The sequence below is a fragment of the Variovorax sp. 10L426 genome (assembly GCF_056395305.1).
The window spans coordinates 1-51,223 of the sequence record NZ_JBFTJF010000028.1; the positions used below are offsets into that span (position 1 = coordinate 1).

A 51,223-nucleotide genomic window follows, 5' to 3' on the forward strand; every position below is an offset into this window, starting at 1 on the left:
CAGCGAAGCCCTCTATTATTACACGCTTTTCAGAAGATCTGAAAAACTTTTTAAGCTTTTCTTTTCCCCCCTCCGCTCACCTCAACCTCGCTCCGAAGAACTCCTTCGAGATCCGTGTTTAGCGGAGCCTGCGATTATGACACGGTTTTCAGAAGAATCGAAAAACTTTTTAAGTTTCCTTTTTCTCCCTCTCCGCCTGACCCAACGACTTTACCCCGAAGAGCCCGTCAAGATCCGCGTTCAGCGGAGCCTCAGATTATGGCACTACTTTTCCCCTCACGGCAATATGCCCCGAAACTTCTTTCCCTGGAACCAGTATCTACTGGCGTGCGGTGCGCACGTTCTCAGGCAGCGCCTGAGGCCAGCTTGTGCGGAACGGATTGATGTCCAAGCCACCGCGGCGGGTGTAGCGCGCATAGACAGCGAGTTTCGTCGGACGACAGTGGCGCCAGACATCCATGAAGATGCGCTCAGCACAAGGCTCGTGGAATTCATTGTGGTCGCGAAAGCTCACGATATACCCCAGTAGACCAGCCTGGTCTATCGGCGGGCCACTGTAGCGGATCTGTACGCTGCCCCAGTCCGGCTGTCCCGTCACGAGGCAATTACTCTTGAGGAGCCGGCTGGTGAGCATCTCCGTCACTGGCGCCTGCGTGAGGTCGCTAGAGAGTAGCTCGGGCGCCGGCTGGTACTGCGTGCACTCGATATCGAGCCGGTCAAGGTCGAGGCCATTCAGCTCGTGCACCGGGAGCTGATCGAACACGGCGGGCGCCAGCAGCTTCACGCCAATGCTCGCGGTGCGATCGCTGCCACGCCAGACTGCTTCGCTCAGGTCCGCGCGCAGACGCTCCCGAACGCCCTCCAGGTCGGCAAACACCGTGCTGTTGAAGCTGTTCAGATACAGCTTGAACGACTTGCTTTCGATGATGTTGGGCGTTTCGCAGGGCACCGTGAAGTGAGCAATGGCCAGCTGCGGCTTGCCACGCGTATTGAGCCAGCTTAGCTCGAACGCCGTCCAGAGATCGGCACCAAAGAACGGCAGCACATTGCCACCAATGCCCATGGATTCACGTTGCGCCGCGCGCGGAATGGGAAACAGCAGGCTCGCGTCATAGCGATCGACGTAGGCCGAAGCGTGGCCCAACTGCGACTGTTCCGGAGTGTTGTCGAGGCTCATGGGCGTGTCTCGGCTGTCTGTAGAAAGGGAACCATGTGGCCCAGAAGTATCCGGACCACTTGAGGTGGCAAATCGTGCGCCATGCCGGGTACGGCGACGAAGCGGGCGCCAGGTATGCGCCGCGCGGTGTCCTCGCCGCAAGCCATGGGAACCAGCGGATCGGCGTCGCCGTGCAGCACCAATGACGGGCTGGAGATGCGCGGCAGCACCGCAACGCGATCGCCGTCCGCACCGATCGCCAGCATCTGCCGCACGACGCCTGTCGGGCGGTACGCGCGACGCAATGCGCGAGTGATGCGATCCGTCACCGCGCGGTCGTCCTGCGGGTACGCCGGGCTCGAAATCAGCCGCACCAGCCCCAAGCTGTGCGCGACTAGAGCGGCCTCCGTCCTGCTGGCCGGCCGTCGCATCAGCGCAGCTGCCACGTCAGGGCGCGGCCCGGGGAGATGACGTCCCCCACTCGAACTCATGATGCTCACGAGACTCGCCATGCGCCTTGGCGCACTGGCCGCCAGGCGCTGGGCGATCATCCCGCCCATCGAGGCCCCGACGACGTGGGCGCGCTCGACCCCGAGTGCATCGAGCACCCCGAGCGCGTCGTCGGCCATGTCCTGAAGAGAATAGATCGAACGCACCGGCAACCCGATGCGTTGCCGGATACCCTGCCAGATCAGGTTCCCGGTTCCTGCTTCGTCGAAGCCCTGACTGAGTCCGATGTCGCGGTTATCGTGACGCACGACCCGGAATCCGGCATCGACCAGCGACTGCACGAACTCCTCCGGCCAAGCGAACAGCTGCATGCCGAGACCCATGATGAGCAGGACGACCGGACGACCTTCGCCGCCTGTATCTTCCACCTCGATCTGAATGCCGTTCGCTGTGATTTTCATGGCGCTGTCGGCGAGCCCTGCGGACGCCGTAAGTAAAGGGTCAGATGAATTCGCGTTCGCGCAGCCACTTGGTTGCGACCCACTTTTCGCCCGAGAGCACCGGCGCACCGCCATGCAAGGTCCGCGTGGCAGGATCAGGCCGCTCGTAGCTGAAGAACACCCCGGTTCCCCGCTTGGGCGCGACTTCGAGTCCGACGTCGGGGAAAGTTGTCGCCCCGCCCTGTTCGGGCTCCTGCAAGTACATGACGAGGGTGGCCACGCGCTGCCCGCCTCGTCGAAGAATGACCGGCGTACCGGGCTCGCCCGGGTCGAAATAGTCGTAGTGCGGACGGTACTGAGCACCCGGCGCGTAACGAAGGATCTGCAGGCCTTCGCCGAATTCGAGCGGCCATTGCAACAGCTTGGCGATGCGCTGCTCCAAGCGGGCCACCACAGGGTTCTCGCCGCGCTCGAAGAACATGCCGTCACTGGTTCGGTCGACATTGAGCGCTTCCCCACCGGTCTGGGTCTCGACCGTGAGCGAGCGCGCCAGACGCTGGCGTGCGGCGGCGATCAACGCCTCGCACTCTTCGTCGGACACCAAGTCGCCGAACACAATCACGCGTGGATTGCGCATGGTCTGAAGCACCTGGACACGACGATCGCCAGCGTCGACGTAAAGCGGCGCAGCCGACAGGTCAGGGCCGGGCATGGCCTTGCCTGGCTCGGGAACCGCCGCAATGCCGGCCACTTTCATCTCGACCTCTGACAGCGCGGCGTCTGCCGCGTCGTCGTGCCAACCAGCCGCCCGCATGGAGGCACGCAAGCTCGGTACCGAATGGCCGACCGCCAGCTGCGTGGCGATCCATTCGCGCAATTCCGGGCTGATCGCCTGTCCGTGACTCATGATGATCTCCGTCGAAAAACGAGCCGGTCGGGTTTCGACGCGGCGACGTCGAAACCATAGCCTTCGAGGTCGAACTTCTCCAGCGCCTTGGGCGTGGCCGCCTTGTGAAGGATGGCCCAGCGCGCCATGAGACCGCGCGCCCGTTTGGCGAAGAAGCTCACGATCTTGTAGCGCCCCGGATCGCCCTTGGCGCCGGTGCCGCCTTTCCACTCTTCAAAGACGCACTCGACCACGCGTGCCTTGAGCACGCTCTGATCGACCGACTTGAAATATTCCTGCGAAGCCAGGTTGATGACAACCGGTGTGCGATCAGCGGCAAGCCGCTCATTCAGATGGTCGGAGATACGCGTTCCCCAGAAGGCGTACAGGTCTTTGCCATGACGATTGGCAAGCTGCGTTCCCATTTCGAGCCGGTACGGCTGCAGCAGATCCAGTGGGCGCAGCACACCGTAGAGCCCACTCAGGATGCAGATATGGTCCTGCGCCCAGGCAAGGTGGGTCGGGCTCAGAGTCTTCGCGTCGAGCCCGCCGTAGACGTCGCCGTCAAATGCCAACGCGGCCTGTTTCGCGTTTTTGGCTGTCCCCCTGGACGCCCAGGCCCCGTAGCGCGCCACGTTGAGCGCGGACAGCTTGTCGGACAAATGCATGAGGCCCGCAATGTCCTGAGGGGACTTCTCGCGCAGGATCCTGATGAGTTCCGCCGCCGGGCTTCTCGGTCCTTCAAAGCGCGGCTGCGTGTTGGGTAGGGTTTCGGGCACCGGGGTTTCGTAATCGAGAGACTTGGCAGGGGAGAGCAAAAACAGCATCGTTGAATTATCTGCGGCGCGACGGAAGGCCGCGAAGGGCATCGAGTGCGCCCTGCCCGCCAACGACGAGGCGCCCCATCGAGCACGCCACTCTCTGCTGTCGAATAAAATCCCATCACTTCCACCCACAAGCGGCATCCTGCGGGATGCCGTTCGTCTTTGTACCGCCATGAGCGAAACCTTGCCCCAACCCGGCCTCGAGAGCCTTTCCAAATCCTTCGAACCAGCCGCCATCGAGGCGCAATGGGGCCCCGAATGGGAGCGGCGCGGCTATTCGGCCGCCGGCTTCCGGGGCACGCAGAAACCCAAGGAAGGCGCGCCCTCCTTCGCAATCCAGCTTCCGCCGCCGAACGTCACGGGCACGCTGCACATGGGTCATGCGTTCAACCAGACCATCATGGACAGCCTCGCACGGTATCACCGGATGGCCGGCGACAACACGCTGTGGGTGCCCGGCACCGACCACGCGGGCATCGCGACGCAGATCGTCGTGGAACGCCAGCTCCAGGAACAGAAGATCAGCCGCCACGATCTGGGCCGCAAGAACTTCGTTGCCCGCGTCTGGGAATGGAAGGAAAAGTCGGGCAACACCATCACGAACCAGATGCGCCGCATGGGCGACACGGTCGATTGGAGCCGCGAATACTTCACCATGGACGACAAGCTCTCGAAGGTCGTCACGCAGACCTTCGTGCAGCTCTACAACGAAGGCCTGATCTACCGCGGCAAGCGCCTGGTGAACTGGGACCCGGTGATCAAGACGGCGGTGAGCGACCTCGAAGTCGAGAGCGAGGAAGAAGACGGCTCTCTCTGGCACATCGCCTATCCGCTGGAGGACGGTTCCGGCTCCCTTACGGTAGCGACCACCCGCCCGGAAACCATGCTGGGCGACGTCGCGGTGATGGTGCATCCCGAGGATGAGCGCTACAAGCACCTGATCGGTCACCGTGTCAGGCTGCCCCTGGTCGACCGGCTGATTCCCGTGATCGCCGATGACTACGTGGACAAGGAATTCGGCACCGGCGTGGTCAAGGTCACGCCCGCGCACGACCACAACGACTATGCCGTGGGCTTGCGCCACGGCCTTCAGATCATCGGTGTGTTGACCCTTGACGCCACCATCAACGACAACGCGCCCGCGAAGTACCGCGGCCTCGATCGGTTCGTGGCACGCAAGGCCGTCGTGGCCGATCTCGACGCGCTGGGGCTGCTGGTCGAAACCAAGAAGCACAAGCTCATGGTGCCGCGCTGCGCGCGCACCGGCGCGGTCGTCGAGCCGATGCTGACCGACCAGTGGTTCGTCGCCATGACCAAGCCCGACGGCAACGGCCAGTCCATTGCACAAAAGGCCATCGACGCAGTCCGCTCGGGCGAGGTGACATTCGTCCCGGAAAACTGGGTCAACACCTACAACCACTGGATGGAGAACATCCAGGACTGGACCATCTCTCGCCAACTGTGGTGGGGCCATCAGATCCCCGCGTGGTACGACGAAGACGGCAAGGTCTATGTAGCGAACAACGAAGCGGAAGCGCAAGCGCAGGCACCGGGCAAGACCCTCACACGCGACGAGGACGTGCTCGACACCTGGTACTCGTCCGCTCTTGTGCCCTTCTCCTCGCTCGGCTGGCCCGAGAAGACGCAGGATCTCGATCTGTACCTGCCTTCGACCGTGCTTGTCACTGGTTACGACATCATCTTCTTCTGGGTCGCCCGGATGATCATGATGACCAAGCACTTCACTGGCAAAGTGCCGTTCAAGCACGTCTACATCCACGGCCTGGTCCGCGACTCGCACGGCAAGAAGATGAGCAAGTCAGAGGGGAACGTGCTCGACCCGGTCGACCTGATCGACGGCATCGTGTTGCCCGAACTGCTCGAGAAGCGCACGCAAGGGCTGCGCCGCCCGGAGACCGCGCCGACCGTCCGCAAGAACACGCAGAAGGAATTCCCGGACGGCATTCCGGCCTTTGGCGCCGACGCGCTGCGTTTCACCTTCGCTTCACTTGCTTCGCTGGGCCGCAGCATCAACTTCGACGCCAAACGCTGCGAGGGCTACCGCAACTTCTGCAACAAGCTCTGGAACGCGACCCGCTTCGTGCTGATGAACTGCGAAGGCCATGACTGCGGCCTGAGGGAACACACGAAGGAAGAATGCGCCGTCGGCGGTCCCGCGCACGGCTACCTCAAGTTCAGCCAGGCCGATCGCTGGATCGCGTCCCAGTTGCAACGCGTCGAAGCGGATGTCGCCAAGGGATTCGAGGAGTACCGCCTCGACAACGTTGCCAATGCGATCTACCAGTTCGCATGGGACGAGTTCTGCGACTGGTACCTGGAGATCGCCAAGGTGCAGATCCAACAAGGCGAGGACGCGCAGAAACGCGCGACGCGCCGCACGTTGATCCGAACACTCGAAACGCTGCTGCGTCTCGCACACCCGGTCATTCCGTTCATCACCGAAGAACTCTGGCAAAAGGTGGCACCGGTCGCCGGCCGCGCAGGCGAATCGGTGATGACGGCTGCCTATCCGAAGAGCCAGCCGGAAAAGATCGACGAGGCGGCCGAAGCGCACGTCGCGCGCCTCAAATCGGTGGTGGACGCCTGCCGGACGCTGCGCGGCGAGATGAACGTGTCACCAGCGACGCGGCTTCCGCTTTACGCAGTCGCCGACGACGACGCCGGGAGCGCGTTCCTGCGCGAAGCGGCCCCTGTGCTCCAGGCGCTGGCGAAGCTCAAGGAAGTGAAGGTTTTCGACGACGAGACCGCTTGGGCCGCCGCTGCGGAAGCCGCGCCGGTGGCTGTGGTCGGCGGGGCCCGTCTCTGCCTCCACATGGAAATCGACAAGGCGGCGGAAAAAGCCCGCATCGGCAAGGAGCTTGCTCGCGTCGAGGGCGAAATCGCCAAGGTCAACGGCAAGCTGGGCAATGAAGCCTTCGTTGCCAAGGCACCTCCTGCGGTGATCGAGCAGGAGCGCAAGCGGCTGGCAGACTTCAGCGCCACGGTCGAGCGGCTGCGCGATCAGCTTGTCCGCCTCGGCTGACAGACGAAAGGTATCGAGGGATTTAGTATCAAGGCCTAGCGTCTCGTACGCCGCCCTTTTCCGATTTACTTCGAATTCATCCAAAGCACATGTCCAACTCCCCGACGCGCATTCGCAAGGCCGTGTTTCCTGTCGCAGGCTTCGGCACCCGCTTTCTGCCGGCAACCAAGGCCCAACCCAAGGAAATGCTCCCGGTGGTGGACAAGCCCTTGATCCAATACGCGGTCGAGGAAGCGTATGCCGCGGGCATTCGCGACATGATCTTCGTGACCGGACGCAACAAACGCGCGATCGAGGACCACTACGATGCCGCCTACGAACTCGAATCCCAGCTAGAAGCCAGCGGAAAGAAGGAACTGCTCGCGATCGCGCGGTCGGTCATGCCCGACGACATGACCTGTTCCTACGTGCGCCAGCCGCGCATGCTGGGACTCGGACACGCCGTGCTCTGCGCGGAGCATCTGGTCGGCAACGAACCCTTTGCGGTGCTGTTGGCCGATGACCTGATGGTCGGCCCTGAAGGCGGCGAACCCGTGCTGGCACAGATGACAAGCGCTTTCGCCAAATTGGGAGGATCGTTGCTGGCCGTGCAGGAAGTGCCGTTGGAGCACGTCAGGCGCTACGGCATCGTGGCCGGCGATGCGGTCGAAGACGGCCTGATCAAGGTCAACCGGATGATCGAAAAGCCGAAGCCCGAGGACGCGCCTTCGCGCCTCGGCGTCGCGGGCCGCTACATCCTTACGCCCGGTGTGTTTGCCGAGATCCGCAACCAACCCAAGGGCGCGGGCGGCGAAATCCAACTCACCGATGGCATCGCCGCGCTGATGGCGAAGGAATCGGTCTATGCCTATTCCTACCAGGGCACGCGCTACGACTGCGGCAGCAAGGAAGGCTTTCTGCAGGCATCGGTCGAGTTGGCATTGGCGCACCCCGAAGTCGGGGCGTCATTCCGCGAGTACCTGAAGACCCTGGAGCTCTGAGCGGCGCTGCGCTACTGGGCGGGTACCGCGAGACGCAGCACGAAGGCTGCGACCTCGTCATCGCTGATCGGCGTCAATGGCAATTTGAAGTCCTGGCGCAGTTGCTCGACGAACGACTGCGCCCAGAGCGCGTTCCACGCGAGCCCACCATGAGTATCCTGCACCAGCGCGTTGTGCGGATCATCCCCGAACGTATTGGTGACCGCCAGCGTTTTGCCGATCACGATGGTGTTGTGATAAGGCTTCTTGGGCGAACTGTGCGCAAACCAACGCTTCTCGGCCCAGGCTGCGTCGTCGAAGAAACTCATGTTCGGAAAGGCCTCGACCACCTTGCGCAGCTGGTTGTTGAACAGGGCATTGGCCGCCTTGAGATTGGCGATCTCCTCGTCCGATTGCCAGCGATCGGTGACGGAGGGATCATCGGAATCGTTGGCGAGCCCCACCACCATGATGCGCGTGGACGGATGGGATGCGCGAATCCGCGCCACTGACTCGCGAATCTGGGTGGCGCAGAAGTCCGCCACGCTGCGCACTTCCGGAGCGTCCGGATGCTGTGCCTGTAGATCGAGCAAAACGTCCCAATCGTTGACACCGATGCGGATCACCACGATGCCGTTTTTCCAGAGCTCCGGGTCGCGGTCCATCATGCTGATCAAACGGGGCACCTGGTGAAATCGCTGCCGCATGCCGACGCCGAGCAAGTTAGTGCAACTGGCGCCGGAATTCGCGAAGTTGTAGAGATAGTCCTGCTTTCTCGGGGCCCGGCCGCCGCTCATTCCGACCAGTTCGCGAGCCCAGGCCACGTCAGGCGGGAATCCCCAATCGACCCAAGGCCCGAGATCGAGCTCCTTGCCGCGCAGCCGCGCGATGATCTCGGTCCATTGGAAGGTGTTCGACCGGAACGCCCCGCCGCGATCCGCAGACCCTGGCGGAAAGGAGATCTGGTCCTGATAGGAGTGACTACCGGAATCACCGACCACCGCCAAGGGGATCGCGCCAGGGCTGGATGGCCGCGCATCACGGCCGGCATCTCCCTGGGGCCACCATGCGAGAGTCAGTAGGCCAGCCGTAGCGAGGACGAAAGCGCCGCCGACGAGCAGCAGCTTCACACTCATGCAATTGCCCTCGTCCTGACGAGCCCGAGCTCGGTCTCTAGCAAGCGCTGCACGGCCGGGAGGTCAGCTTCCAGCCAGTCGTCCTCGTGGGCTTCGTTGCTGCAGAGGAAATGGTGGCGTTGACCGAGCCCGCAGGCCAGCGAATGAAAGTAGTTGCCCGGGTTGTTGGTTGAGTAGAGGGCGACGAGATCGATGTCGCCTGAGAAAAAGATGGTGCCGAGCCCGGCGCCGTGCGGTCCAACGACGATCTCCGCCCGGTGAAACAGCGCGACCTGCTCCTCGAACGGGAGCTTTTCCAGCTGAACGCTGCGAAAGCCGTAGTCGGCGAGCAGTTCGACCAGCGCATCCTCGTTGCGGACGCGGCGATGGCCCGCGTTGCGCCGGCTGATGTAGAGGCGCTCTGTCTTCATATGCGTCGCCGGCAGACCCAGGCGCTTGAAGATCGGACCGCGGATTGCGTCGTAGTAGTCCTGTGGCAATACACCCATGCACAGGCCCGAAATCATGGAAGCCCAGACAAAGCGTTCCGGCTGTATCCAGGGATCGGTCTCCGGGTCCAGGTATACGAGGTGGAAGTTCGGCGGCAGGCTGGACTCCAGCGTGAAGCGCTGAAAGCCGAGCACCGTCGACGGCATGCAAACAGTGAGCGGCTGGCCCGCCATCGCCTGCTCGAGGGTCCGGAGCTTGGGCAGGCAGTCGATCATCCAATGCCAGAAGTTCTCGGAATTGCAATAGGCGAGTGTGGTCCAGGCGCCCTCGACCCGCCGCACCGACCTGGGGCGGCGCTTGCGGAAGGCGGGATAGAGGAAGCGCCGGTGCTCCATGCCCTTGTCCGCGATCAACTTGAAATCGTTGGTGCACACCATGCCGCTGCGCACGAATACGTTGGCGTCGGGTATCTCGCAGACAAAGACATCGGGCCGATCGAACCAGCCGTCGTTGTAGTACTGGGCCACTCGTGCGAACGGATCCTTGTCGCCGGTGCCGATCTGGACCCGAGCCGCGGGCAGCATCACGCGCACGTCGCGGACACCGCCTCCCTTGGCAGCCTCTTCGTCCGCAAGCACGTAGCGGCCGATGAACTTCCTGGGAAAGATGGCGACCACGACGTCGATCGCGACGTTGCGGAGGAAATTGACGACTACGTAGGCGCGCGGAAAGTCCTTGTGAAGCCGGTCCCGGACCGCAACTTCGAATCGACGAATGACCGTCGCGGCCATGTCACCGACGCCGCAACACGTGGATGAATTCGTCTCCGACAGTCTGCTGTTCGATCAGGTCATTGCCTGTCTGGCGCGCAAAGGCCTGAAAGTCGCGCACCGAACCGGGGTCGGTGGCCACGACCCTCAACAGTTCGCCGCTCACCATTTCGTTGAGCGACTTCTTGGCCTTGAGGATGGGCAAAGGGCAATTGAGCCCACGGGCGTCGAGCTCTTTGTGGATCTGCATGGCCATTCCTTGAAAGTCCAACGATTTTAGGAGGCCGGTCTCGGCCATTCCATGAACTGGGGCTCATGCCCTCGCGTGCGCAGCCAGTCGGCCAAGGCGTATCCCGTGCCGGCCGGCCAGCAGCGCAGCGCGGGAAGGTCGTACAGGCGATAGTCCACCAGCTCGGGCGACAGCATCACCTCGCCATCCGCCATCGCATGGTAGGCAATGATGACCTGGTTCATGCGCTGGAAGTCGTAGACGCCGACGAGATTTAGCTCGCTTGCGTCGAGGTTGGTTTCTTCCTTGATCTCGCGCGCGATGCCTTCCTGCGGCGTTTCGCCGGCTTCCATGAAGCCCGTGATCAGCGCATACATCTTGTGAGGCCAGGCCGCGTTGCGCGCAAGGAGCACCTGGCCGCGGTATTCGATGATCGCGGCCAGCACGGGGGTCGGATTGTTCCAGTGCGTCCAATCGCAGGCGGGGCAACGCAGGCGCGACTTCGGGCCGCCATCCTCTCGGGCTTCGATCCAGGTCAGGGGCGTCGCGCAAGAGGGGCAAAAGCGGGGCTCGTTCATCGCGGTTCAGGCCGGAAAGACGCCGGTCGACAGATAGCGGTCGCCACGATCGCACACCACGAAAACGATGGTTGCGTTCTCGACCGTCTTCGCGATCTCGAGCGCGGCCCAGAGCGCGCCCGCTGCCGAGATGCCACCGAAGATGCCCTCTTCCCGTGCGAGCCTGCGGCACATCTCTTCGGCGTTGTCCTGGCTCACGTTGACCACCTGGTCGACGCGGCTCGGGTCGTAGATCTTGGGCAGATATTCCTGCGGCCACTTGCGGATGCCGGGAATGCGTGAGCCCTCTTCGGGCTGCGCGCCGACGATTTGCACCGAAGGATTCTTCTCCTTGAGGAACCGGGACACGCCGGTGATGGTGCCCGTGGTGCCCATCGCGCTCACGAAGTGCGTGATACGCCCGCCTGTATCGGCCCATATTTCGGGCCCCGTCGTCTCGTAGTGGATGCGGGGGTTGTCAGGATTCGCGAACTGGTCGAGCACCCGGCCCTTGCCTTGTTGCACCATCTGCTCGGCCAGGTCGCGCGCGTATTCCATGCCGCCGCTCTTCGGTGTCAGGACCAACTCGGCGCCGAAGGCCTTCATGGTCTGCGCGCGTTCGACCGACAGGTCCTCCGGCATGATCAGCACCATGCGGTAGCCCCTGATGGCCGCCGCCATCGCGAGCGCGATGCCGGTGTTGCCGGAAGTGGCCTCGATCAGGGTGTCGCCGGGCTTGATCTCCCCGCGCTCCTCGGCGCGCTTGATCATCGACAGTGCCGGCCGGTCCTTGACCGACCCGGCGGGGTTGTTGCCTTCGAGCTTGCCAAGGATCACGTTGCCGCGCTTCGCGTTCGCGTTCGCGTCAATGCGTTGCAGCGCAACCAATGGCGTTCGACCAATCGCGTCTTCAATCGTCGGATATTGCATGGAAGGCACTGTGCCATAATTTCGGGCTTCCCTCCTCCCTGCCCGGGTGGTGAAATTGGTAGACGCAGGGGACTCAAAATCCCCCGCCGCAAGGCGTGCCGGTTCGATTCCGGCCCCGGGCACCACGGCGCTACGCCCTGGTTCGGACACATTCCCCACGTCAATGACTCAGGCCGCGTTCGTCTGCAAGTCGAAGCAGCAACCGGCGTAGTACGCCTGGTCACCGCCCTCTACGAAGGGCACCTCGATCGACTTCCCCTCGTTGCGCCAGGCGTCGCGTCGCACATAGCCTGATTGCACCAGGTCGGCGATCAACTCGTCGTACTTCTGGATCCGGTAAGGCGTGAATCCAAAACCGATGCTGTGGACCGTGAAGATCGTGCGATCGGGATGCACCGTCGTCGTATTGAGGATGATGCGCTTGGGCTTGACTGGCAAGGCAGCCAGGATCTCCGGCATGCGCTCGGGCAGGAACTGCAGGCAGCCCGCAATGAAAAGAATATCGAAGCCGCTGGCTTCCTTGTAGTCGGTGGTGAAGCTCAGTTCGTCACCAATGCCGCGTTCGGCGGCGATCTCGCGGCCGGCCTGGATCACGCCCTCCACATCGCAGGTCCTCCAGTGCATGTCGGGTGGGTAGTGCAGCATGCGCCGGAAGGCGTGGTACTTGATGGCCGCGTGACCGCCGAGGTCGAACACGGTACGCAACCCGTTCTCGAATGAACGGGTCAACCAGAACAAGGCCGGGTAGTCATAGAAGAAGACCTGCGGCGTGAAGAGACGCCTGGCTTCCGCGACATTGTCGAAACCGATCGGCTTTGACGTTGGCGCCGCCGCCAGCGCGGCGTCAAAACTTTCATACGACCCCATGAACAGGTGCTGGTCGACGTTGTCGACAAACTTGCGACGGTACGCTGATTCGCGCAGGCGGCGCAGCGGCGGGAGGTTGGCCAGCATCTTCGAACCTTTGGGTCCGCTTCCGGACCCTCAAATGAATGTGAGCATCAGAAATTTTTGTCAATTTCTGAAAGCGTTCATCTTACAAAGAGCGTTTACAGGTCGCAATCGAAATTCCCCATGGCAAGGGGCCTATGCAGCTTGGCAGATCCGTCTCGCCGAGGAGGCCTTCAAATCGGCGCTTCGGCAGCGCGCCCCACGCGGCGCTCGCGCTCCACCCAGTTGAAAAGCGGCGTGGCCATCAAGGTCGACAGGATCGTCATCAGAACCAGGATCGAAAACAGGCCGGGCAAGATGACGCCGGCCTGAAGCCCGATGTTGATGCGCAGCTTTTCGGTCAGCGCGCCGCGCGGCAGCACCGCACCCAGGAGAAAGCCGCCGAAGACGGCATGGATGCCGATCGCATCCATCGCGAAGGCGCTGAGGCTGAAAAGGGCGAGCACGAGCGCGAGAAGCGACGCGCTCAATGGCGCGTCAGGGCGCACCACCGCGAGAATGCACCACGCTGCCGCATCGTCGATTGCGCCGGCAGTCAGCGCGAGCCGACACCGAGGCGGCACTGCGAAAGCGGCTCTTGAAATGATCGGCGCGGAATTCGGTGCCGACGAGGAACATGTACATCCCCACGCCCAACTGCCCGCCCACATAGAGCATGCCCAGCGTCTCCTTGGGAAAGAGCGCGCGCTGCATCTCAGGAAAGAAAAGCCCGAAAAGCGATGGGCCGAGCAAGACCGCGCCTTTGGGTTGTGGATGTGCTTGCAGGAAGCCCGCGATTTTGCCTCTATCGCGGCGGCACGACTTCCCTGACGTAGGCTCAGGCGCCGGATTGAAGCCCTGACATCACCGTCGAATAGCGCAACCCGACGCGCAACTCTCGCTTGAGACGCGTGTTGTCGAGGCGCCGCGATTCACCCATGAAGCTCAGTAGCGACAGAGGAAGCTGCGCCCGTGCCTCTGCGCGGCCGATGCGCGGCGGGCGGGGAAGACCGTAGATGCCGGCCGCAAGGTCGACGTAGTCACCCATCTTGAGTTCGCTGTCATCGCTCGCATGAAACACGCGCTGAGGGCCGCCCCGCCACAACGCGGCAACGCAGGCGCGCGCCAGATCGTCGGCGTGAATGTGATTGGTGAACACGTCGTCTTCCGCGCGCAATACCGGTGTGCCTTTCAGGAGCCGCTCTCGCGGCGTACCGCCTTCGCGGTCGGGTGCATAGATGCCTGGGATGCGCAGGATGCGCGTCGACACGCCCGCCCGTCCGAGCCACCGCACAGTGCGTTCGGCATCGACGCGCCGGTGCGCGCGCGGCGTGTCGGGGCGCACCGCGCGCGTCTCGCTGATTCGCGCGCCGCCGCAATCGCCATAGACGCCGCTGGTCGAACCGTAGACGAAGGATGAAGGAAGCGAGCGCAGACGCAGCGCGCGCGCAAGCGCCAGCGTGCGAGGATCACGCCACCATTGCGCCCCCTCGGCGCGTGGCGGCGGGGCAAGGTGAAGTACGCGGGTCGCAAGGCCCGAGATGCGACGCAATGTGGCTGCAGCATCTAGATCCGCCACGAGCGGTGCAATGCCGTTCTGTCGCAGCAGGGGCACGCGCCCAGGCGAAGAAGTCAACGCGATCAGATTCACGCGCCCCCGGAGCAGGCGCGCAGCCCGAAGGCCGATGTCGCCGCAACCGACAACAAGCACGCGCTCCCGCCGGAAGCGCGAGGGCCTCGCGCCCAGGGGGCTGTTGATTGAGGGCAAAATCCATCTCCCTTTTGAAGTAGTAGCGAAGAATAACCATGACCAGCGCAGCGCCGAGCGAATCGGGCTTTCACATCACGGTAGAGCCCAGCGGACGCCATTTCGACGCTCATCCGGACGAAACCATTCTCGCGGCCGGCATCCGCCAGGGCATCGGACTGCCTTATGGGTGCAAGGATGGCGCATGCGGCTCGTGCAAATGCAAGAAGCTGTCGGGCAAGGTCACGCTGGGGTTGCACCAAAGCAAGGCCCTGAGCGCCGAAGAAGAAATGGCCGGCTTCATTCTCACCTGCTGCGCACGCGCGGAAAGCGACGTGGTGCTCGAATCCCGCCAAGTGACGGAAGCAGGTGCGTTCCCGATTCGCAAAATGCCGGTGCGCGTGCTCGCGCTGACGAAGAAGTCCCATGACGTGGTGCTGCTGCGCCTGCAGTTACCTGCCGGCGAGCCGCTGCAATTCCATGCAGGGCAGTACATCGAGTTCATCCTTCGCGACGGCACGCGCCGCAGCTATTCGATGGCCAATGCGCCGCATACGCTGCTGGAGCCGGGCACGGGTATCGAGTTGCACATCAGGCATCTCCCGGGCGGCAAGTTCACCGATCACGTGTTCGGCGCGATGAAAGAGAAGGAGATCCTTCGCGTCGAAGGCCCCTATGGCAGCTTCTTCCTGCGCGAGGAATCCGACAAGCCGCTGGTCTTTCTCGCTTCGGGGACCGGATTCGCACCAATCAAGGCCGTGCTCGAACACATGAAGCTCAAGGGCATCGAGCGGCCGGTGACCCTGTATTGGGGCGGCCGCCGCCCCGAGGACCTCTACATGGACGACTGGATCCGTGCGCAGATCGCGGAGATGCCCCGTCTGCGCTATGTGCCGGTGATCTCGAACGCGGTGCCGGAGGACAACTGGCGAGGACGAACCGGGTTCGTCCACCGGGCAGTCATGGAAGACTTCAGCGACCTCTCGGGCCATCAAGTCTATGCGTGCGGCGCGCCCGTCGTCGTCGATTCCGCGAAGCACGACTACGTGGCCGAGCGCGGACTGCCCGAAGAGGAATTTTTCGCCGACGCCTTCACGACAGAGGCGGACAAGGCGGTGCCCTGACGCCCACCCGACCGAGAAACCAACCCAGCAAAAACGGATTCATGAACGCCAGACACTTCCTCCTCACGCTCGTCTCCACGGCAGCTATCCTCGTCACAGCACAAGCGACTGCCCAGCAGCGCCCGATCCGCCTTGTCGTCCCTTACGCAGCAGGCGGGCCGATCGACGTCACGGCGCGCATCCTGGCCGAGCGCGTGAAGGACTCGCTGGGCCCCGTCATCGTCGACAACAAGCCTGGTGCGGGCGGCAACATCGGCGCGGACATCGTGGCCAAGGCCCCGCCCGACGGCCTCACGATCGGCATCGCCGCGACGGCGACGAATGCGGTCAATCCCTGGCTGTACGCCAAGATGCCTTACAACGCCGCCACGGATTTCGCGCCCATCACCCAGATGGTCCGCGTGCCCAACGTGCTGGTGATGAATGCGCAGACCGCGCAACGCCTGAAGATCAACAACCTCGCCGACCTGATCGCCTATGCGAAGGCCAACCCTGCAAAGCTGAACTACGGCAGCGGCGGCAACGGGAGCGCCGGACACCTGGCCGGCGAGATGTTCAAGAAGGAAGCGGGCATCTTCGCGGTGCACATTCCTTACAACGGCGGCAATCCGGCGCAACTGGCATTGATCTCGGGGCAGGTCGATTTCAACTTCGACAACCTCGCGACTGCGGCGCCGAACATTCGCTCGGGAAAGCTCAAGGCCATCGCCGTGACGACCGCCGAGCGCAGCATTGCCTTGCCGGACGTGCCGACAGTCGCCTCGACGCTGAAGGGTTTCTCGGTGGACACCTGGTGGGGCCTGGTCGCTCCGGCCGGCACGCCGCCAGAAGTGGTGGCCAAACTCAATCACGCTTTCGTCGACGCGCTCCATGCGCCTGAGACCAAGAGCAAGTTCGGGTCTCTGCTGGCCGAACCTGTCGCAAGTACTCCCGAACAGTTCGGCGCCTTCATGAAGAGCGAACTCGCGAAGTACGAGAAGGTCGTCAAGTCCACCGGCGCACAGGTGGATTGAGCTGATCGCCCCTCCGGGGGCGATCAGCGTTATTCGCCGAGGTAGGCTGCGCGGACCTTGGGGTCGCTCAACATCACCTTGGCGTCGCCGCTCATGGTGATCAGGCCCGACTCCATCACGTAGCCGCGATCGGCCAGCTGCAATGCACGGCTGGCGTTCTGCTCGACCAGCAGCACAGTGACGCCCTGGTCGTAGACCTGCTTCACGACCTCGAAGATCTTGTCGACCATGATCGGCGACAGGCCCATCGATGGCTCGTCGAGCAGCAGCACCTTCGGCCGCGCCATGAGCGCGCGTCCCATCGCGAGCATCTGCTGTTCGCCGCCGGACATGGTCCCGGCGAGTTGCGTTGCCCGTTCCTTGAGACGCGGGAAAGTCGCAAAGACACGCTCGATGTCCTTCGCAATTTCCGCCTTGTCCTTGCGAATGTAGGCACCGATCTGCAGGTTCTCCGTGATCGACATGCGCGCGAACACGCCACGGCCTTCGGGCACCATCACGAGGCCCTCGCCGACCAGGTCCCACGCGCCGCGACCCTTGATGCTCTTGCCCAGGAACTCGATGTCACCGGCAAGAAACGGCAGCGTCCCGGTGATCGCCTTCATGGTGGTGGTCTTGCCGGCGCCGTTGGAGCCGATCAGCGAAACCAGTTCGCCCTCGCGCACCTCGAAATCCACGCCTTTCACGGCCTGGATGCCGCCGTACGCGACCTTCAAGCCGCTGATTTTCAAGAGGGTTTGCGCCATCTCAGTGTGCCCCCGTGCCGAGGTAAGCCTCGATCACTTTCTCGTTTTTCTGTACATCCGCGGGCGTTCCCTCGGCAATCTGTTTTCCGTAGTCGAGCACCGTAACGCGGTCGCACAGGCCCATCACCAGCTTCACATCGTGCTCGATCAGCAGGATGGTGCGATCGTCCTTGCGGATGCGATCGATCAGTTCGCGCAACTGCACCTTCTCGGTCGCGTTCATACCTGCGGCGGGCTCGTCGAGCGCGATCAGTTGCGGATCGGTGGCGAGTGCGCGCGCGATTTCCAGTCGGCGCTGATCGCCGTAACTCAAGGTTCGCGCCTTGTAGTCGGCAAACTTGCCGATGCCGACGTAATCAAGCAACTCATGCGCGCGCTTGGCGATCGCGGCCTCTTCGGCCTTGAAGCCGCCGGTGCGGAAGATCGCACCGAACAAACCCGAATGGGTACGGATGTGGCGACCCACCATCACGTTCTCGAGCGCGGTCATCTCCGCGAACAACCGGATATTCTGGAAGGTACGCGCAATGCCGGCCTTGGCAACCTCGTGCACAGCGGTCGGCTGATAGGGCTTGCCGGCCAGTTCGAACGTGCCGCTGTCGGGCGTGTAGAGACCGGTGATGACGTTGAAGAAAGTAGTCTTGCCCGCGCCGTTGGGGCCGATCAGTCCGTAGACTTGGCCGCGCTCGATTTTCATGCCCACATCGGACAGTGCCTGGAGGCCCCCGAATCGCTTCGAAATGCCTTGGACGTTGAGGACGGTGTCGCTCATGTTCGTTCTCCCATCCCTCACGGATTGATCGACATCGGGCGCGAGGCCACGCCCGGGACTTCGTCGGACGGGACTTCAACCCCCGGTGCCGCGGCCGGCATGCCCGACGCGGGAGCCATGCCCTTGCGCGCCAAGGACTTGCCGTGCTCTGGCGACGGCCAGAGTCCGCGCGGACGCACCAGCATGATGATGATCATCGCGAGCGCAACGAAGAGTTGGCGCAGGATGGAGGCATCAAGCCGGCCGTCGGTCATCGCCTGCAATGGGCCCGCCACGTAACGCAGCACCTCGGGCAGTGCCGACAGAAGCACCGCGCCGAGAATCACGCCCGGCAGGTGCCCGATGCCACCCAGCACGACCATCGCGACGATCATCACGGACTCGCTGAGGGCGAAGGACTCGGGCGACACGAAGCCTTGGAAGGCGGCAAACATCGAACCTGACACACCGCCAAAGCTCGCGCCCATGCCGAAGGCCAGCAGCTTCATGTTGCGCGTGTTGATGCCCATCGCCTTGGCGGCGATTTCATCTTCACGGATCGCCATCCACGCGCGGCCGATGCGCGAAACCTGCAACCGGTGCGAGATCAGGATGGTGACAAGCACCAGCGCCAGGAAGAGGTAGTAGTAGAGCGTGACCGAAGAAATCGTGAAGCCGTTGAACTTCAACGCCTTGCCAAGGTTCAGCCCCCAGAAATGGACAGGCTCAATGGCCGTGATGCCCTTCGGCCCGTTCGTGATGTTGAAGGGCTGATCCAGGTTGTTCAGGAACACGCGGATGATCTCGCCGAATCCGAGCGTCACGATCGCGAGGTAGTCACCGCGCAGCTTGAGCGTGGGTGCGCCGAGCAGCACACCGAACGTCGCGGCGAGGCCTAAGCCCAGCGGTACGACGATCAACAGCGAACTGTTCAGGCCGTTCGGGAACATGGCCTTGAAGGCCGGGAAGGTCTCGCTCAGGTGCGGCGACTCCAAGAGCGCATACATGTAGGCCCCGATGGCGAAGAAGGCCACATAGCCGAGGTCGAGCAGGCCGGCGTAGCCGACGACGATGTTCAAGCCCAGCGCCAGCATCACGTAGAGGAGCGCGACGTCGGCGATGCGGACCCAGGCATTGCCCTGGGACTGCAGCAGCAGCGGAAGCACCAGCAGTGCGATGGCCGCGATCACGATGATCAGGAGATTCTTGCCTTGTTTCATGGCTTTCTCCTCAGGCACGGTCCGCCACACGCTCGCCGAGCAGGCCCGAGGGCCGCAGCGTGAGCATGATGATCAGCACGACGAACGCGATGATGTCGCTGTATTGGCTGCCCAGCACGTCGCCAGTCAGCGCACCGAGATAGCCTGACCCGATGGCTTCGATCACCCCGAGCAGGATGCCGCCCACCACGGCACCGGCGAGGTTGCCGATGCCGCCGAACACCGCGGCCGTGAAGGCCTTGAGACCGGGAATGAAGCCCATCGCGTGCTGCGCGATGCCGTAGTTGGAGGCATACATGACGCCGGCGATCGCCGCCAGCACGGCGCCGATGATGAAGGTGGCCGAAATGACCATGTCGGGGCGGATGCCCATGAGCGCCGCCACCCGCGGGTTCTCGGCAGTAGCCCGCATCGCGCGGCCCAGTTTGGTGTAGTTGACCAGCCAGGTCAGGATCGCGAGGCAAACGGCGGTAACGCTCAGGATCATGACCTGCGTCGGCGAAATCACGGCGCCGCCCAAATGGATCGGTGTTGTCGAAAGCAGGTTGGGGTAGGCCTTGTTGGTCGGCTTCCAGATGATCATCGCGAGCGTCTGCAGCAGGATCGACACGCCGATCGCGGTAATGAGCGGTGCCAGCTTGGGGCTGTTGCGCAGCGGCCGGTAGGCAACCTTCTCGATGACGAAGTTGAGCGCGGCGGCGACCACGCAGGCAATGATGAGCGCGACGATCAGGATGAGCCACCCCGGCGTGCTCGGCATCGATTCCCGCATGAGTCCGATGATGGTCCAACTGGTCAATGCCCCGACCATGAGCACTTCACCGTGTGCGAAATTGATGAGATTGATAATGCCGTACACCATCGTATAGCCCAAGGCTATCAAGGCGTACATGCTGCCCAGTACCAGACCGTTGATGATCTGTTGCAGCAAGATGTCCATAACGAGGATTCCCTTTTTTTGTGGTGGCACCCTTGAGAGGTGCCTCGGCTGACCCGGCGTCCTGAATTGACGCCATAGGCTTCACTTAGCAAAAAACCCGCCAGCATGTGTCGACGGCGGGTTTGTGGGCGGAATTTTAGTCACGGCGGAACGCCGATTTGGTGCATTTACGATCGGGTTTTCCCGCTGGCGCAAGCGCTTCGGACGTCGGAAGCGCAGAAGATTTGCATAAGGGTATAGCCCCTCCTCACTCTACGTATCAGTGGCCAGCGTCGTTGTTGCGTCGGCGCAGTTCACGCAATTTTTCGGCGATGCGGATTTCGAGTCCGCGTTCGACTGGTCGGTAGAACGGCGGCGGGTCGAGACCGTCGGGCATGTACCTTTCGCCGGCTGCGAATCCGCCGTCCTCGTCATGGGCGTATCGGTAGCCCTTGCCATAGTCGAGTTGCTTCATCAGGCGCGTCGGGGCGTTCCGCAAATGCATCGGCACCGGGCGCGTGCCGTCCGACTTGATCAAGGCCTTGACCTCGTTGTAGGCCTTGTAGACCGCGTTCGACTTCGGAGCGATCGCCAGGTAGACCACGCACTCGGCCAGCGCGAGTTCGCCTTCGGGCGTCCCGAGACGCTCGTAGACCTCTGCGGCATCGAGCGCCAGGCGCAATGCGCGAGGGTCGGCCAGCCCTATGTCCTCGCTGGCCATGCGCACGAGTCGGCGTGCCATGTATCGGGGATCAGCGCCTCCGTCGAGCATGCGCACGAACCAGTAGAGTGCAGCATCCGGATCGCTTCCGCGCACGGACTTGTGCAGCGCGGAAATGGTGTCGTAGAACTGCTCGCCGCCCTTGTCGTAGCGGCGCATGCGTTCGCCGAGAACGCGCATCAGCCAATCGTCGGTGATGTTGTCGAGCGACTCTGAACCGGCTGCAATCGATAGCGTTTCGAGTGTGTTGAGGAGCCGCCTCGCGTCGCCGTCAGCGTATGCGATCAGCCGGTCGACGGCCTTCGCCTCGATCGCCGGCACCGCCTGGATGTCCTGTGCGCGCGTCACGATCTGCTTGAGATCGTCCTCGCTGAGCGGCTGCAGCACGTAGACCGCCGCCCTCGACAGCAAGGCAGAGTTCACCTCAAACGAAGGGTTCTCGGTGGTCGCGCCGATGAAGGTGAAAAGGCCCGACTCCACGTGAGGCAGGAAGGCATCCTGCTGGCTCTTGTTGAATCGATGCACCTCGTCGACGAAGACGATCGTGCGCCGCTGCTCAAGGCCATCGCGTGCCGTGTTGGCCCGATCGACCGCATCGCGAATGTCCTTCACGCCGCCGAGCACGGCACTGATGCTGAGAAATTGCGCATCAAACGCATCCGCCATCAGCCGCGCAATGGTCGTCTTGCCTACTCCAGGCGGTCCCCACAGGATGCACGAATGCGGTTGTCCGGATTCGAAGGCGATGCGCAGCGGCATGCCGGGGCCAAGCAGATGCTGTTGCCCGATGACCTCGCCCAAAGTCTTGGGGCGAAGGCGTTCTGCGAGAGGTTGATGCGTGGAGGTAGCCATCGAAGAGCCGCCCGCCGGTCCGGCGGGTCGCGGACGTTACTGCCGTACCACGTCGGCGCCCGCAGGCGGCTTGAACACGAAGGTGCTGGCCGGAAGCGACGGGTTGACCTCGACTTTGCCAAACTTCAGCACCGACCGTTGACCGAAGCTGTCGAGGATTTCGAGGGCCGCCAGTGCGTCGCCCTGAAAGCCGATCTGCACGCTCTGGAGCTGGCCGTCCTTGTTCTTGGGGGTGGCCTTGACCCATTGCAATCCGTCGCGCTCGGGCGCACCTTCGAGAGCGAAATCCGTCTGAAGAGCTCGAAGATCGGGGGCGGCCGCGATCAGCGCTGCCGGCGTCGATCCAAGGGCTTGCGACTGTTTGCGCTGCGTGACCTGGTTGAGATCGGCGTCGTAGAGCCAGAGCGTCTCTCCATCGGCGACGATGCTCTGGACGAAGGGCTTCTTGTAGTCGAACCTGAATTTGCCCGGCCGCTGGAATTCGAAGGTACCGGTAGAGACCTTGTCCCGCGAAGCAACACCTTCCTTCGGCGGCGAGGTCACGGTCTGGGTGAATTCGGCACGCCCGGACTTGGCAGTCTTCACGAACGCCTCGAGGCTTTCCATCCCGCCGGCCCACGCGCCTGCAGCCAAGAGGGTCAGCGCCACACCTGCAATCAACTTCTTCATCGACATACTCTTCTGTGCAGGCTCATTCGGTGCGTGCGGGCACGAGAATCTCGCGCTGGCCGCTGCCGCTCATCGCGCTGACGAGCCCGGCATTCTCCATGTCCTCGACCAGCCGCGCTGCGCGGTTGTAGCCGATCTTCAGGTGACGCTGGACCAGCGAGATGCTGGCTTTGCGGTTCTTCAGCACGACCTCGACCGCCTGGTCGTACATCGGGTCTTTTTCGCCGCCTTCGCCGCCGCCTTCGCCCAGCATATCGCCGTCACCGTCGACCGTGCCGCCTTCGAGCACGCCCTCGATGTAGTCCGGCTCACCCTGCGACTTCAGGTAGGCAACAACGCGATGGACTTCCTCGTCGCTGACGAACGCGCCATGAACACGGATCGGCAGTCCGGTGCCGCTCGGCATGTACAGCATGTCGCCCATGCCCAGCAGCGCTTCCGCCCCCATCTGGTCGAGGATCGTCCGCGAATCGATCTTGCTCGACACCTGGAACGCGATACGCGTCGGAATATTGGCCTTGATGAGACCGGTGATCACATCCACGCTGGGCCGTTGCGTCGCCAGGATCAGGTGAATACCCGCCGCGCGTGCCTTCTGCGCCAGTCGCGCGATGAGTTCCTCGATCTTCTTGCCGACGACCATCATCAAGTCTGCGAGTTCGTCGATCACCACCACGATATGAGGCTCGCGTGCGAGCGGCTCGGGGCTGTCGGGCGTGAGGCTGAAGGGGTTGTAGATGAACTCCTCGCGCGCCTTCGCCTCGTCGATCTTGGTGTTGTAGCCCGCCAGGTTGCGCACACCCAACTTGCTCATGAGCTTGTAGCGGCGCTCCATCTCGGCCACGCACCAGTTGAGCCCGTGGGCGGCCTGCCGCATGTCGGTCACCACCGGCGCCAAGAGATGCGGAATGCCTTCGTAGACCGACATTTCCAGCATCTTCGGGTCGATCATCAGAAGCCGAACGTCGCGCGCCTCGGCCTTGTAGAGCAGGCTCAGGATCATCGCGTTGATGCCGACCGACTTGCCCGAGCCGGTCGTGCCGGCCACCAGCACGTGCGGCATCTTGGCGAGATCAGCCACCACCGGATTGCCGACGATGTCCTTGCCGAGGCCCATGGTGAGCATCGACTTGCCTTCGTTGTAGATCTGCGAGCCCAGAATTTCGCTCAGCCTGATCGACTGCCGCTTGGCGTTGGGCAGTTCGAGCGCCATGTAGTTCTTGCCGGGAATTGTCTCGACCACGCGAATCGACACCAGCGACAACGAGCGCGCAAGATCCTTCGCGAGATTGACGATCTGCGAGCCCTTCACGCCGGTGGCTGGCTCGATTTCGTAGCGGGTGATCACCGGTCCGGGCGAAGCGAGCACTACGCGCACATCCACACCGAAGTCCTTCAGCTTCTTCTCGATCAGGCGTGAGGTCATCTCCAGCGTGTCGGCCGAGACGGTCTCCTGTCGTGCCTGCGCGGCGTCGAGCAGATCCACTTGCGGCAGTTTACTGTCGGGCAATTCGCGGAACAACGGCTTCTGCCGCTCTTTCGCGACCCGGTCGCTCTTGGGCACTTCCGCGAGTGCGGGTTCAATCTGGACTGGGGGCGAAGGCGCGCGTCGCTTCGGACGTGGGACAGCCCGCAGTTCCGCATCGGGTGCTTCGGCATCATCACCCTGGTCAATCGATGCCAGTTCTTCGCGCTCGCGCACGGCCTTCTTGCCCATGGCGATGTCTTGCGCGATTTCACGCCTCTCGCGGCGTGACTCGAACAGCGAATAGAGGCGGGACCCGATGCGCTCGGCGATCTGCCCCCAGGAAAACCGGAACACGAGCGCCGACCCGATCACACCGCCGGCAATGGCGATCAATGCCGACCCGGTGAACCCCATCCATTTGACGCTCGCTGGTCCGACCAGATAGCCCAAGACGCCGCCGCCGTGCCCCGGCAACCGAAATTCGAGTCGATAGAGACGCGACCATTCAAGTACCGCGCTGGCGCACAGCAACAGGATGAGACCGAACCAGAACGTAAGCCTGCTGCGATTGAACGGACCACGCGGAGGCTCGTCCGGGATCGCGGCACCACCCCCGCGCATCCAGCCAGCCAGGGAGGAAAGCCAGACGCGCAAGCCAGCGGCCAGGCACCACCAAACCGAATAGCCCGCGAGGAAATAGCTGGCATCGGCGAGCCACGCACCGATGCGCCCTCCCCAGTTCTTGATCTCACCCCCGGTACCTGATGTGGACCAGGCCGCATCCGAAGGGGTGAAGCTCAGCATTGCCATAAGCCAGAACAGCAGTGCGACGAACCCCGCGATGAGCGTGATCTCATGCGCGAAGCGCATCGCGCGCAACCGTACCGGCTGCCCCTCGGCCGAGGAAGACGATTGGAGAGTGTTGAGCGAATAAGTCATGAAAGGCACAGCGACCGGCCGTCATCGATGGACCAGTGGCCTGAGGAAACTACAACGAATACCATCGCAGCCGCGTTGTCAGGGCCGTCGATGCAGGGGCCGGTGCGCCGCAGCAGTCCCGGCCGGACGATCAGGCAAGCGATGAAAGCCGTTCCTTGATGATCATGGCGCCATCGGGCAACGTCTGCACGAATCCGCGCTCTTCGAGGTCCTTCATGACGCGGCTGACCATCTCGCGCGAAGCCCCCACCATTTTGGCCAGGTCCTGCCTCGAAATCTTGTCGCGCACCTTGAGGTTGCCCGCACCATCATCCACGGCAAACTCCAGCAACGAGCGCGCGACGCGTCCGTAGACATCCATCAGCGCCAACGACTCGATCTTTCGATCAGCGTGTCGCAGCCGCGCAACCAAGCCTCGCATGATGTTGTACGACATCGAGGAGCTTTCAGGCAGGCAGCGGGCAAAGGCCTCGCGGCCCAGCATCAGCACATCCGTCTGGATCTCGGTACGCACCGTGGCCGAATGCGGTTCGTCGTCGATCATGCTCATCTCGCCGATGTAGTCGCCCGGCTGCAAGGTCGCCAGGATGACCTCGCGGCCTCGACTGTCGGTGCTCATCACCCGGGCACGTCCGGTCAGAATGATGTAGAGGGCGTCGGACTTCTTGCCTTGTTCCACGATCACCTCGGCGCGCTTGAAGCGCTTCTTGACGATCGCATCCGCGATGCTCGCGGACTGCGTAGGCGTCAGTGCCGCGAACAGTGGTACGCGGCGGAGCAATTCAAGATTGGACAGCATCGACATTCATCAATTCCCGGATTCCGCACGATTCACAAATCCATGGATTAATACAATCGCGCGCATTGAAAACAGCCCCCGCCCGGTCTGGAACCGAACGGTGATACTCCATATCTATCACCCTGAAAATGTACACGCTGCCGCAGCGTCAATCTTAGGTTTTCTACTCATGTCCTCCCCACGCCACGCGAAGGTTCTCATTCTCGGCTCCGGCCCGGCCGGTTACACCGCCGCAGTCTACGCTGCCAGAGCCAATCTCGAGCCCATGCTCATCACCGGCATCGCCCAGGGCGGCCAACTCATGACCACGACCGATGTCGACAACTGGCCGGCCGATGTCCACGGCGTGCAGGGTCCCGATCTCATGCAGCGCTTCCTGGAGCATGCAGAACGGTTCAAGACCCAGATCGTCTTCGACCATATCAACAAGGTCGACTTGAGCAAACGTCCTTTCACACTGACAGGCGACAGCGGCACCTACACCTGCGATGCGCTCATCATTGCCACGGGCGCGTCGGCCAAGTACCTCGGCCTTGACTCCGAGCAGCACTTCATGGGCCGCGGCGTATCGGGATGCGCCACGTGCGACGGCTTTTTCTACCGCGAACAGGAAGTGTGCGTAATCGGCGGAGGCAACACCGCGGTCGAGGAGGCACTCTACCTCTCGAATATCGCCAGCAAGGTGACGCTGGTGCATCGTCGCGACAAGTTCCGCGCGGAGCCGATCCTGATCGACAAGCTCCATGAAAGGGTCGCTGAGGGCAAGATCGAACTCAAGGTACACAACACCCTGGATGAAGTTCTGGGGGATGACTCCGGCGTCACGGGCATTCGCCTCAAGAACACTCAGACTGGCGCCACCGAGCAGCTGGATCTGAAGGGTTGCTTCATCGCGATCGGACACCATCCGAATACCGACATATTTCAGGGCCAAGTCGAAATGAAGGACGGGTACATCTTGACCCGGTCGGGGTTGCAGGGCTTCGCGACCATGACGAGCGTTCCGGGTGTCTTCGCCGCCGGCGATGTGCAGGATCACGTTTATCGCCAAGCCATCACCAGCGCCGGCACCGGCTGCATGGCGGCATTGGATGCCCAGCGGTTTCTAGAGCAAGAGTAAGGCTCGCCCCCAAGCTGCGCGCACTTCGTGTCGCTTCGCCACCCCCCGACCGGGGGGCGACACCAGCGGCCCGGCAAAGCTGGTTCCGCAGTGTTTCTCTTTTTCCCCAATCAAAGCATGCGAGCGGGCTATAATCGATGGCTTTGCTGAGTTTGTCTGGTCTGTTTAGGACTGGGTTTTCTGCAGCAAGTCGGGGTACCGCCACCCGTTTCTGGCGAGGTCAAGCTGCAAACCACCTCGCAACCTCCGTTGCGCCTAGGTGCCAGCTGTTCAAGAAAGAGTGTCCAAATGGCACGCGTATGCGAAGTAACGGGCAAAGGCCCGATGGTCGGAAACAACGTTTCCCACGCCAACAACAAAACCAAGCGCCGGTTCCTGCCGAACCTGCAATACCGCCGTTTCTGGGTCGAATCTGAAAATCGTTGGGTTCGCCTTCGCGTTTCCAGCGCTGCCCTGCGCCTGATCGACAAGAATGGCATCGACGCCGTGCTCGCAGACCTGCGTGCGCGCGGCCAAGCTTAAGGAGCTGAATCATGGCAACGAGCAAAGGCGGACGCGAAAAGATCAAGCTGGAATCCACTGCGGGTACCGGCCACTTCTACACGACCAGCAAGAACAAGAAGACGATGCCTGAAAAGATGTCGATCATGAAGTTCGACCCGAAGGCACGCAAGCACGTCGAGTACAAGGAAATCAAGCTGAAGTAATTCGGCCCTGCTTCCAACAAGAGACCCGCTGAGACCCAGCGGGTTTTTTGTTGCCTGCGCAATTTCACGAGGCGCAAAAAAGCCGGCTCGACGGCCGGCTTTTGAATCGGCATTGCCGACGCTGTTGACTCTTAGGCGCGCGCAGCTCGCAGACGTGTCGAGAATTCGCGCAGGCCCGCAATGCCGCTGGCTTCAGCGCGATGGCACCAGGCAGCGAGGTCCGCAGCAAGCTGCTCACGCGACTGCGAAGTGTTCAGCCAAAGCTGGCGAAGCTCCTCACGCATGGTCATCATCTTGTCGAGCACCGGATGAGCAGCACGTGCCTGCACCAACTGCGAACGGGCGGCTGCAGGCACCTTGTCGTCGTCGCGATGCAGCCAGCGCTTGGCTGCCTTCAGGACCGACAGGTCAGCGCCCTTCGCCTTGAGTAGCGCCAATTCGTCGCGGGTTGTGCGGCGCATTTCACGCGCGTAGCCAGCCATGACCTCGTAGCGATTCGCGATGACAGCTTCCAACGTCTTTGCGTCGGCCACGGGGCGCACATCGCCAATCTGCAACTTCGGCGGGACCTTCTTGACCTTGGCCCAGCCGATTTTCTGCATCAGGCTGATGTAGACCCAGCCGATGTCGAACTCGTACTTCTTGACCGAGAACTTCGCAGAAGTCGGATAGGTGTGGTGGTTGTTGTGCAACTCTTCGCCACCAATGATGATGCCCCACGGAATCAGATTGGTACTCGCGTCGGTGGCCTCGAAGTTTCGATAACCCCAGAAGTGGCCAATGCCGTTGACCACGCCCGCAGCCCAGAACGGAATCCAGAGCATCTGCACAGCCCAGACCGTCAGGCCAATACCACCGAACAGCGCCAGGTTGAGGATGAGCATCAGGCCGACGCCCTGCCAGCTGTAGCGCGAATAAAGATTGCGCTCGAGCCAGTCGTCCGGCGTGCCATGGCCGAAACGCTCCATCGTTTCCTTGTTCTTCGATTCCTTGCGATAGAGCTCGGCGCCGCGCCACATGACTTCGTCGATACCCTTGACCTGCGGGCTGTGCGGGTCTTCTTCGGTTTCGCACTTTGCGTGGTGCTTGCGGTGAATGGCCACCCATTCCTTGGTGACCATGCCGGTGCCGAGCCAGAGCCAGAAGCGGAAGAAATGAGAAGGAATCGGGCCCAGATCCATGGCCCGATGCGTTTGCGTGCGGTGCAGGAAGATCGTGACTCCTGCGATCGTGATGTGCGTAGTGACGAGCGTGTACAGCACGATCTGCCACCAGGTGAGGTCCCACAAGCCGTGTCCGAGCCAATCGATGGCCGCGCTCAGTACGGCAGAGTCAGGAAGCAACATTGAAATTCATACTCCATGGCCGCACGAAGGTGCAGCCTCCAGGTAACCCGTGATTTTAAGGGTCCGGCCCTGAAAAGGGGGCTAAAGCCTTGATATATCGCAAGTTTTGACCTTCTTTGGAGCTTTGTGCCTATTTGCGGTTCCAGACCGCCGCAAAGAAGCCGTCGGTCGCATGGCGATGAGGCCAGAGGCGGAGGAAACGGCCGCCGCTTTCGCCTCCAGCGCAAAGGGATTCGGCATTCGCGACCTTGAGTCCTTGCAGCAATTCGGAGGTGTCCTGCGCCACGAAATCGGGATTCGCGGCGCCAAAAGCTTCGGCAATGGCTTCGTTCTCCTCGGGCAGGATGCTGCAGGTCGCATAGACAAGCCGTCCTCCCGACTTCACGAGCCGCGCCGCGCTTTGCAGAATCGCAGCCTGTTTGACGGTGAGTTCTTGTACGGATTGCAGCGACTGGCGCCACTTCAGATCGGGATTGCGCCGCAGAGTACCAAGGCCTGAGCAAGGCGCATCGACCAGTACGCGGTCGATCTTGCCCGCCAGGCGCTTGATGCGGTCATCCCGTTCGTGGGCAATTGCCGCTGGGTGGACGTTGGAAAGCTTGCTGCGCGCCAGCCGGGGCTTCAGGGCGTCGAGACGGTGCGCCGAGGTGTCGAAGGCATAGAGGCGGCCGGTATTTCGCATCGTCGCGCCGATCGCAAGCGTCTTCCCGCCCGCGCCCGCACAAAAATCGACCACCATTTCGCCACGCTTTGCGTCGAGCAAGAGCGCGAGCAATTGAGATCCCTCGTCCTGGACTTCGACTGCGCCTCGGGCAAAAGCGTCTAGCTTGGTGAGCGCCGGCTTCCCTTCGATTCGAAGCCCCCAGGGCGAGAACGGCGTCGCAACAGATTTGATGCCGGCCAGCGCCAGTTCTTTCTGCACGTCCGGGCGCTTGTCCGTGAGCGCGTTGACTCGCAGATCGAGCGGGGCCGGCTGCTGCAAACTTTCCACCAGTCGCCAGAACTGACCACCGAGCTGCGCCTTGAGCGGCGCGACAAGCCATTCCGGCAGGTTGTGCCGATGGCGTTCGAGCAGATCGTCTTGCTTGACGGCATCGCAGTTGTCGAGCCATCGCCTTTCGGTGTCGTTCAACGCACTCTTGAGGAAGTCGCGAGGACCATGAAAGCCCAGGATCGCCATCCGGCGCTCCTTGGAGCCGCTGCCGGAGGGTGACAAATGGTCGAACAGCAGCTTTTTGCGTAGAACGGTATAGACGGTCTCCGCCAGCGTGGCGCGCTCGCGCGGCCCCAACTCGCGATGATCGCGAAAGAACCGGGAAACGACCTGATCGGCCGGATGATCGAATTTCAGGACGAGGCCGACCAGGTCGGCGCTGGCCTCAAGCAGGGCTTTGGGATGCATGCCCCATTGTCTCAGCCGAAGCCGACATCAAGCGGATGCGCGTGTCCAAACCTCTCCGTAAGCCTGTCGCTCGATCTCTGCAAGCGTCGGCGAGTGCCCGGCCCACAGAACCAGCGCCGCGCCGGGAATGCTCAACGTGTGTTCAAGTTCGCGGCACAGATTCCAGCGCTCTTCGTCCGCGAGTGTTGGCAGTTCGACAAAGATGACATAGGCGCGGCGCCATGGAAACTCGCGCAGGTTCTTGCGGACCACCCAGGCCCGCGTGATTGCGCTGCAACGGACGAAGTCCGCCCTCAGTTCGCCGAGTTCGAACTCGCTCAGGTCGTGGCGTGCGATCTGGCTGAAAAACGGCGTCTCGGTGATTTCTTCCCAGGCGCGTTGCTCGGCGGCCTCCGCGGTCTTGGCTCGTTCACGCCAGAGCCTGAGCGCCCGGTCGTCGTGCGCTCCGGTGTCCAGGTCCTCGAGGGCCGCCACCGCCGTCTTGGCGGCCCACCACCGACTGGCTGTGCTCGATTCGTGCAAGCGCTCCAGCAAGGCGAGGCGAGCCTGGCGATCACTGGCAGGAAGCACCTGGGCCAGACCGCGCAGCGCCCCAGGGTGGTTCGCCGTGATCTCCAGTGCGCGCTCATACAAACGCCATACATCAGCGGCCCGATCGATTCGCCGCGCGCAATCGGCCCACTCGACCATCTCGTCGGCACTGTTCCGGCCGGCGCTGGCTGCGAGCGCCTCAACGCGTTCGCGGACGCGGACCAGGTAGGCGTGATGCTGCTTCCAGTCGCTCGCGTGATCGCTGCACCATTCACTGTCGAAATGCTTGATCCATTTCGGCGCGTCGGCCAAGAGTCCAAGCGCCGAGTTCTCCGACCAGGACGGCATGGCGGATTTTTCGTCCAGCGCTTCGAGGCGATCGCGCAATACGGGGTGGGTGTCGTCGACGTCACTCACGCTGCGGAGCGCATCACGCAACGCAGCGCGGGCACAGTCCTCTTCGACAGGTGCGCAAAACCTGGGGGCCATCGCGGAGAAAGGCCCGACCGGCAAGGAATCATCGACCGCGCGTCCCCAGTGCGCGGGCCAGAATTGCTCCGCGTACCAAGCGCTCTTGACGGCAATCTCCTTCAACGCACTGGCGACCACGCGCGTACCCAGGAGTCGGGCGGCGACGCGGTCGGCCTCGTATTCATCCTGCCGCGCCAGCGCGAAGGTCTTTGCGGCAAAGCGCGGAAAGTACCAGCGAAAAAAGGCCTGCGATGCGAATGCCATCACGCCGTCGTCGCGCTGGAAGTTCGCGTCCAGCCGCAGCCACGAAAGGCGCGTACGGTAGATCCACGCGCTCAACTTGCCATGGTTTCCGCGCAGGTGACCATATTCATGGGCCAGGACAGAAAGCACGCGTCGCCGGTCGAGCGCCATGAGGAGCGGCAGCCCCACGCTGAGATAGTTGATGGCGCCGCCGAACAGGCCGAATCGCGGCAACTGGCGGATGCTCGCGTTGAATTCGCTGTCCAGATAGACGCGATGCACTTGCGGTCCGTCGATCTTCTGCCGGATGCGATCGAGCGATTCGAAGAGGCCTGGCGCGTCTTCGCGCTCCAGCACGATCCCCTCGGGTTCTTCGAGACGCACCCACAGGGCGCGCAGCGTGGCCCAGAGCAAACCGAGCGCGAACAGCAGAAGCCAGCCTCGCGTCACGCCAAATCGCCCGCCCGCCCCGAAAGAACCGGCGACCCAGACGATGATGCCAATTGCGAGCGCCAAACAGGCGATCACCCACAGATACCCGAGCGCGGCAAATACGGCGACGCCGCGCCGGTAGCCCGTGCTGTCATCCGCGCTGGCGTGCTCGCTCAGTCGCACGAGATGAACAAAATCTGCCCGATTCATCCTGACCTTTTAGCCTATCGAAGGAAACAAACCACGTGACAGACGAAAACCTGCCGCCCCTGATCGAAACACCGCCGGGGCGGTATCGCCACTACAAGGGCGGTGAATACGAAGTGCTTGGCACCGTGCGCCACAGCGAGACGCTGGAGCCAATGACGCTCTATCGGGCGCTTTATGGCGAGCACGGGCTCTGGGTGAGACCCGCGGCCATGTTCGGCGAAACAGTGGATGTCGAGGGGTCGTCACGGCTGCGCTTCGTCAAGCTCGACTAGGCGAGAAAGCGCATACGCGACGGGCCCGGGTCGACCGAGGCCATGAGCGACGAGAACTTTTCAATCCAACACTCCCCCGAGCACACGAGATGCTCGATTGTGTCAGTTTGTTTCCAGTTCTAGCCAGCTTGCGATGGCTTGAGGGTAAACCCTGTGTTCTTGCGCCAACACCCGGGCGGCCAATGTTTCAGGCGTGTCGTCGGGCAGCACCGGCACCGCGGATTGGGCCAGGATCGGCCCATGGTCCAGTTCGACGGTCACTTCATGCACGGTCACCCCGGCCACCCGGCAGCCAGCTTCGATGGCCCGCCGATGGGTATGAAGTCCCGGAAAAGCCGGCAAGAGCGATGGGTGGATATTGAGAAGCCGGCGTTCGTAGTGCGCAACGAAACCCGGCGTAAGAATCCGCATGAAGCCCGCGAGGACGACCAGGGTGGGCGAATGAAGGTCAATCGCGCGGGCGAGCGCCACGTCGAAGTCCTCACGGCTCGAAAAATCCGTGTGCGAAACCACGGCCGTGCGGATTCCGTGCTCGCGGGCAATCAGCAGTCCCTGGGCGTCCGGCTTGTTGCTGATGACGGCCGCGACGCGCGCGCCGAAACGCGCGGCCCAGCGACCACTCTCGGCAGCCCGCACGATGGCCGCCATATTGGAGCCGCTGCCGGAGATCAGGATCACAATGTTCTTCATGGGACGCGGGATTATCTGTGCTCGTTCGGCGGGTCCGGGCCTTGTCGCCGCGCGGACACCTCGAACTAGCACGACCGTGCTAAAACCGCCGATTCCGGAGACACGCCGCCCCCTGCGGCGTTCGATCAACACAGCGAGGCACGCATGGATTTGAGCTTCACGCCCGAAGAACAGAAGTTCCGCGAAGAGATTCGCGCCTGGGTCAAAGAAAACCTTCCCGCAGAGATTTCCCATAAGGTGCATCACGCGCTCGAACTGACGCGCGACGATCTGCAGCGCTGGGCCAAGATCCTCGGCAAGAAGGGCTGGCTGGGCTATGGCTGGCCGAAGGAATTCGGCGGTCCGGGTTGGACCGCGGTCGAAAAGCACCTGTTCGAAGAAGAGGCCGCCCTCGCCGGCGCGCCCCGGATCATTCCCTTCGGCCCTGTCATGGTGGCGCCGGTGATCATGGCCTACGGCAACGCTGAACAGCAGAAGCGCTTCCTGCCCGGCATCGCCAGCGGCGAAGTCTGGTGGAGCCAGGGCTACAGCGAACCGGGTTCCGGCTCGGATCTGGCCTCGGTCAAGACCAAGGCCGAACGCAAGGGTGACAAGTACATCGTCAACGGCCAGAAGACCTGGACCACGCTCGGCCAATATGGCGAATGGATCTTCTGCCTGGTCCGCACCAGCAATGAGGGCAAGCCCCAGACCGGCATCAGCTTCCTGCTGATCGACATGAAGTCGCCCGGTGTCACGGTGCGCCCGATCAAGCTGCTCGACGGCGGCTACGAGGTCAATGAAGTCTGGTTCGACAACGTCGAGGTGCCAGCCGAGAACCTCATCGGCGAAGAAAACAAGGGCTGGACCTACGCCAAGCACCTGCTCTCGCACGAGCGCACCAACATCGCCGACGTGAACCGCGCCAAGCGCGAACTGGAACGCCTCAAGCGCATCGCGAAGAGCGAAGGCGTCTGGGAAGACCAGCGCTTCCGCGACGAGATCGCCAAGCTCGAAGTCGACGTCGTCGCACTTGAGATGCTGGTGCTGCGCGTTCTCTCGGCCGCCACGTCGGGCAAGAACTCGCTCGACATCGCCGGTCTGCTCAAGATCAAAGGCAGCGAGATCCAGCAGCGCTATTCCGAACTGATGATGCTGGCAGGCGGCCCCTACGCGCTGCCGCTGATTCGCGAAGCGATGGAAGCCGGCTGGCAAGGCGATTTCCCCGGCGGTCATCCGCAACTGGCACCTCTTTCGTCGACCTACTTCAACATGCGCAAGACCACCATCTACGGCGGCAGCAACGAAGTGCAGCGCAACATCGTCGCGCAGACGGTCTTGGGTTGAACGCGGGCTCACAAGGATCAGGCAATGGACTTCAATTTCAGCGACGACCAGCAACAGCTTCGCGACGCGGTCGCCAAGTGGGTCGAAAAAGGCTACGGCTTCGAGCGCCGCCGCGCCACCGAGGCAGCGGGCGGCTTCTCTCGTGAGGCCTGGGACGAACTGGCCGAACTGGGCCTGGGCGGTCTCTACATCCCCGAAGACGAAGGCGGATTGGGCATGGGCCCGGTCGAGGGCATGGTCGTCATGGAAGAACTCGGGCGCGGCATCGTGCTGGAGCCGCTGGCGCAATCGTTCATCGCAGGCGCGGTGCTCGCAGGCCATGCGGACGAGGACACCAAGGACAACTGGCTGCCGCGCATCGCGGGCGGTCAGGCGATGGTCGTGCTGGCCTACCAGGAACGGAAGGCACGCTACCGCGTCGACGTTTGCGACGCACAGGCCACGAAGGCCGGTGACGGCTGGAACTTGAGCGGCACCAAGAGCCTGGTGCCCGCAGGCGACGAGGCCGATGCCTACATCGTGCCCGCACAGCTCGACGGCAAGATCGCCCTCTTCCTCGTCGAACGTGCGGCCGACGGCGTCGCGGCCCGTGGCTACGGCACGCAGGATGGCAGCCGTGCGGCCGAAGTCGTGTTCGACAAGGCGGCGGCCACGCTGATCGCCAAGGACGGGCTGCCGGCCCTCGAACATGCGGTCGACATCGGCATCGCCGCCACCTGTGCCGAGGCTGTCGGCGTGATGGACAAGACGCTCGCGATCACTGTCGAGTACATGAACACGCGCAAGCAATTCGGCGTGGCGATCGCGACCTTCCAGGCGCTGCGCCATCGCATTGCCGACATGAAGATGCAACTCGAACTGGCCCGCTCGATGAGCTACTACGCCAGCCTGAAGCTCAACGCACCGCCTGCCGAGCGTCGTCAGGCACTGGCGCGGGCGAAGTACCAGCTGGGCGTTTCCATGCGCTTCGTCAGCCAGCAGGCCGTGCAACTGCATGGCGGCATCGGCGTGACGGACGAATACATCGTGAGCCACTATTTCAAGAAGCTCACGCAACTGGAAATGACCTTCGGCGACACGCTGCACCATCTGGGTGAAGTGTCGGCCCGCATGCAGGACACGGCCGGCGTATTTGCGTGAGTAGCCACTGCCCTCTTCGCCCGTAGCGAAGCGCCCGCCGGCCTCGAGCTCGCGGGCGCTTTTTCTTGAATCGGAGATTGCCGTGCACACTCGTCGGTCATTGATCCTTGGCACCCTCGCCACAACCATGCTCGCCGCCTGTACCAGCGTACCGCCGTCCAAAGATCGGCCACCGATCGTGTTCATGCACGGCAACGGAGATTCGGCTGCGCTCTGGCAGACGACGATCTGGCGGTTCGAATCGAACGGCTGGCCGCGTGATCGGTTGTTTGCGATCGACCAGCCCTTTCCTCTTGCTCGGGACGATGACACCGTCCCGCAGCCGGGACGCAGTTCCAGCGCCGAATCAATGGCCTTCCTGAAGCAGGAAGTCGAGCGCGTCCTGAAATCGACCGGTGCCAGCCAGGTCGTCTTGATCGGCAATTCGCGCGGGGGCAACGCGATCCGCAACTACGTGCAGAACGGCGGCGGCGACCGCGTTGTCAGCCATGTGGTCCTGGGCGGCAACCCGGCGCACGGCATCTGGGCCATCAAGGGGCTCCGCGAAGGCAATGAGTTCTCCGGGCTGAGCCCCTTCCTGCAGCAGCTCAATTCAGCGAAGAACGGCAATGGCGACGAAGTCACGCCCGGCGTGAAATGGCTGACGCTGCGCTCCGACAACAACGACAAATACGCGCAGCCAGACGGCATCTGGATCGGTGCCAAAGGCACGCCGACCCACATAGGGTTCGACGGACCGGCACTCAAGGGCGCGGTCAACGTCGTGTTGCCGCGCGTCGATCACCGTGAAACCTCCTTCTCGCCGGCTGCATTCGCAGCGACTTGGCGCTTTCTGACCGGAGAAGCCCCGAAGACCTTGCAGCCAGTCCCCGAGGCGCAAGTGAGCTTGTCAGGCAGGGTCACAGGGCTGGGGCTCGACCCGCAGGATCCGACAAGCGGCACATTCGTCAACAACCTGCCGCTGACTGGCGCCCGCCTCGAAATCTTCCCGATCGACGCCGCGACGGGCAAGCGACACGGCCCTGCGGTTTGGGCGCAGACCATCGGGCCGGACGCGAGATGGGGGCCGCTCGTCGCCCAACCGGACACAGCCTACGAGTTCGTCCTGAGCGCAGCGGGCTACGCAACGACTCACACCTACCGCAGCCCGTTTCCACGATCGAGCACCGTTGTGCAACTACGGCCTGAGCGGATCCCGGAAGCCGACCGCGACGCCAAGGCGCTGGTGATCTTCACCCGGCCGCGGGGCTATTTCGATGCAGAGCGTGACAGCATGCGCTTCGACGGCCACGCGGTACCGCCCGGCGTCCCCCTTCAGGGCTCGGGCGTCTCGACCTCGACCATCAGGCTGACCAGCGATTCGCCTCGCACGGTGGCGGCCGAATTCAATGGTGAACGCGTCGCAGGCCTTTCCTGGCCCACGGCGCAAAACAACGTGAGCGTGCTCGAATTGACCTATTGAACGCGAAGCGCGAAAAGCTCGCCGTGCAAACGCGAGGTCTGTGGCAGATGCGCCATCAGGAATTCCATCTGATCCGCGAGGATGCGGCGATTGCGCAGGATGAAGTCTTCCCAAAGGCTGGGCACGTAGGGCGTATAGAGCAGAGGCATTCCGGCCTGCTCCGGCGTCCGGCTGCTCTTGCGGTGGTTGCAAGGCCGGCAGGCCGTCACCACGTTCATCCAGGTATCGATTCCATTCTGTGCAAAGGGAATGATGTGCTCGCGCGTCAGTTCTTCCTCGTGGAAGTGACCGCCGCAATATGCGCAGACATTGCGATCTCGCGCGAACAGCTTGCTGTTGGTCAGTCCGGGCCGCTGGGTGAAGGGGTTGATGCGAGGCACGCCCTTGGTGCCGATGATGCTGTTGATGGCGATCTGCGACTGCTGGCCCGTGATCGCGTTGTGGCCGCCCCGGAAGACCGCGACCTGCCCGCCCACCTCCCAGCGCACCTCGTCGGAGGCGTAGTGGATCACCGCCTGTTCAAGCGAAATCCACGACTGGGGCAGCCCTTGGGCCGACAGCTTCAAGACCTTCACCACACGCCTCCTCAAGCAAAGAGAACCACGGAAAGACCTGCACACAACGCTCGCCCAAAAGGGCTTGCGCATGACGCACTGCGTCACAATATACCGGCTTTGTGACAAAACGCCCTGATGTGCCCATTCCACGGGCGCAAAGTGCTATCAAAAAGATACCGACCAATGCAGATTTTCCGGGGTTTTCGGCATCCGGGCGTGGCACCGGCCTGCGCCCTGACCATTGGCAATTTCGACGGTGTCCACCGCGGTCACCAGGCGATGCTCGGGCTGCTGAACACCGAGGCGCGCCTGCGCGGCCTGCCCAGTTGCGTGATGACCTTCGAGCCTCATCCGCGCGATTATTTCGCAGCGATCACCAAGCGCCCGGAACTGGCCCCCGCCCGAATTGGCACGCTGCGCGACAAACTGACCGCGCTTGCCGCCGGCGGCGTGGCGCAGACGATCGTGCTGCCTTTCGACACTGCCCTCGCCTCGCAGACGCCCGACGAATTCATCCAGCACGTGTTGATCGAGGGCCTGGGCGCGCGCTACGTGCTGGTCGGGGACGATTTCCGCTTCGGCGCCAAGCGCGCCGGCGACTACGCCATGCTCGATCGGGCCGGCGACCAACACGGCTTCGACGTGGCGCGCATGAATAGCTACGAGGTCCACGGCCTTCGCGTCTCGAGTTCCGCGGTCAGGGAGGCCCTCGCCGAAGGCCGGATGGCCGACGTGCAGGCTCTGCTGGGCCGGCCTTACGCCATCTCCGGCCACGTAGTCCACGGCCGCAAGCTGGGCCGCGCGCTGGGTGCTTCCGCACCGGGCCGCGACGACGGGTTTCGCACCCTCAACCTGCGCTTCAAGCATTGGAAGCCGGCGGCCAATGGCATCTTCGCGGTGCTTGTGCATGGCCTGGCCGAAGCCCCGCTTCACGGCGTCGCCAACCTCGGCGTGCGCCCTTCCCTGGACGCCAACGACGTCAACGCCGGCCGGGTCCTGCTCGAGACCCACTGTCTCGACTGGCCTGCCCATCTCGGTTCCGAGGGGGCCTACAGTAAAATCGTCCGCGTGGAACTGCTGCACAAATTGCACGACGAATTGCGCTACACCAGTCTCGAGGCCCTCACGGCGGGCATCGCGAAGGATGGCCGTGACGCGCGCGCATTCTTTGCTTCCACCCACGCCGAGACCCATCGCCAGACCACGCGCGACCGAATTTAAAGCGGAACCTTCGCTTTCCGCCGCGTCCGGCCGCGCCTTCATTGCAACGGCCGCACGCTCCCGATCCCCTCGCGCGTTGCAAGGCAGCGCAGATTTCTGGAACTTCCATGGCTGACAACAAGACCGACGGCGGCACCGATTACCGCGCCACGCTGAACCTGCCCGACACCCCCTTCCCGATGCGCGGCGACCTGCCCAAGCGTGAGCCGGGATGGGTCAAGGAATGGAACGAACAAGGCATCTACCACCGCCTGCGCGACGCACGCCACGGCGCGCCCAAGTTCATCCTGCACGACGGACCGCCCTATGCCAACGGACAGATCCACATGGGTCACGCCGTCAACAAGATCCTGAAGGACATGATCACCAAGGCGCGCCAGCTCGAAGGCTATGACGCGCTGTACGTGCCCGGCTGGGACTGCCACGGCCTGCCGATCGAGAACGCGATCGAAAAGAAGTACGGCCGCAACCTGAGCCGCGACGAGATGCAGGCCAAGAGCCGCGCCTACGCCACCGAACAGATCGCGCAGCAGATGTCCGATTTCCAGCGCCTGGGCGTGCTGGGCGAATGGGACCACCCCTACAAGACGATGGACTTCGCCAACGAGGCCGGCGAAATCCGTGCCTTCAAGCGCGTGATCGAGCGCGGCTTCGTCTACCGCGGCCTCAAGCCGGTGTACTGGTGCTTCGACTGCGGCTCTTCGCTGGCTGAATTCGAAATCGAGTACGCCGACAAGAAGTCGCAGACACTCGACGTCGCCTTCAAGGCGCACGACCCGGCAAAGCTCGCGGCCGCCTTCGGCCTGCCGGCACTGACCAAGGACGCCTTCGCGGTCATCTGGACCACCACCGCATGGACGATCCCCGCCAACCAGGCGATCAACCTGAACCCCGAGCTCGACTACGCGCTGGTCGACACCGAGCGCGGCCTGCTCGTGCTTGCCGCTTCGCTGGTCGAGATGTGCATGACCCGCTATGCGCTCGATGGCAAGGTGCTCGCCACCGTCAAGGGCGAGAAGCTCGGTGGCCTGGAGTTCGAGCATCCGCTGTACGACGTGGATGCGGGCTACCGCCGCCTGTCTCCGGTCTACCTGGCCGACTACGCGACGGCGGATGACGGCACCGGCCTGGTCCACTCATCACCGGCATATGGCGTGGACGACTTCAACTCCTGCATCGCGCACGGGGTGGCCTATGACGACATCCTGAATCCGGTGCAAGGAAACGGGTCGTACGCGCCCGACTTCCCGCTCTTCGGCGGCCAGAACATCTGGAAGGCCGTGCCGGTCATCATCCACGCGCTGCGTGATGCCGGCCGCCTGATGACGACCGAGCAGATCACCCACAGCTACCCGCACTGCTGGCGTCACAAGACGCCCGTGATCTATCGCGCCGCGGCGCAGTGGTTCATCCGCATGGACGAAGGCGAAGGCGTCTTCACCAAGGACAAGGCGCCGAGGACGCTGCGGCAGACTGCACTCGAAGCCATCGAGCAGACGAGCTTCTATCCGGAGAACGGCAAGGCGCGCCTGCACGACATGATCGCCAACCGGCCCGACTGGTGCATCAGCCGCCAGCGCAGTTGGGGCGTGCCGATCCCGTTCTTCCTGCACCGGGATTCGGGCGAGTTGCACCCGCGCACGATGGAAATCCTCGACCAGGCCGCCGACATTGTCGAGAAGGGCGGTATCGAGGCCTGGAGCCGCGTCACCGCCGAAGAAATCCTCGGCGATACCGACGCGCCGCACTACACCAAGAGCACCGACATCCTCGAAGTCTGGTTCGACTCCGGCTCGACTTTCTTCCACGTGCTGCGTGGCACGCACCCCAACGTGCACCACGAGACCGGACCCGAAGCCGACCTCTACCTCGAAGGCCACGACCAGCATCGCGGTTGGTTCCACTCGTCGCTGCTGATTGCCGCCGCACTCGAAGGCCGCGCGCCCTATCGCGGCCTGCTCACGCACGGCTTCACGGTGGACAGCCAGGGCCGCAAGATGAGCAAGTCGCTCGGCAACGGCATCGACCCGCAGGACGTGAACAAGAAGCTCGGCGCCGAGATCACCCGCCTCTGGGTGGCCGCGAGCGACTACTCCGGCGACATCGCCGGCGACGACAAGATCCTCGCGCGCGTGGTGGATGCCTATCGCCGCATCCGCAACACGCTGCGCTTCCTGCTCGCCAACACCAGCGACTTCGACATCGCGAAGGATGCGGTGCCGCTCGATCAGCTGCTCGAGATCGACCGCTACGCGCTGAGCCGCGCCGCGCAATTCCAGGCCGATGTGCTCGCGCACTACAAGGTCTACGAGTTCCACCCGGTGGTGGCCAAGCTGCAGGTGTATTGCTCGGAAGACCTGGGCGCCTTCTACCTCGACGTGCTGAAGGACCGCCTCTACACGACCGCACCGGGCTCGCATGCGCGCCGCAGCGCCCAGACGGCGCTCTGGCACATCACGCAGGCGATGCTTCGCTGGATGGCGCCTTTCCTGAGCTTCACGGCTGAAGAAGCCTGGAAGTTCTGCGGCGACGGGCAATCGATCTTCGTCCAGACCTACAGCGATCTCGGCACGCCCGACGAAGCGTTGCTCGCCAAGTGGACCCGCATCCGCGAAATCCGCGACGCGGTCAACAAGGAGATCGAGACCGTGCGCACGGCGGGCCAGGTCGGCTCGTCGCTGCAGGCCAACGTCACGATCACCGCGCCCGTCGATGACCATGCGCTGCTCACGTCGCTCGGTGATGACCTGAAGTTCGTCTTCATCACCTCGGCGGTCGCCCTGGCCACCGGCGATGCGCTGTCGGCGACCGTGACGGCAAGCACCGCGACGAAGTGCGAGCGCTGCTGGCACTGGCGCGACGATGTCGGGCACGACGCCGCGCACCCGGGTCTCTGCGGACGTTGCACGAGCAACCTCTACGGCGCTGGCGAAGCAAGGAACGCCGCCTGATGGCCCGCCGGTCTTCAGGCTCGCAGGGCCTCGGGATCTGGCCCTGGCTCGGCCTTGCACTCGTCATCGTCATCATCGACCAGTTCACCAAGACACTGATCCTCGGCTATTACAAGTACGGCGACGCCACCTACGTCACCAGCTTCTTCAACGTCGTGCGCGCCCACAACACCGGCGCGGCCTTCTCGTTCCTCGCGGATGCCGCGGGTTGGCAGCGCTGGTTCTTCATGGCCATCGGCATTGCCGCGGCGCTCTTCATCATCTGGATGCTCAGGTCGCACGCGGGGCAGAAGCTCTTTTCGTTCTCGATGGCGGCCATCCTGGGCGGCGCCATCGGCAATGTGATCGATCGCATGATGCACGGCTATGTCGTCGATTTCCTCGACTTCCACCTCGCGGGCCAGCACTTTCCCGCCTTCAATGTGGCGGACAGCGCCATCACGATCGGCGCGATCTGCCTGATCATTGACGAGTTGCGGCGCGTCCGAAAAACCTAGCGCCTACCGGGGGCAACACCAGCGGGCCGGCGAAGCCGGTTCCGCGGTGTTTCTCGTATTCGCGCAGGTGGGTGCTCTATAGTGCTTCCATTCCATGAAGCACTTGTTGAATTTGCTGGCGGCCATCGCGCTGCTGGTGTGGGGTACCCAACTCGTTCGCACCGGCGTCCTGCGTGTCTTCGGCGCCAATTTGCGCAGGATCCTCGTGCACAGCATGCGCAATCGCTTCACGGCGGCGTTGTCGGGCGTCGGGGTGACGGCACTGGTGCAGTCGAGCACGGCGACTTCGCTGATGACTTCGTCCTTCGTCGGCCAGGGATTGGTCACGCTGCCGGCGGCGCTCGCCGTGATGCGCGGCGCGGACATCGGTACGGCGCTGATGTCGGTGCTGTTCTCGGCGGATCTTTCATGGCTCTCCCCGCTTTTCATCTTCGTGGGCGTGGTGCTGTTCATCACACGCCCCTCCAGCATGGCGGGGCGCGTCGGTCGTGTGCTGATCGGGCTCGGACTGATGTTGCTCGCGCTGCAGCTCGTGGTCGAGGCCACCGGTCCGCTGTTCGAAAGTCCGGCCATGCGCGCCGTGCTCGAGTCACTCAACAGCGACGTGCTGCTGGAGATCACCATCGGCGCCACGCTCGCCATCCTGGCTTATTCAAGCCTTGCGGTCGTGCTGCTGGTCGCCGCCATGGCGAGTTCGAACGTGGTGCCGCTCGATGTGGCGCTCGGGCTGGTGCTTGGCGCCAACCTTGGCAGCGGCTTGCTGGCAGTGCTCACCACGGCGAAGTCGTCGGTCGCGGTGCGGCAGGTGACTGTCGGCAATCTCATGTTCAAGCTGCTGGGCGTGATCATCGCGGGGCCTTTCATCGGACTGTGGCTGCGCGAGGTCAGGCCATTCATCAGCGATGCGACGCAGCTGGTCGTTCTCTACCATCTGGCGTTCAATATCGTGATGAGCGTCGCCTTCATCGGCCTGACCGACATCGTGGCCCGGCTGGCGACCCGCCTGCTGCCCGTACCCGAGGAACCCGCGGCCATGCGACGCCCGCAGCACCTCGACCCTTCGGCGCTGTCGACACCGACGCTTGCCATCTCCAACGCCGCGCGCGAGGCATTGCATCAGGCTGACGTGGTGGAAACGATGCTGATCGGCGTGCTCAACGTGATCAAGAACAACGACCTCCGGCTCGCCCAGGAACTGCGCAAGCTCGACGACACGGTGGACGAGCTCTATTCAGCCATCAAGTACTACCTGACCAAGATCTCACGCGAAGCCCTGGGAGAGGAAGAGAGCCGTCGCTGGACCGACATCATCAGCTTCACGATCAACATGGAGCAGATCGGCGACATCATCGAGCGGGTGATCATCGACATAGAGGACAAGAAGATCAGGCCGCAGCGCAATTTCTCGGAAGCCGGCATGCGCGAGATCGTCGAGCTGCACGAACGTCTGGTGGCGAACCTGCGGCTGAGCATGAGCGTGTTCCTGAACGGCAATGTGCGCGACGCCCAGAAGCTGCTCGAAGAAAAGGCGCGCTTCCGCGACCTGGAGCGCGCCTACGCCACGACCCATCTCGGCCGGCTGACCGACCAGACCGCGTTGAGCATCGAGACCAGTTCGCTGCACATCGACCTGATCAGCGATCTCAAGCGCATCAACTCGCACATCTGCTCGATCGCCTATCCTATTCTCGAATCCGCCGGCGCACTGGCACCGACGCGTATGCGGCAATCACGCCTGGGCCAGTTGCAGTAAGGGCAACAGAGGCGGCGCGCGCCGTTCTCACAGCGTCAGGATGGTGCAGCCAGTGGTCTTGCGCGCCTCGAGGTCGCGGTGCGCCTGCTGCACATCGGCCAGCGGATAGCGCTGGTCGATCGGGATCTTCACCGTACCGCTCTCGACCACGGCAAAGAGGTCGTCGGCCATCGCCTGAGTGCTTTCACGGCTGGAAGTGTGCGTGAACAGCGTGGGTCGCGTGACGTAGAGCGAACCCTTCGAGGCCAGCAAGCCGAGGTTGAAGGGTGGAACCGGGCCCGATCCATTGCCGAAGATCGCCAGCAGGCCGAAAGGTCGCAGGCAGTTCAGGGAGCCTTCGAAGGTGTCCTTTCCCACCGAGTCGTAGACAACCTTGACGCCCTTGCCACCAGTGATTTCCTTGACGCGCTCGGCAAAGTTCTCGGTGCTGTAGTTGATCGCATGCGCCGCGCCGTGAGCCAGCGCGATCTTGCACTTGGCGTCGCTGCCTGCGGTGCCGATCAGTTGCAACCCGAGCGCCTTCGCCCATTGGCATGCAATCAGCCCCACGCCACCGGCGGCCGCGTGGAACAGGATGAAATCGCCGGGCTGGAGGCCTTCGGCCGGAAGCGTCTTCTTCAACAGGTACTGCGCGGTCAGGCCCTTGAGCATCATCGCCGCGCCGGTCTCGAAGGAAATCGCATCCGGCAGCTTGCAGACGAACTTGGCGGGCATCACGCGCGCTTCGCAATACGCGCCCGGAGGCTGGCTGGCATACGCCGCACGGTCGCCGACCTTGAGGTGCGACACGCCTTCGCCCACCGCCTCGACGACGCCTGAAGCTTCCATGCCGAGTTGCAGCGGCATCGGGAAGGGGTAGAGACCGCTGCGCTGGTAGGTGTCGATGAAATTGAGACCGACTGCCTTGTGGCGAATGCGGATCTCGCCGGGTCCCGGGTCGCCGACCTCGACGTCGACGATCTTCAGTTCCTCGGGACCGCCGTTGCGGTCGATGCGGACGGCTTTGCTCATGGATGGCTCCTTGTCGTGGTTGGCCTAGTAAGTCCCCGGGTACGCGCCGCCATCGGCCAGCACGTTCTGCCCCGTCATGTAGGCTGCGTGCACGCTGCACAGGAACGCGCAGATCGCGCCGAACTCGGCCGGATTGCCGAAACAGCCCGCGGGAATGCCCTTCTGCCGGCTGGCGCGGATCGCATCGATGTCCTGCCCCGTCTTCTTCGCGGCGCCGATCATGGTGCCCTTGAGCCGATCGGTATCGAACGATCCCGGCAGCAGGTTGTTGATGGTCACGCCCTTGCCCGCGATGCCCGAGCGCGCGACGCCCGCCACAAACCCGGTCAGCCCGCTGCGCGCCCCGTTGCTCAGGCCCAGGATATCGATCGGCGCCTTGACCGAACTCGACGTGATGTTGACGATGCGACCGAAGCCGCGCTCCGCCATGCCATCCACCGTCGCCTTGATCAGTTCGATCGGCGTCAGCATGTTCGCGTCGAGCGCCTTGACCCACGCTTCGCGGTCCCACTCGCGGAAGTCGCCGGGCGGCGGACCGCCGGCATTGGTGACCACGATGTCGAAGTCCTTGTGCACCGCGAAAGCGGCCGCGCGGCCATCGACAGTAGTGATGTCTGCGGCCGCATGCTTCACGAACGGCTTGGCCGCGCTCGTGGCGGCCGTCACCTGCAAGCTCTTCGCCGCAGCCTCCAGCGCTTCGGCGCCGCGCGCCACGATCACCACGTTGACGCCTTCGCGCACCAGCGCCTCCGCGCAGCCGTAGCCCAGGCCCTTGCTCGCGCCGCACACCAGGGCGGTCTTGCCTGCAATTCCCAAATCCATGTTCAGTCCTCCGGGCTCAACGGCCCATGCGTGTGAATACAAAGATGCCGGCGATCACCAGCACGGTACCGGCTGCGATCCACGGGGTAAAGGGTTCGCCGAGGATCACCACACCCATCAGGATCGTCGACATCGGCCCGACCATACCCGTTTGCGCGGCCAATGCGGGGCCGATGCGCTCGATCGCCATCATGACGGCGAGGACCGGCAATGCCGTGCACAACGTGGCGTTGAGGATCGACAGCCAGATCACCTCCGGCGCCACCTCGAAGGCTGCGCTCATCGGCCGCAGGAGCATGAACTGCACGATGCAGAGCAGACACGCCACGCTGGTCGCCAACCCCACGAGGCGCAGCGAGCCCAGCCGCTTGACGAATTCCCCACTCGCAATGAGATAGATGGCGTAGCTCACGGCACTCAGGAACACCAGGAGCGCGCCCCATGCCGCGGATGCGCTCTGCCCCAGGCTGACTTCGTGGCCGAACACCAGCAACACACCGGCGTAGCTGATCATCATGCCGGCGACCTGGCCGCGCGTGATGCGCCGCCCGTAGACGATCCAGCCGAACAGCAAGACCAGCGTCGGGTTGAGATAGAGGATGAGCCGTTCCAGGCTCGCAGTGATGTAGGCCAACCCGGCGAAGTCCAGGAAGCTCGCCAGGTAGTAGCCCGAGAAGCCCAGCCCGATCACGCCCATCCAGTCGCGCCGAGTCAGCGGCGGCTTGCCCCGGCCGGCCCACCACGCCATCACGACGAACAGCGGCAGCGCAAACAGCATGCGCAGCATGATGAGCGTGACTGCATCCACGCCATAGCGGTAGGCCAGCTTGACGATGATCGCCTTGCCGCTGAATGCGATCGCACCGAGCGTCGCGAGTGCGAGGCCCGGCGCGAGACTCTTGTGCGTGTGGTGCTCCGGCAGCACCTCTAGAAACCGGCCGCGAGGCCGTCGCGTCGCGCATCGCTTGCGGCCACGTAGCCCTCGACCGCCGGATCGCCCGCACGCCAGATGAACTGGCCCGCGCCGAAGTCCTGGTAGGAGTCGTTGATCACGTCCACCTTGTGACCGAGATCGGTCAGGCCCTGCACGGTCGCCGGGTTCATCGCCGCCTCGACGTTGATCTCCAGCCCCGAATTGAAGCGCCAGCGCGGCGCATCGCAGGCGGCTTGCGGATTCTGCTTGTAGTCGAGCATTCGAACCAGCGTCTGCATGTGACCTTGCGGCTGCATGTTGCCGCCCATCACGCCGAAGCTCATCACCGGCGCGCCGTCCTTCGTGAGGAAGGCCGGGATGATCGTGTGGAAGGGCCGCTTGCCCGGCGCCACGATGTTCGGGCTGCCGTCCTTCAAGCTGAAGCCGTGGCCACGGTTCTGCAGGCTGATGCCATATCCGGGCTCGACGCAACCCGAGCCGAAACCCATGTAGTTGCTCTGGATGAAGCTCACCATCATTCCGCTCTCGTCGGCGGCCGTGAGGTAGATCGTGCCGCCCTTGACCGGGTTGCCCGCCTTGAAGTCCTGCGCCTTGTTCACGTCGATGAGTTTGGCACGCGAAGCGAGGTAGGCGTCATCGAGCATCTGCAGGGGTGTCACCTCCATTGACGAAGGGTCCGACACATAGCGGTAGGTGTCGGCAAACGCGAGCTTCATGGCCTCGATCTGCAGGTGCTGCGATGCGACCGAGTCGACGGGGATCGATTCGATGTCGAAGTGCCGGAGGATGCCCAGGGCGATCAGCGCCGCAATGCCCTGCCCGTTCGGCGGGATCTCGTGCAGCGTGTGGTTGCGGTAGTCCTGCGCGATCGGCTCGACCCATTCGGGCTTCCAGTCGGCGAGGTCACGCACCTTCAGGCTGCCGCCGTTCTCGTTGGAGAATTTCTCCAGCGCCTCGGCAATCTCGCCGCTGTAGAACGCTTCGCCCTTGGTCGCCGCGATGGCCTTCAACGCACGGGCCGCGGCCTGGAAGCGAAACAGTTCCCCGACTTCGGGCGCACGCCCCCACGGCAGAAAGCTCTGCGCAAACCCCGGTTGCGATTGCAGGACCGGCGTGGCAGCGGCCCATTTCTGCTGCACGACCGGCGGCATGAGGTAGCCACGCTCGGCGATCTCGATCGCCGGCGCCATCAGGTCTGCAAAGGGCAACTTCCCGAAGCGTTCGGACAGCGCGACCCAACTCCCCACGGCCCCCGGCACCGTGACCGAGTCCATGCCGCGCTGAGGCGGGGTAGCAGCATCGGCGCCGTACTTGCGACGGAAGTAGTCAGGCGTCCAAGCCGCAGGCGAGCAACCGGAGCCGTTCAACCCGTGAAGCTTCTTGCCGTCCCACAGGATGCAGAAAGCATCGCTCCCAAGCCCATTGCTGACCGGCTCGACCAGGGTCATCGCAGCTGCAGTCGCAATCGCCGCATCCACCGCGTTCCCACCCTGCTGAAGAATGCGCAGCCCAGCCTGGGCGGCCAAGGGATGCGAAGTCGAAACGACATTGCGCGCAAAAACCGGAATACGCGTCGAGGTGTATGGATTGGCGTAGTCAAATTTCATAAGTACCTTCAATTCAAAACCAGTACAAACACCGGCCGGCGAAGCCTGGCCTCTTCCAGAAACACCGCGGAACCGGCTTCGCCGGGCCGCTGGTGTTGCCCCCGGCAGGGGGTGGGCGGCTACACGGAGTGAGCCAACCTGGGGGCGAGCTCAATCCCCCGTGATCTTGCGATCGACGATGATCTTTTTCCACTTGGCCGCGTCCTCGGCCACCATGCTTGCGAACTGTGCGGGTGTACTGGTGGCCGGCGAAATTCCCAGCTTGGCCAGCTTGTCGCGCACTTCAGGATCGCTCAGCGATTGATTGGCGGCCGTGTTGATGCGCGTCACCAGATCCGCCGGCATGCCCTTGGGCCCGTAGAGGCCGAACCAGGTGTTCGACTCGAAGCCCGGCAGCGTGTCCGCGATCGGCGGCAGGTCGGGTGCCAGCGGGCTGCGCTTGAGCGACGTCACGCCCAGTGCGCGCAAGCGGCCATCGCGCACATGCGGCATCCCGGTCGGCAGCGCATCGAACAGGACGTCGATCTTTCCGCTGATCAGGTCTGGAATGGCGAGCGCCGTCCCCTTGTACGGAATGTGCAGCACCGAGATCCCGGCCTGCGACTGGAAGAGTTCGGCCGTGAGCTGCACGATGGTGCCGTTGCCGCTCGACGCATAGTTGAGCTTGCCGGGGTTCTTCCTGGCGTAGTCGATCCATTCCTGCACGGTCTTGGCCGGCGAATTGTTGGGCACCAGCATGATGCTCGGGGCGTCGCCGACATGAACGATCGGCGTGAAGTCGCGCACCGTGTCATAGGGCAGCTTGCTGTAGATGGCCGGGCCGATCGAGTGGGTGCTGGTCGTCGCCAGGAGCAGCGTGTAGCCGTCGGGGGTGGACTTTGCGGCGGCATCGGAGCCGATCGCACCTCCCGCGCCCGGCTTGTTGTCGACGATCAGCGTCGTGCCGAGCTTCTCGCCCATCTTCTGCGACAGCGTGCGCGCGAACAGATCCGTGGCGCCTCCCGCCGGGAAAGGCACGATCAGCCGGATCGGTTTGGTCGGGAAGCTGTCCGCCAAGGCGGCGGGCGACGCGGCCACGCAAAGTGCGGCAGCCATGGCCTGAAGGAACTGGATTCGTTTCATGGTGCTGGATTGTGTCCCCTGTGAATGTCTCGAATGCTATTCAGCGCCGAGGCATCAAACCAGATAATCTGCCTTATCCAACTATGAGTCAGGCTTATGACAAAGGTCGCCTCGGAAGAGATCTCGCTGCAGCAGCTCCGGGCCTTGGCGGCGGTCGCCGAGTCAGGCAGCTTCACGCTGGCGGCAGAGACCTTGCAGCTCACGCAGCCCGCCATCAGTCATCTGATCAAGCGCATGGAGCACGAGCTCGGCCAGCCCCTGGTCGTGCGCGGGCGCCGCATCCGCATGACCAGCGCGGGTCAGATGATGGTCGACACGGCCGTTCGCGCGCTTCGGCTGATCGATGAATCCGTCGGCGCTTGCCGGTCGCAATCCCAGCTCCGGGAAGGGCGCGTGGTGCTGGCAGTGGGCCATCTCACAGCCGGCGCACTGATGCCGCCATTGCTGAGTCGCTTCTCGCAACAGCACCCCGCGCTGGCGACCGCGCTGCTGGACAGCACGGCCGAGCAGATGATTTCGCGGATCCTTTCGCAAGAGGCCGACCTCGGCTTCGGCTCCGACATCGGCCAGAAGCATTCGGAACTCGCGACGGAACCGCTCTTCAGCGAGCGCATGGCCCTGTTTGCGCGGGACGACCATCCGCTGGCGCAGCGGGTCGTGATCGATGCCAGGCACCTGGACGGGCTGCCTTTCATTCACGTCAATCCGGACGCCAACATCTGGCGTTCCGTCAGCCGCCAGCTTTCGAGCATGGCCAACGTGTACCCGCGCGTGGTCCACCACGTGTCGATGCTGTCGACTGCCTTCGGCCTCATCCAGGCCGGCGCCGGTGTCGCGCTGCTGCCTCGCTACGTGGAGGTGCTCATGCCCGCCAACCTTCGCGCGGTGGCCGTGACGCGCCCCACGCTCGAATACCCGGTGGTTGCCGTGCGTCTGGCCAAGCATCCGCTCAACCCTGCCGCCATGGCATTCCTCGCGATGGCGCGGCAGCACATGAAGCCAAAGAAATGAACTCACGCCCAGCCTCGGCCATTCAAAGGAAACGGCACCCGAAGGTGCCGTTGGAGGGGTGAAGAGGCGGTAGGCCCGCGATCAGGCCTCTTCTTCGTGGAAGGCTTCTTCCCGCTTGGACTTGACGGCCGGGAGCAGCACGATCACCAGCAGCAGCAGCGCAGCAGCCAGCAGGCCCGCCGAAATCGGTCGCGAGACGAAGACGGCCCAGTCACCACGCGACAGCAACAGCGCGCGGCGCAGGTTCTCTTCCATCATCGGCCCCAGGATGAAGCCCAGCAGCAGCGGCGCAGGCTCGCAGCCCAGCTTGAAGAAGCTGTAGCCCACGAAGCCGAAGATCGCGACCATCCAGATGTCGAAGGTGTTGTTGTTGGTCGAGTACACCCCGATCGCACAGAACAGCACGATGGCCGGGAACAGGTACTTGTAAGGCACCGACAGCAGCTTGATCCACATGCCGATCAGCGGCAGGTTCAGGATGATGAGCATCGCGTTGCCGATCCACATCGAGGCGATCAGGCCCCAGAACAGCTCGGGGTTGCTGGTCATCACCTGCGGGCCGGGCTGGATGTTGTGGATGGTCATCGCGCCCACCATCAGCGCCATCACGGCGTTGGGCGGGATGCCCAGCGTCAGCAGCGGGATGAAGGAGGTCTGCGCGCCGGCGTTGTTGGCCGA

Annotated in this window: 48 protein-coding genes and 1 tRNA gene; 17 read left to right on the plus strand and 32 right to left on the minus strand. The window is 63.3% G+C overall.

What is annotated here, in order from left to right:
• Window positions 1-319 precede the first annotated feature (319 nt).
• From queF to yaaA, 4 genes are read right to left on the minus strand one after another with little or no spacing between them, the layout of a single operon-like run.
• Window positions 320-1,177 carry an NADPH-dependent 7-cyano-7-deazaguanine reductase QueF gene (gene queF, locus AC1DHL_RS27475; RefSeq protein ID WP_478105091.1) on the minus strand — a complete coding sequence of 286 codons (858 nt, stop codon included), beginning with the start codon at window positions 1,175-1,177 and terminating at the stop codon, window positions 320-322.
• Window positions 1,174-2,067: an alpha/beta fold hydrolase gene (locus AC1DHL_RS27480; RefSeq protein WP_478105093.1), complete on the minus strand. Its 894-nt coding sequence runs from the start codon at window positions 2,065-2,067 to the stop codon at window positions 1,174-1,176. The genes queF and AC1DHL_RS27480 overlap by 4 nt, the downstream gene beginning before the upstream one ends.
• A 40-nt stretch (window positions 2,068-2,107) precedes the next feature.
• A complete protein-coding gene (locus AC1DHL_RS27485) occupies window positions 2,108-2,953 on the minus strand; it encodes a 2OG-Fe(II) oxygenase (RefSeq protein WP_478105094.1) in 846 nt (281 codons plus the stop codon).
• On the minus strand, window positions 2,950-3,759 hold the full coding sequence (gene yaaA / locus AC1DHL_RS27490) for a peroxide stress protein YaaA (RefSeq protein ID WP_478105095.1): 810 nt from the start codon (window positions 3,757-3,759) through the stop codon (window positions 2,950-2,952). Before yaaA ends, AC1DHL_RS27485 begins: the two co-directional genes overlap by 4 nt.
• 169 nt (window positions 3,760-3,928) lie before the next feature.
• Here yaaA and AC1DHL_RS27495 point away from each other — a divergent pair, with 169 nt between their 5' ends.
• Together AC1DHL_RS27495 and galU are read left to right on the plus strand one after the other, a co-directional pair.
• Entirely contained in the window at window positions 3,929-6,799 is a 2,871-nt protein-coding gene (locus AC1DHL_RS27495; protein WP_478105097.1) for a valine--tRNA ligase, read from the plus strand.
• An 89-nt stretch (window positions 6,800-6,888) separates the two neighbouring features.
• Window positions 6,889-7,779 (plus strand): UTP--glucose-1-phosphate uridylyltransferase GalU, encoded by an 891-nt coding sequence (gene galU, locus AC1DHL_RS27500; protein ID WP_478105098.1) that lies wholly within the window; start codon window positions 6,889-6,891, stop codon window positions 7,777-7,779.
• Window positions 7,780-7,790: 11 nt separating this feature from the next.
• Here the strand turns inward: galU and AC1DHL_RS27505 are convergent, their stop codons facing one another.
• Genes AC1DHL_RS27505 through cysM form a run of 5 tightly spaced genes read right to left on the minus strand, consistent with a single transcriptional unit; the run spans window position 7,791 to window position 11,809 of the window.
• The gene (locus tag AC1DHL_RS27505) at window positions 7,791-8,894 is read right to left on the minus strand and encodes an SGNH/GDSL hydrolase family protein (protein ID WP_478164049.1); all 1,104 of its coding nucleotides are present in this window, start codon (window positions 8,892-8,894) and stop codon (window positions 7,791-7,793) included.
• Window positions 8,891-10,114: a glycosyltransferase family 61 protein gene (locus tag AC1DHL_RS27510; RefSeq protein WP_478164050.1), complete on the minus strand. Its 1,224-nt coding sequence runs from the start codon at window positions 10,112-10,114 to the stop codon at window positions 8,891-8,893. Before AC1DHL_RS27510 ends, AC1DHL_RS27505 begins: the two co-directional genes overlap by 4 nt.
• 1 nt (window position 10,115) lies before the next feature.
• Window positions 10,116-10,343 (minus strand): sulfurtransferase TusA family protein, encoded by a 228-nt coding sequence (locus AC1DHL_RS27515; RefSeq protein ID WP_478105102.1) that lies wholly within the window; start codon window positions 10,341-10,343, stop codon window positions 10,116-10,118.
• Between the two features lie 26 nt (window positions 10,344-10,369).
• The gene (locus tag AC1DHL_RS27520) at window positions 10,370-10,900 is read right to left on the minus strand and encodes an NUDIX domain-containing protein (protein WP_478105104.1); all 531 of its coding nucleotides are present in this window, start codon (window positions 10,898-10,900) and stop codon (window positions 10,370-10,372) included.
• A 6-nt stretch (window positions 10,901-10,906) separates the two neighbouring features.
• Window positions 10,907-11,809, minus strand: a complete 903-nt coding sequence (gene cysM, locus AC1DHL_RS27525) for a cysteine synthase CysM (protein WP_478164051.1) — start codon at window positions 11,807-11,809, stop codon at window positions 10,907-10,909.
• 40 nt (window positions 11,810-11,849) lie between these two features.
• On the opposite strand from cysM, the gene AC1DHL_RS27530 reads away from it, so the two are divergent.
• Window positions 11,850-11,934, plus strand: a tRNA-Leu gene (locus tag AC1DHL_RS27530).
• 43 nt (window positions 11,935-11,977) lie between these two features.
• On the opposite strand, the gene AC1DHL_RS27535 is transcribed toward AC1DHL_RS27530, so the two are convergent.
• From AC1DHL_RS27535 to AC1DHL_RS27550, 4 genes are all read right to left on the minus strand, one after another.
• Complete coding sequence (locus tag AC1DHL_RS27535; RefSeq protein ID WP_478164052.1) at window positions 11,978-12,763, minus strand: methyltransferase, TIGR04325 family; 786 nt, start codon at window positions 12,761-12,763, stop codon at window positions 11,978-11,980.
• 170 nt (window positions 12,764-12,933) lie between these two features.
• A complete protein-coding gene (locus tag AC1DHL_RS27540) occupies window positions 12,934-13,230 on the minus strand; it encodes a hypothetical protein (RefSeq protein WP_478164053.1) in 297 nt (98 codons plus the stop codon).
• Window positions 13,231-13,237: 7 nt separating this feature from the next.
• Window positions 13,238-13,492: a hypothetical protein gene (locus AC1DHL_RS27545; RefSeq protein ID WP_478105111.1), complete on the minus strand. Its 255-nt coding sequence runs from the start codon at window positions 13,490-13,492 to the stop codon at window positions 13,238-13,240.
• Between the two features lie 85 nt (window positions 13,493-13,577).
• Window positions 13,578-14,507 (minus strand): NAD-dependent epimerase/dehydratase family protein, encoded by a 930-nt coding sequence (locus AC1DHL_RS27550; protein ID WP_478164054.1) that lies wholly within the window; start codon window positions 14,505-14,507, stop codon window positions 13,578-13,580.
• Window positions 14,508-14,545: 38 nt separating this feature from the next.
• Between AC1DHL_RS27550 and AC1DHL_RS27555 the strand changes: the two genes are divergently transcribed.
• Together AC1DHL_RS27555 and AC1DHL_RS27560 are read left to right on the plus strand one after the other, a co-directional pair.
• Window positions 14,546-15,610 (plus strand): CDP-6-deoxy-delta-3,4-glucoseen reductase, encoded by a 1,065-nt coding sequence (locus AC1DHL_RS27555; protein WP_478164055.1) that lies wholly within the window; start codon window positions 14,546-14,548, stop codon window positions 15,608-15,610.
• 41 nt (window positions 15,611-15,651) lie between these two features.
• On the plus strand, window positions 15,652-16,623 hold the full coding sequence (locus AC1DHL_RS27560; RefSeq protein WP_478105116.1) for a Bug family tripartite tricarboxylate transporter substrate binding protein: 972 nt from the start codon (window positions 15,652-15,654) through the stop codon (window positions 16,621-16,623).
• Window positions 16,624-16,652: 29 nt separating this feature from the next.
• Here the strand turns inward: AC1DHL_RS27560 and AC1DHL_RS27565 are convergent, their stop codons facing one another.
• The 8 genes from AC1DHL_RS27565 to AC1DHL_RS27600 form a co-directional block, all read right to left on the minus strand.
• Complete coding sequence (locus AC1DHL_RS27565) at window positions 16,653-17,369, minus strand: ABC transporter ATP-binding protein (RefSeq protein WP_478105118.1); 717 nt, start codon at window positions 17,367-17,369, stop codon at window positions 16,653-16,655.
• A gap of 1 nt (window position 17,370) precedes the next feature.
• On the minus strand, window positions 17,371-18,141 hold the full coding sequence (locus AC1DHL_RS27570) for an ABC transporter ATP-binding protein (RefSeq protein WP_478105120.1): 771 nt from the start codon (window positions 18,139-18,141) through the stop codon (window positions 17,371-17,373).
• Window positions 18,142-18,158: 17 nt separating this feature from the next.
• A complete protein-coding gene (locus AC1DHL_RS27575) occupies window positions 18,159-19,340 on the minus strand; it encodes an ABC transporter permease subunit (protein WP_478105121.1) in 1,182 nt (393 codons plus the stop codon).
• A 10-nt stretch (window positions 19,341-19,350) separates the two neighbouring features.
• Entirely contained in the window at window positions 19,351-20,280 is a 930-nt protein-coding gene (locus AC1DHL_RS27580; protein ID WP_478105123.1) for a branched-chain amino acid ABC transporter permease, read from the minus strand.
• 259 nt (window positions 20,281-20,539) lie between these two features.
• Window positions 20,540-21,832, minus strand: a complete 1,293-nt coding sequence (locus AC1DHL_RS27585) for a replication-associated recombination protein A (RefSeq protein ID WP_478164056.1) — start codon at window positions 21,830-21,832, stop codon at window positions 20,540-20,542.
• A 36-nt stretch (window positions 21,833-21,868) separates the two neighbouring features.
• On the minus strand, window positions 21,869-22,501 hold the full coding sequence (gene lolA / locus AC1DHL_RS27590) for an outer membrane lipoprotein periplasmic chaperone LolA (protein WP_478164057.1): 633 nt from the start codon (window positions 22,499-22,501) through the stop codon (window positions 21,869-21,871).
• 22 nt (window positions 22,502-22,523) lie between these two features.
• Window positions 22,524-24,908, minus strand: coding sequence for a DNA translocase FtsK (locus tag AC1DHL_RS27595; protein WP_478164058.1), 2,385 nt, complete (start codon window positions 24,906-24,908; stop codon window positions 22,524-22,526).
• 130 nt (window positions 24,909-25,038) lie between these two features.
• Entirely contained in the window at window positions 25,039-25,713 is a 675-nt protein-coding gene (locus tag AC1DHL_RS27600) for a Crp/Fnr family transcriptional regulator (RefSeq protein ID WP_478105128.1), read from the minus strand.
• Between the two features lie 163 nt (window positions 25,714-25,876).
• Here AC1DHL_RS27600 and trxB point away from each other — a divergent pair, with 163 nt between their 5' ends.
• From trxB to rpmG, 3 genes are all read left to right on the plus strand, one after another.
• Window positions 25,877-26,827, plus strand: a complete 951-nt coding sequence (gene trxB / locus AC1DHL_RS27605; RefSeq protein WP_478105157.1) for a thioredoxin-disulfide reductase — start codon at window positions 25,877-25,879, stop codon at window positions 26,825-26,827.
• A 288-nt stretch (window positions 26,828-27,115) separates the two neighbouring features.
• A complete protein-coding gene (gene rpmB, locus AC1DHL_RS27610; RefSeq protein WP_088955402.1) occupies window positions 27,116-27,349 on the plus strand; it encodes a 50S ribosomal protein L28 in 234 nt (77 codons plus the stop codon).
• Window positions 27,350-27,360: 11 nt separating this feature from the next.
• Window positions 27,361-27,534 (plus strand): 50S ribosomal protein L33, encoded by a 174-nt coding sequence (gene rpmG / locus AC1DHL_RS27615; RefSeq protein WP_007830291.1) that lies wholly within the window; start codon window positions 27,361-27,363, stop codon window positions 27,532-27,534.
• 131 nt (window positions 27,535-27,665) lie between these two features.
• Here rpmG and AC1DHL_RS27620 read toward each other — a convergent pair whose 3' ends face one another.
• From AC1DHL_RS27620 to AC1DHL_RS27630, 3 genes are all read right to left on the minus strand, one after another.
• The gene (locus AC1DHL_RS27620; protein ID WP_478105130.1) at window positions 27,666-28,880 is read right to left on the minus strand and encodes a DesA family fatty acid desaturase; all 1,215 of its coding nucleotides are present in this window, start codon (window positions 28,878-28,880) and stop codon (window positions 27,666-27,668) included.
• 130 nt (window positions 28,881-29,010) lie between these two features.
• Entirely contained in the window at window positions 29,011-30,282 is a 1,272-nt protein-coding gene (locus tag AC1DHL_RS27625; RefSeq protein ID WP_478164059.1) for an RsmB/NOP family class I SAM-dependent RNA methyltransferase, read from the minus strand.
• Window positions 30,283-30,309: 27 nt separating this feature from the next.
• Complete coding sequence (locus tag AC1DHL_RS27630; protein ID WP_478164060.1) at window positions 30,310-32,169, minus strand: M48 family metalloprotease; 1,860 nt, start codon at window positions 32,167-32,169, stop codon at window positions 30,310-30,312.
• 35 nt (window positions 32,170-32,204) lie between these two features.
• Here AC1DHL_RS27630 and AC1DHL_RS27635 point away from each other — a divergent pair, with 35 nt between their 5' ends.
• Entirely contained in the window at window positions 32,205-32,441 is a 237-nt protein-coding gene (locus AC1DHL_RS27635) for a DUF1653 domain-containing protein (protein WP_478164061.1), read from the plus strand.
• A gap of 102 nt (window positions 32,442-32,543) precedes the next feature.
• Here AC1DHL_RS27635 and purN read toward each other — a convergent pair whose 3' ends face one another.
• Entirely contained in the window at window positions 32,544-33,131 is a 588-nt protein-coding gene (purN, locus tag AC1DHL_RS27640) for a phosphoribosylglycinamide formyltransferase (protein ID WP_478105135.1), read from the minus strand.
• 144 nt (window positions 33,132-33,275) lie between these two features.
• Here purN and AC1DHL_RS27645 point away from each other — a divergent pair, with 144 nt between their 5' ends.
• From AC1DHL_RS27645 to AC1DHL_RS27655, 3 genes are all read left to right on the plus strand, one after another.
• The gene (locus tag AC1DHL_RS27645) at window positions 33,276-34,457 is read left to right on the plus strand and encodes an acyl-CoA dehydrogenase family protein (RefSeq protein WP_478105137.1); all 1,182 of its coding nucleotides are present in this window, start codon (window positions 33,276-33,278) and stop codon (window positions 34,455-34,457) included.
• Between the two features lie 24 nt (window positions 34,458-34,481).
• Window positions 34,482-35,597, plus strand: a complete 1,116-nt coding sequence (locus AC1DHL_RS27650; RefSeq protein ID WP_478105138.1) for an acyl-CoA dehydrogenase family protein — start codon at window positions 34,482-34,484, stop codon at window positions 35,595-35,597.
• A gap of 82 nt (window positions 35,598-35,679) precedes the next feature.
• On the plus strand, window positions 35,680-37,059 hold the full coding sequence (locus tag AC1DHL_RS27655; RefSeq protein ID WP_478164062.1) for an alpha/beta fold hydrolase: 1,380 nt from the start codon (window positions 35,680-35,682) through the stop codon (window positions 37,057-37,059).
• Here AC1DHL_RS27655 and AC1DHL_RS27660 read toward each other — a convergent pair.
• A complete protein-coding gene (locus AC1DHL_RS27660; protein ID WP_478164063.1) occupies window positions 37,053-37,634 on the minus strand; it encodes an HNH endonuclease in 582 nt (193 codons plus the stop codon). The two genes, AC1DHL_RS27655 and AC1DHL_RS27660, sit on opposite strands and share 7 nt — an antisense overlap.
• A gap of 165 nt (window positions 37,635-37,799) precedes the next feature.
• Here AC1DHL_RS27660 and AC1DHL_RS27665 point away from each other — a divergent pair, with 165 nt between their 5' ends.
• The 4 genes from AC1DHL_RS27665 (at window position 37,800) to AC1DHL_RS27680 (ending at window position 44,038) form a co-directional block, all read left to right on the plus strand.
• Window positions 37,800-38,837 carry a bifunctional riboflavin kinase/FAD synthetase gene (locus AC1DHL_RS27665; RefSeq protein ID WP_478164064.1) on the plus strand — a complete coding sequence of 346 codons (1,038 nt, stop codon included), beginning with the start codon at window positions 37,800-37,802 and terminating at the stop codon, window positions 38,835-38,837.
• Between the two features lie 107 nt (window positions 38,838-38,944).
• On the plus strand, window positions 38,945-41,788 hold the full coding sequence (gene ileS / locus AC1DHL_RS27670) for an isoleucine--tRNA ligase (protein WP_478164065.1): 2,844 nt from the start codon (window positions 38,945-38,947) through the stop codon (window positions 41,786-41,788).
• The gene (lspA, locus tag AC1DHL_RS27675; RefSeq protein WP_478164066.1) at window positions 41,788-42,285 is read left to right on the plus strand and encodes a signal peptidase II; all 498 of its coding nucleotides are present in this window, start codon (window positions 41,788-41,790) and stop codon (window positions 42,283-42,285) included. Before ileS ends, lspA begins: the two co-directional genes overlap by 1 nt.
• Window positions 42,286-42,379: 94 nt before the next feature.
• A complete protein-coding gene (locus AC1DHL_RS27680; RefSeq protein WP_478164067.1) occupies window positions 42,380-44,038 on the plus strand; it encodes a Na/Pi cotransporter family protein in 1,659 nt (552 codons plus the stop codon).
• A gap of 27 nt (window positions 44,039-44,065) precedes the next feature.
• Here AC1DHL_RS27680 and AC1DHL_RS27685 read toward each other — a convergent pair whose 3' ends face one another.
• The 5 genes from AC1DHL_RS27685 to AC1DHL_RS27705 form a co-directional block, all read right to left on the minus strand.
• A complete protein-coding gene (locus AC1DHL_RS27685; protein WP_478164068.1) occupies window positions 44,066-45,049 on the minus strand; it encodes a quinone oxidoreductase family protein in 984 nt (327 codons plus the stop codon).
• A gap of 24 nt (window positions 45,050-45,073) precedes the next feature.
• Window positions 45,074-45,871, minus strand: a complete 798-nt coding sequence (locus AC1DHL_RS27690; protein ID WP_478164069.1) for an SDR family oxidoreductase — start codon at window positions 45,869-45,871, stop codon at window positions 45,074-45,076.
• 16 nt (window positions 45,872-45,887) lie between these two features.
• Window positions 45,888-46,796: a DMT family transporter gene (locus AC1DHL_RS27695; protein ID WP_478164070.1), complete on the minus strand. Its 909-nt coding sequence runs from the start codon at window positions 46,794-46,796 to the stop codon at window positions 45,888-45,890.
• A 2-nt stretch (window positions 46,797-46,798) separates the two neighbouring features.
• Window positions 46,799-48,412 (minus strand): gamma-glutamyltransferase family protein, encoded by a 1,614-nt coding sequence (locus AC1DHL_RS27700; protein ID WP_478164071.1) that lies wholly within the window; start codon window positions 48,410-48,412, stop codon window positions 46,799-46,801.
• Between the two features lie 150 nt (window positions 48,413-48,562).
• Complete coding sequence (locus tag AC1DHL_RS27705) at window positions 48,563-49,534, minus strand: Bug family tripartite tricarboxylate transporter substrate binding protein (protein WP_478164072.1); 972 nt, start codon at window positions 49,532-49,534, stop codon at window positions 48,563-48,565.
• Between the two features lie 96 nt (window positions 49,535-49,630).
• On the opposite strand from AC1DHL_RS27705, the gene AC1DHL_RS27710 reads away from it, so the two are divergent.
• Window positions 49,631-50,545 (plus strand): LysR family transcriptional regulator, encoded by a 915-nt coding sequence (locus AC1DHL_RS27710; protein ID WP_478105154.1) that lies wholly within the window; start codon window positions 49,631-49,633, stop codon window positions 50,543-50,545.
• A gap of 81 nt (window positions 50,546-50,626) precedes the next feature.
• Here AC1DHL_RS27710 and AC1DHL_RS27715 read toward each other — a convergent pair.
• Window positions 50,627-51,223 (minus strand): tripartite tricarboxylate transporter permease (locus tag AC1DHL_RS27715; RefSeq protein ID WP_478164073.1); only part of this gene is annotated, 597 nt, incomplete at its 5' end.

Bases quoted from the DNA above. Each gene is read 5' to 3' on its own strand.
- AC1DHL_RS27555 (WP_478164055.1), top strand. From the start codon at position 14,546: ATGACCAGCGCAGCGCCGAGCGAATCGGGCTTTCACATCACGGTAGAG.
- AC1DHL_RS27505 (WP_478164049.1), bottom strand. From the start codon at position 8,894: ATGAGTGTGAAGCTGCTGCTCGTCGGCGGCGCTTTCGTCCTCGCTACG.
- AC1DHL_RS27680 (WP_478164067.1), top strand. From the start codon at position 42,380: ATGAAGCACTTGTTGAATTTGCTGGCGGCCATCGCGCTGCTGGTGTGG.
- AC1DHL_RS27690 (WP_478164069.1), bottom strand. From the start codon at position 45,871: ATGGATTTGGGAATTGCAGGCAAGACCGCCCTGGTGTGCGGCGCGAGC.
- AC1DHL_RS27625 (WP_478164059.1), bottom strand. From the start codon at position 30,282: ATGCATCCCAAAGCCCTGCTTGAGGCCAGCGCCGACCTGGTCGGCCTC.
- AC1DHL_RS27560 (WP_478105116.1), top strand. From the start codon at position 15,652: ATGAACGCCAGACACTTCCTCCTCACGCTCGTCTCCACGGCAGCTATC.
- AC1DHL_RS27630 (WP_478164060.1), bottom strand. From the start codon at position 32,169: ATGAATCGGGCAGATTTTGTTCATCTCGTGCGACTGAGCGAGCACGCC.
- rpmB (WP_088955402.1), top strand. From the start codon at position 27,116: ATGGCACGCGTATGCGAAGTAACGGGCAAAGGCCCGATGGTCGGAAAC.
- AC1DHL_RS27705 (WP_478164072.1), bottom strand. From the start codon at position 49,534: ATGAAACGAATCCAGTTCCTTCAGGCCATGGCTGCCGCACTTTGCGTG.
- AC1DHL_RS27510 (WP_478164050.1), bottom strand. From the start codon at position 10,114: ATGGCCGCGACGGTCATTCGTCGATTCGAAGTTGCGGTCCGGGACCGG.
- AC1DHL_RS27710 (WP_478105154.1), top strand. From the start codon at position 49,631: ATGACAAAGGTCGCCTCGGAAGAGATCTCGCTGCAGCAGCTCCGGGCC.
- ileS (WP_478164065.1), top strand. From the start codon at position 38,945: ATGGCTGACAACAAGACCGACGGCGGCACCGATTACCGCGCCACGCTG.
- queF (WP_478105091.1), bottom strand. From the start codon at position 1,177: ATGAGCCTCGACAACACTCCGGAACAGTCGCAGTTGGGCCACGCTTCG.
- AC1DHL_RS27565 (WP_478105118.1), bottom strand. From the start codon at position 17,369: ATGGCGCAAACCCTCTTGAAAATCAGCGGCTTGAAGGTCGCGTACGGC.
- lolA (WP_478164057.1), bottom strand. From the start codon at position 22,501: ATGAAGAAGTTGATTGCAGGTGTGGCGCTGACCCTCTTGGCTGCAGGC.
- lspA (WP_478164066.1), top strand. From the start codon at position 41,788: ATGGCCCGCCGGTCTTCAGGCTCGCAGGGCCTCGGGATCTGGCCCTGG.
- AC1DHL_RS27600 (WP_478105128.1), bottom strand. From the start codon at position 25,713: ATGTCGATGCTGTCCAATCTTGAATTGCTCCGCCGCGTACCACTGTTC.
- AC1DHL_RS27650 (WP_478105138.1), top strand. From the start codon at position 34,482: ATGGACTTCAATTTCAGCGACGACCAGCAACAGCTTCGCGACGCGGTC.
- AC1DHL_RS27535 (WP_478164052.1), bottom strand. From the start codon at position 12,763: ATGCTGGCCAACCTCCCGCCGCTGCGCCGCCTGCGCGAATCAGCGTAC.
- AC1DHL_RS27570 (WP_478105120.1), bottom strand. From the start codon at position 18,141: ATGAGCGACACCGTCCTCAACGTCCAAGGCATTTCGAAGCGATTCGGG.
- AC1DHL_RS27700 (WP_478164071.1), bottom strand. From the start codon at position 48,412: ATGAAATTTGACTACGCCAATCCATACACCTCGACGCGTATTCCGGTT.
- AC1DHL_RS27485 (WP_478105094.1), bottom strand. From the start codon at position 2,953: ATGAGTCACGGACAGGCGATCAGCCCGGAATTGCGCGAATGGATCGCC.
- AC1DHL_RS27620 (WP_478105130.1), bottom strand. From the start codon at position 28,880: ATGTTGCTTCCTGACTCTGCCGTACTGAGCGCGGCCATCGATTGGCTC.
- AC1DHL_RS27575 (WP_478105121.1), bottom strand. From the start codon at position 19,340: ATGAAACAAGGCAAGAATCTCCTGATCATCGTGATCGCGGCCATCGCA.
- AC1DHL_RS27520 (WP_478105104.1), bottom strand. From the start codon at position 10,900: ATGAACGAGCCCCGCTTTTGCCCCTCTTGCGCGACGCCCCTGACCTGG.
- AC1DHL_RS27480 (WP_478105093.1), bottom strand. From the start codon at position 2,067: ATGAAAATCACAGCGAACGGCATTCAGATCGAGGTGGAAGATACAGGC.
- AC1DHL_RS27580 (WP_478105123.1), bottom strand. From the start codon at position 20,280: ATGGACATCTTGCTGCAACAGATCATCAACGGTCTGGTACTGGGCAGC.
- rpmG (WP_007830291.1), top strand. From the start codon at position 27,361: ATGGCAACGAGCAAAGGCGGACGCGAAAAGATCAAGCTGGAATCCACT.
- AC1DHL_RS27495 (WP_478105097.1), top strand. From the start codon at position 3,929: ATGAGCGAAACCTTGCCCCAACCCGGCCTCGAGAGCCTTTCCAAATCC.
- trxB (WP_478105157.1), top strand. From the start codon at position 25,877: ATGTCCTCCCCACGCCACGCGAAGGTTCTCATTCTCGGCTCCGGCCCG.
- AC1DHL_RS27685 (WP_478164068.1), bottom strand. From the start codon at position 45,049: ATGAGCAAAGCCGTCCGCATCGACCGCAACGGCGGTCCCGAGGAACTG.
- galU (WP_478105098.1), top strand. From the start codon at position 6,889: ATGTCCAACTCCCCGACGCGCATTCGCAAGGCCGTGTTTCCTGTCGCA.
- AC1DHL_RS27515 (WP_478105102.1), bottom strand. From the start codon at position 10,343: ATGCAGATCCACAAAGAGCTCGACGCCCGTGGGCTCAATTGCCCTTTG.
- cysM (WP_478164051.1), bottom strand. From the start codon at position 11,809: ATGCAATATCCGACGATTGAAGACGCGATTGGTCGAACGCCATTGGTT.
- AC1DHL_RS27585 (WP_478164056.1), bottom strand. From the start codon at position 21,832: ATGGCTACCTCCACGCATCAACCTCTCGCAGAACGCCTTCGCCCCAAG.
- yaaA (WP_478105095.1), bottom strand. From the start codon at position 3,759: ATGCTGTTTTTGCTCTCCCCTGCCAAGTCTCTCGATTACGAAACCCCG.
- purN (WP_478105135.1), bottom strand. From the start codon at position 33,131: ATGAAGAACATTGTGATCCTGATCTCCGGCAGCGGCTCCAATATGGCG.
- AC1DHL_RS27645 (WP_478105137.1), top strand. From the start codon at position 33,276: ATGGATTTGAGCTTCACGCCCGAAGAACAGAAGTTCCGCGAAGAGATT.
- AC1DHL_RS27595 (WP_478164058.1), bottom strand. From the start codon at position 24,908: ATGACTTATTCGCTCAACACTCTCCAATCGTCTTCCTCGGCCGAGGGG.
- AC1DHL_RS27665 (WP_478164064.1), top strand. From the start codon at position 37,800: ATGCAGATTTTCCGGGGTTTTCGGCATCCGGGCGTGGCACCGGCCTGC.